This window comes from Siphonobacter curvatus, from assembly GCF_002943425.1.
GTDB lineage: Bacteria > Bacteroidota > Bacteroidia > Cytophagales > Spirosomataceae > Siphonobacter > Siphonobacter curvatus.
The window spans coordinates 403,698-461,368 of record NZ_PTRA01000002.1 but is presented as its reverse complement, the minus strand read 5'-3'; the positions used below and the strand labels follow the sequence as shown (position 1 = coordinate 461,368).

Genomic DNA, 57,671 nt, shown 5'->3' with positions numbered 1-57,671 from the left:
AGCCGCCTGTACCAGCAGCGTACCAATGATGGGACCCGTGCAGGAGAAGCTCACCAGGGAAAGCGTCGTGGCCATAAAGAAAATGCCCAGCAGGCCACCCTGATCGGCTTTCTGATCCATCTTGTTGGCCCAGGAAGTGGGCAGCATGATCTCAAAGGCCCCCAGAAAGGACGCGGCAAAAACCACCAGCAGCAAAAAGAAAGCAAAGTTGAAGAGGCCGTTGGTGGACAGGTTATTGAGCGCATCGGCCCCAAAAAGAACGGTAATGAGCAAGCCCAGCGAAACGTAGATGACGATGATGGAAAAGCCGTAGAGGAGGGCATTGCGGACTCCCGAGGATTTGCTTTCGGCCTGCTTGGTAAAAAAGCTGACGGTCATGGGCAACAGCGGAAAAATGCAGGGCATGAAGATGGCCGCCAGGCCCCCCAGAAGTCCCGCTACAAAAGTCATCCACAAGGACTCGCTTTCGGCCGAGGGCGTAGCCGGGGTGTTGGCTACGCCGCTCAGCGACTGAGCACTAGTGTCCGCCGATACCGTTGTCTGAGTCGAGGCACCCACCGAATCGGTCGTTTCTTCGACGGGGGTGAACTCCAGATCGTTGATGGAAAGCGAGTCCTGAGCCCAGACGCCTGTCGTGCTCAGCAGACCCAGCAGCACGAGTAAGCCCATGGCCCCGATCCGAAGCCACCGCTTCAGGGGAAAGAAATGCAGTAGCATAGTGGTCACTTATTTTACGGGAACAGTAAAGCTTACTTCTTCGGGGGGCAGGCACTGCTTGTCATCGCAGACCATGTATTCCAGGGTGCCTTTAACGGTCAGGGGTGTCTTGCCGGTGAGTTTGAGCTTTTGCTGGAAAATAACCTGCTTCTCAAAATAGCTGACTTCCATACCGAATACCTTTTCCAGTTTGGTAATGGGGGTAGGTTCCTGGGTGGGTCCCAGCAGGGCATAGCTTCCGGGAGTGAATTTGAAAGAGGTAGCCACGGGGCCTCCTTCCTTGACGTGCTGGGAGTAGACGTGCCAGCCGGGATCCAGGGTGGCTTTCAAATACACGACGGCTTCGGTAGGACTGGTTTTTTTGGCGGCATAACTCCACTTGACCGGTTTTAAAATTTGAGCCTGTAGCGAGCTACCCACCAGCAAAGCGATGCTGGCTAAAAATACTTTTTTCATAAGAAGGAAAACGTAAGAATCGTGAGAACGTATACGGTGCCTGTTAACCCTTAACAAAGCAAAGGAGCCGCCAATCGGCTGATGGGTCGGTAATCCAGAAAATGAACGCTGGAAGAGAAGTACCCTGACTTGATGGGTTCTTGACGAACCAGGTCCGTACTCAGATATTTTTTATTGCTATCGCATAAAATGGTCACCACGCGGGCCTGTGGACCCATTTGATTTTGCAGTTGAATGGCTCCAATTAAATTGGCTCCCGAAGATATGCCCACGGCAAGACCCAGCTCAGTGGCTAGTTTTTGAGCCATCAGAATCGAATCCCCATCGGAAGCCTGCACGATACTATCGAGTTCACTCAGGTTCACTAATTCGGGAATGTATTCGTCAAAGAGACCCTGGATGCGATGCGTACCGGTTTTGTAACCGACCGATAAGGTAGGCGATTCAGCGGGTTCCAGCGGGTGTACCCGGATCGCGGGGTTCCGTTTTTTCAAATATCGGCCCACGCCCATGACGGTTCCACCGGTACCCACTCCCGCTACAAAAGCATCGGGCGTAATGTCGATCGCTTGCAGTTGCAGCCAAATCTCCCGGCCCGTCGTTAAGTAATTCGCTTCGGCATTGAATTGATTGGCAAACTGACGTGGCAAAAACAGGCGGGGGTCGCTAGCGGCCATTTCTTCCGAACGCTGCTGAGCCCCTCTAAACCCACCCTGTTCTTTGGTAAATACTTCAATGTCAGCCCCCAAGCTACTGATGATGTCCATGCGTTCCTGACTCATACCGGCCGGCATCAGGATGGTGACTGGATGACCCAGAGCTCTGCCCACCGCGGCAAAAGAAATGCCGGTACTTCCGCTGGTGGCTTCAATGATGCGATCGCCCGCTTGAATTTTCCCTTCCCGGTAGGATTGATGCAACACGTGAAGAGCCATGCGGTCTTTGATGCTACCAGTCAGGTTATAATGCTCGCATTTGACGTAAATCGAACGCTCCTGGCCCTGATAGGAGTAAAAGATTTCCAGCATGGGCGTGTTCCCGACCAGATGCCAGAGGTGATTGAATTTCTCCCGAATGCGGGGAGCAATTACAATCGTTTCTATCGGTAAACTCATGATCTATTGCAAGTGGATGAAGTGTAGGGGTAATGCCCGCAGTTAGGTAATCTGGGAAGAGTTTAGGCGTGGACTCTTCCCAGAATGATCCGATACGAATTAATTCAACAATTGAGCAAGCTTCTTTTCCAGGTCGGCTCCCCGCAGGTTTTTAGCGACAATCTTACCGTCTTTGTCCAGTAGGAAATTCGTCGGTACAACTTTTACCACGTATTTGGCCGCCGCCTCATTTTGCCAGCCCTTTAAATCCGATACGTGATCCCAGGTCAGTTTATCCATGTCGATCGCCTTCATCCAAGCGGCTTTTTTCGAGTCGAGGGATACGCCCAGAATGGTAAATCCTTTATCACGGTATTTGTTATACGCTGCTACCACATTCGGATTTTCCTTCCGGCAGGGGCCGCACCAGCTAGCCCAAAAATCGACCAGTACGTATTTCCCCTTCAAAGAAGACAAAGCGATGCTTTTGCCCGAAGTATCGGCCATGGAAAATTCGGGAGCCATTTTGCCTAAACCGATTTTGGCCAGCTCGGTAGTCAGCGTTTTGATTTGTTTTCCGTAGTACGAATTCTGAACGGCTGGACTCATGCCCGCGTACAAACCCGGGAGTTTCTCCGCTTCGGGTTCCATGTTGTAATAGCTAATGGCTATAAACGGGCTAATCACTGAATTGGGATGCGTCTTGATAAAAGCCTGAGACACGCTATCTGCTCGTTTGAACTGGTTCTGCACTTCCTTGGACTGAAGTTTGGCCAGACTATCAGGAAGAGCCTGTTTAGGTCCTGACCGAAAGGAAGTGTACTTCTTTTCAATGGCCTGTAACTGCGTGAAAACGACGGAATCGAGTTCGTGGCGATGCTGTTTCCATTCCCGGGTTTCTTTGGATCCCTGGATGGTGGCTTTCGGAAGGGCATCTTTAGTAGCAGTCACTGTGGTAGGCACGCCCGGCATGATGAAAAAGGAAACGAATTGCTGACGGTTGGAAGCCAGTGAAAGGGAAGCCGTTCCTTCGTGGGCCAGCGTTCCTTTGAATGAAAACTTACCGTCTTTCGTAATAACCGAATCGCGGCCGGACTCTTCACCTTTCGGGTAATTGAGGTAAATCTTTTCGTTCGTCAAACCCTTGATTTCACCCTTGATGAGGTAGGTTGAAGCGGGTGCTTTTTGAGCAAAGGCGGCGGAGATGCTTAGTAACATCAAGCCAGCCAGCGTGGTCGCTTTTTTCATACTATACATTGGTTAGTAGTTGATTAATAACCTGGGTTTTGTGTAAGTACCGGATTCGCCTCAATCTGAGTGGATGGAATGGGCATCAGTACGCCCGTGGCTTTCCAGCCGGATTTGATCGGGGCCAGTACGGCATCGGCCTGATTGGTACGTTTGAGGTCAAACCAGCGGTGACCATACTCCCCGAAAAATTCGACTTTACGTTCCTGTAAAATCGCGTTAATAAGGCTGCTTTGCGTACTGGCTGTACTATTCGCTAAACCAGCCCGCGTACGAACCACATTCAGATCCGCTACGGCTTCGGTTAGCTGATTCTGATTGGCCCGAGCTTCAGCTCGGATTAGATACAGCTCCGCCAGACGCAGGAACACGATGTATTCATTCCCAGCAGTGGCGGTCTGTAATTTGTATTTATTGATACGCTGGTAGGTCGTATTAGCAATCACTAGCGAATCAGACCAGTTGGTACGGCGTTTATCGCCGGCTTCAAACGATTGAACAAAATTCGATTTCAACACATAAACGGGTGGCGTGGTGGGGAGTGAGTTCCGGTAATTGCCGCCCAAAACCGTGAATCCCAGTAGCGTACCAACCTGAAAAATCGTTTCGTTACTGGTATTAATGAAGGTTTGGGAGGGATCTACCAATGCATACGTGCCCGAAGCAATCACTTCAGAGGCCTCGGCGGAAGCGTTCGCGTAATCTTTGGTGTACAGATACGCCCGGGCAAGTAGGGCCGAAGCGGCGTGTTTGTTCACCCGGGTACGCAGCGTACCTACATACGCTGCGGGCAGGCTGGCTTTAGCCTCTTTCAAATCGGTGACGATCTGAGCCCATACCTGAGCGGAGGGCGTACGAGTGAGAGAAGCGTTAATGAATTCGTCGGAAGAGGTCGTTAGGGGAACATCTCCGAAATAATTAACGAGTGTAAAGAACCCATACGCCCGCCAGAATTTAGCTTCACCCGTTAACTGATCCTTACTCGCCTGGGTCATGCCTTTTGAGTTGGCAATGTTTACGATGGCCTGATTAGCCTGCCGAATCAGGCTGTAGGAGTTATACCACAAACCATTGGCAACCGACGAATTCAGAGCATCTACCGTATTGGTTTCAAATTGTTCCAGAGTAGCATTTGAAGGGGTATACTCTAGTTCATCACTCAAGAGGCCCGCGTAGCCTGTCCAGTTCATGGTAATGTTATCACTAAGGGGAGAACTATTACGAACGGTGGAGTACATGTTTAAAACTACCGCTGTTGCGGAGGCATCACTGGCAAAGGCATCTTCCGTACCAATACTGGTAGCGGGGTAATCAATGGTGACAAACTTTTCGCAGGAACTAAGTCCCAATCCTGCCAGGGCGAGAATGAAGGCGATTCGATGGAGAGATTTCATAAGAGTATTCCTGCGTTAGAATGAAACATTAAGACCAGCGACGAAGGTGCGTAGTTGAGGCATGGCGATATATTGACCCGTACCTAAACCCGTACCGGTTCCACCTACGGTGCTTTCAGGATCGTAGGTGTACTTCTGCTTAGCCCAGGTGAACAGGTTTTGTCCTTGCACGTAAATCGAAACTTTTGAAAGATGCATGGGCTGAATCCAGGCGATAGGCAGGTTATAAGCGAGGCTGATCGTCTTTAGTTTCAGAAAGGAAGTATCCCCCCAGCGGGCCGTAGATGAGTTATAATAACTGATGGCACTGGTCGAAAGTGTCGTGGCTGCGGGATACGTCGCATTCGGATTACTTTCCGTCCACCGATCCAGGGCAGCGGTATTGGTATTTTGGAGCGTAGATCCGAAAGGTAAACTCAACGTGTTATTTACCATCCCCATGCGGTGGTTAAATCGCAGAAAAACGTCTAGCTGGAAATTCTTGTAAGACAGGGAGTTATTGATGCCACCAAAATAGGGTGTGCCAATGGGAGCCATCAGGCGGTCATTATTAAAATCAATAATGCCATCGCCATCAAGATCCTGAATCATAGGAGCTCCCGTAGCGTCTAAACCTGCGTATTGAAACAGACGGGTTGCATTAATGGGCTGGCCTACGGTGTAGGAGCTGGAATTAAACAGTTTGGTTGGGTCACCAATGGAAAGGAGTTTATTCCGCAGAAAGGTGAGGTTAAGGTTAGTCGACCAACGCATGGCTGCCGTTTGTACATTGATCGTGTTCAGCTCAAACTCGAAACCGTCGTTTTGAATGACTGCATCCAGGTTGCTGTAGTACGAGTTCACACCCGACTGCGTAGGCATATTCGTGCTGGCTAACTGGTCGCCGGAGCGATTGCGGAAGTAATCCGCTTTCAGCAGGATTCGATCTTTGAGAAAACCTAATTCGATCGCTGCTTCCAGTTTTTTCATGGTTTCCCAGTGCAGATTCGGATTGGCTATATTGTAGTTGACCATGGTAGCGGTACCCATATAGGTACTACCGCTTCCCGTAACGGAGAACGTGGGGAGGTACAAGTAATTCGGGATCTGGTCATTACCCGTTAAGCCATAGCTACCCCGCAGTTTCAGGAAACTTACCCAGGGTAAGGTTTTCATGAAATCTTCCGACGTAACGAGCCAGGCCGCTCCCAACGCTCCGAAATTACCAAAGCGGTTATTTGGTCCGAATCGGGAAGAACCGTCGCGGCGGAAGGTTGCGTCAAGGATATACTTGTTGTCCCAGCTGTAATTAATTCGGCCAAAAGCCGCTGTGTACTTGTAGAGCGAATAGCTAGAACTACCGGTAACGGTACCTGCTCCACCCAGCGATTTGATTAAGGCCTCATTACTGTAATTGGTACCGCTGAAGGTTTGTCCGTTCGAATTGGATTGTTGGAGGGTTCCTCCGATCAGCACATTGAAACGATTTTTACCAAAACTTTTTACGTAATCAACCTGGGGCTCAACGATATAGGTTTCGACCGAACTGTTCGCAAAGTTGGCCGTGTTCAAGGGGTTCGACGAAGGGTTTTTCGAACGGGCCGGATTGGCCTGAATCTGATTGATACCCGTGAGTGTATACCCCGTATTAACTCGTACGTCTAAACCGGGCAAGATTGAATACTTTAACGTCAGGTTTGAAATAAAGTTGGTGCTCGTATTATCAAAATCCCGCATTAATAAGGCCTCGGGATTAGTGATTCCGCCAGTCCAATTTAAACTTCCATCAGAATTATAGAGGGGAAAGTTGGGAGCAATATTATAGACAGTCGTTAAATCGGTGCCAATCAGATTGGTCTGTAGTCGTGAATAAGAGGTACTGAATTCAATTTTAAATTTTTGATTGGCTGAAGAGTGACTTCCCGCAAAACGACCTGAAACCGTGGTAGCTCCCAAATCTCCAGGAAAAACGGTTCCTTCTTTTCGGTATAATCCGCTGAAGAGGAACGAATTGAAGGCATTACCGCCGGATACGGAAGCCGAGGCATTCAGAAACTGAGCGGTCCCGCCCATATAGCGGCGTTGCCAATCAGTATTTGCATTCTGGTCCCAAACCGTTAAATCCGGAGCATTGACGGTGTTGGGAGTAACGCCCGCTTTGGCAAAGGCATCCCGACGCATGCTGAGGTACTGTTCCGTATTCAGCATGGGAATGAAATTAGGTACTTTACCCGCTCCTTTGTTGATGTTTACATTGAATTGCGTTTTTCCAGACTTCCCTTTTTTAGTCGTAATCAGGATTACCCCGTTTGATCCACGAGAGCCATAAATTGCCGTAGCATCCGCATCTTTCAAAATGTCAATGCGTTCAATATCCTCGGGAGGAATCAAACTTAAAGGACTCTGCTCGCCATTGGCTCCGGAGAAACCATTGGAGTTAAGGTTATCCGCAGCGGGTTGCGATCCATTGAAAAGGGTAAAGGGAACGCCATCCACGACGTACAAAGGAATCGTTCCGGCCCCTAAGGAACCCTGGCCGCGAATTTGAATGCGAACGGCACTACCCGGTAAACCATTGTTCTGCGTAATCTGCATCCCTGAGATGCGACCCTGCAAAGCCACCAAAGGATTCGAAACGGGCTGAACGGCAATGTCTTTCGCCGTAATCGAGCTGACGGCTCCGGTATTAAAACGTTGCGTCGTGGTTCCGTACCCAATGACGACGACATCGTTCAGGGAAGCGTCTTTCGGTTTCAGATCGACTTTCAGGTACGACTGAGTTCCCACACCCACTTCACGGGTTTCATAGCCAACATAACTGAAAATCAGCGTGATGCCCGTATCGGGAGTCGTGATGCGGAATTCGCCCCGGTCATTCGTAACGGTGCCCTGAGTAGTGCCTTTCACCCGAACACTTACGCCAATCATTGGCTGCTCGGTATCGGCACTCAGTACCTGTCCGGAAATTTGCCGTTCCACCGTTGGGGCAGTCTCTGCCACCGTACTAACCGCCGGTTTGATGATAATGAGATTGGAATTCGGCTGCGTAGTAAAACTCAAACCCAGTGGGTGGAGTACTTTCGTTAATACTTGATGTAAAGGTTCCTGTACGCTGGATAAAGTAACCTTCTGGTCGAGTTGAACCTGACTGCTACTGTAGACGAATCGAACGTTCGCCTGCGTTTGCAGTTGTTGCAGCAGTTGTTTTAACGTAAGGTTCTGAGCCGAAATCGTTACCGATCGCTTCAAAACCCCCTGAGCGTAGTTATCATGAGCGAAAGCCATACTGGCCAGCAAGAGTACGAAGACGCACTGATAGACCGTAAACCGCATAATTTGATAGATAAAGACTTGGGGAGTAGACTTTTTTAGCATTAATTTGGTCAGGTTTTATTGTTCGAATAAGACAAAGGGGACCCTGATCCGCTCAAAAAGCGGAAGCTTGACAAGTGCCGGGGCCCTACCGGGTCAAGGGTGGTGGTGCACTCTTGACCCTTTTTTAATGAAAAAGTGGGGAGAAGATTAGTTCATGCAGTAGTTAGCTAAGGTATTGAAAGTGAAAACAAAGGGGTGTTAGTTACAGGATAAGCCCTTGAGCTCTACCTTCGAATCGGTAATCGCGTAGGTACCCCCAAACGTCTGGGTTAACACACCTAACGTATTCTCCAGGGATTGATCCGTCAGTTCAGCTGTGAACAGGCAGTTTTTCAAACGGGCCACATCATAGCTGATCTGTACATCAAACTTCTTTTCTATGCGAGCCAGCACTTCGGCCAGCGAGCTGTCATTAAAATCCATATTGTACTCGGTTCCCTGGCTATATTCCTGTTTTACGGGAGCGAATGCTGCAATATGCGTCGATTCAATTTTCTGCGTTTGCGGAGCGTAAATGGCCTTTTGACTAGGTGCCAGTGTAACCGTCTGGGCCGCTGTACTGACGGTTACTTTTCCCGTAAAGACAACGACTTCGGCCTGCTTATTCCGGCTTTTAATATTGAAACTGGTACCTAAGACTTTTGTGGTCATTTGGCCCGCATGAATAATAAAGGGGAATTCCGGGTTTTTAGCTACTTCAAATAAAGCCTCTCCGTGCAATCGAACTTCTCGAACGGCTCCATTAAACCGGGAAGGGTATTCGAGGCGACTGGAATCTTTCAACCAAACCAGACTTCCGTCGGGCAGAATGACCTTTTTGATCTGATGCAGGTCCGCATACGCGATTTGTGGGACAACCCGAGACCGATTCCATTGCCAGAACCCAAGACCCACGGCCAGCAGGAGTACAATCGAGGCGGCAATCTGAAACCGGGATCGCAATAGCCGTCGAACGGGTTTTTGCGGTTGAATTCGGTTAGTCAGGGAACGCCGCATCCGGTTTTTAATCACCTCCTGTTGAGCGGGCGGAATCTGATCAAACGAATGATCCGACAACGATTCTAACCATCGTTCGACAAGGGCGTATTCTTCCGGATTACATTTTCCGAGCTGATACTTGGTTAACAATTCATCAAATCTGGACTCGTTCATAAAAGTCAAAGGTTGGATACAATAGATTCTATGGTTTTGTGAGGTATTGTCGAAAGCATATTTTACAATGCCTGTTTACTGTAATATCGCTTGGGGGAGCTTTTACGCACAGTCCAAATGAAATTTTTTTGAAAAAAATTAGCAAGGGGGAAATTCAGGCCCTGAAGAAGAGAGAAAAAACCTTACAGAACCGCTGAAAAAAGGTAAGTGAAAGCCCAGAAAACCAGTACATCGCCCAATTGAAGCTTCAGGTGAGCGACCGCTCGGGAAAGGTAGTTTTCTACCGTTCGTTGGGAAATTTGGAGCTGGCTGGCAATTTCCAGGCTGCTGAGTTGCTGCTTACGGCTCAGCCAGAATACTTCCTGGCATTTGTTGGGAAGCTCCGCGATAGCGGCTTCAATGCGTTGTTGCAAATCATCAACGGCCCAGCGTTCGTCCGTGGAATTGTCCATTTGCCCTCGGATGAAGTGAGCAAAATGCTCGGCAAAGACCGATTTGACTTTCTCGGAACGAAAATAAGAAACGAGCTGTCGCTTGAGAATACTAAACAGATACAGCGATAGCGAATCAGTAATGACAATGGATTGCCGGTTTTCCCACAAAACAATAAAGACTTCCTGTACTAACTCTTCCGTATCCTCCTGCGAGCGGATGCGGTTGTATACGTAGGCGTACAGTTTACTCCAGTACCGATCATACAGGGATGCAAACGCACTTTCATCTCCGTTTTGAAGACGTATAAGTAGTTCATGATCAGTATGGCTTCGCTCGTTGTATATGGTGTTGCGGCGTTTTTAATCTATAAATATAGGCTGACACCGCTAATTTCTGCAAATTCTTTGGAGGAATGCTGATTGTTCCATAGGTTCTGTGGAAGCTTCAGCCGTAACGTATAATTCCTTTTGATGATTAGTCGGAACGCTTTCGACGACCAGGGAAAGGCACTTGGACGGGAAAGGCTGTGAGGACAACAACCCAGAAAAGCTATTGATTGGAAATAACTTTTCTGGGTTGCTAACTACATGATTAACTGTTGATTGGATACGTATTGATTACTGAAGGGTCCGCAGGCGGGCAATGTCTTCATCAGTTCGGTTGCCGTGAATTTCAATCTGAGCCAAAGCCCTTTCGATGTCCGCGTATTCGGCATCCGTCAAGACGACTGCGGCAGCTCCGAAATTTTCTTCCATCCGATGCATCTTTCGCGAGCCCGGAATGGGGACAATAAAGGGCTTTTTATGGAGCATCCAGGCCAGGGAAATCTGGGCGGGCGTGGCCTGTTTATCCGCCGCCACCTGATGTAGCAGATCCAGCAATGGTTGATTCGCCACGATATTATCCTTGTCGAAACGCGTAATGACCCGACGGGCATCCATGCCGGTATATTCGGCTTCGGGTTTGACTTGGCCGGACAAAAATCCGTTGGCCAGGGGGGAGAAGGGGACGAAACCAATGCCCAATGCTTCGCAGACGGGAATAACATCCGGTTCAAACTTCCGCTCCATCATCGAGTACTCACTCTGAATAGCGGTTAGTGGCGTGATAGCGTGGGCCCGCCGGATTTCTTCGACTGTAGCCTGCGACTGACCCCAACCCAGTATTTTTCCTTCCTGGATGAATTCGCCCATACAGTACGCAATGTCTTCCACCGGAATATCTTTATTGACGCGGTGCTGGTAGTACAATTCGACGTGATCCGTACCCAATCGCTTGAGGGAAGCTTCCAGACGGTTGCGTAACGCCTGCATCAAACGTTCCCGGGAATGGCCTTCCCAGTCTTTCTGCAGTAAAAACTTGGTTGCGATTGCCACCTGATTACGCAGGGGTTGCAAGGCTTCACCAACCAGTCGCTCATTGGCTCCCATGGCGTAAATTTCAGCGGTATCGAAGAACGTACAGCCCAGTTCAAAGGCCCGGCGAATCAGCTGGATCGCTTCTTGCGGGGCCGGGGCTGAACCATAGCCCATGCTCAAGCCCATACAGCCATAGCCAATGGCGGATACTTCCAATCGGTTTAGTGTTCTCTTTTTCATGGTTTTCGTTGACTTATCGTTCAATAGCAAGGGCTCGTAGGTAGGCTTCCCTGCTACTAGTTTGATAAGACAAAGTTCCGGTTCTTACGGACACAAAGAATAAAGAGAATCAAACCGAAAGGTATGATTTTCAAACTTTACGCGTCCGAAGGAGATTAGGCGTAAAACCTGTGATTCGTTTAAAGTAATTATGGAAATACGTAGGGTACTCAAACCCGAGGCTGTACGCAATGTCCGCGACACTCCAGTCCGTATGTTGTAAAAGGGCTTTAGCTTCCGCCGTGATCCGGTCCGCCAAGTGTACGGAAGTAGGCTTTCCGGTGCTTTCCTTAACGGAGCGATTGAGGTAGTTGACGTGTACCGAGAGGGCCTCGGCAAAATCCTGAGGCGTTCGGAAACGAAGCGGACTAACGGGACTTTCAATGGGGAACTGCCTTTCCAGCAGATCCAGAAAAAGCTGGGTCAGCCGCGTAGCTCCGTTCTTAGATGTAAGCGTGGGCAGGGGCGGCTGAATACGCAAAGCTTCCCGTAAAATCAGCTCCAAACAGGTTTTCAACAAGTCTTCCTTGTAGTCGTAATCGCTGGTATAAACGGATCGCATTTTTTGAAATAGACCGCTCATGAATTCCGTCTGCTCAGGACTAAGCGAAAGAACGGGCGAACCATCGAACCGAAACAAGGGTGAGTGCTGGAGCAATTCCGTACGTTCCCGACCCGCCAGAAAAGTTTCCGTAAAGACGCAGGCGAATCCCTTTCGTTCCGTGCGGTGTTCTACCGCATGAGGCACCCGGGGGTTGAGCAGAATGAGGTTACTGCCGCTCAGATCGATCTTTTGTCCGCCGTAATTCAGCGTCATTTCCCCGCTGATTAAAACGATTTTATAAAAATCCCGCCGACCATGGGGTTGGGCAGGGTTGGCCACTCCGGCTATTGGGTAGACTTTAAAACCTTTGAAGTCTGTCGTAGTCGGGGTGGGTGAGGTCGAGGAAATGTTCATCCGGCAAAGGTAATAAAATCAAACCTTACTGTTCGCTTCGCTGTGAATCAATAGAGTGCGGTTTGAATCTTCTATTACAGCTTTTGTGTACCTGTTCTCCTCACAAAAGCTGTATCAAACACCGGCAGGTAGAGAGAGCGAGTAATGCCCCTACTGAAAAAGGGCACTCCCTATCGTACGCATTTCATAATCCTGAAAAGCAGGAGCGATGGTGTTACCATCCGTGGGTGCGGTTGCGACTAAGAGTTTGATTTTGCCAGCAAGTGTTTACAAGTCTGATACTATTCTTCAACCTTTTAACCTGTTTAACTGATGGCTAAAACAACCAAGCCTTTCCCGGGCGAACCGCCGACTGCCGGCGGCCCGGAAGGTCCGCAACGGACGCAGGTAGTCGTGATTGTCCGGCCCGGTTTCTCGCCGGAGCAGGGAGCCACCCTATTGGCGAATGCCCCGGCAGCAGAATCCGTATCGTTCCGGCCTTTGTTCAATGATACCCCCGCAAGGCTATCCACCTTGGAAACCTCCGCGGAACCCGCTCCTGATTTAAGCGTATACTACGTTACGGAAGTGCCCGCTGAGCAGGCAGACCCTCTGATTCAGTCCTTATTGCAACGGGAAGAAGTTGAGGGAGCTTACGTACAGCCGCAGGCTACGTTGCCCTTCATTGAAACGGCGGTACGGTCCGCCGCTCCGGATCCTTCCGTACCGGTTACCCCTAGTTTTGTCGATCGACAGGGCTATTTGGAGGCATCGCCCCAGGGCGTTGATGCAGTGTTTGCCTGGACGTATCCGGGTGGACGGGGAGCGAATGTGCAGGTGATCGACATTGAAGGGGGCTGGAATTTTACGCACGAAGATCTGGCTCAGAACTCGGGCGGATTACTCAGCGGCGTACAGCGAGCCGATTGGCAAAACCACGGAACAGCCGTACTGGGTGTAATCGGTGGAGATACCAATACGATTGGGGTAACGGGCATTAGCCCGGATGCTAACCTGCGGGCTATTTCGGTGTACCGGGATGCGGCCATGACCTATAACCTACCCCAGGTGATCCAGCTGGCAGCCGATAGCCTCCGGCCGGGAGACATCATCCTGATTGAACAGCAGTATTCGCACCCAACCCTGGGCCTTACGACCGTGGAATGGTGGCCTGCCGATTTTGACGCCATTCGCTATGCCGTCAGTCGGGGTGTCATTGTGGTCGAAGCTGCCGGCAATGGCAACAACAACCTCGATGCGGCGGGCTACAATACGGCTTTGACGGGTTTTCCGGCGACCTGGCGGAATCCGTTTAACCGGGCCAACCGGGACTCAGGGGCCGTGGTAGTAGGAGCAGGAAATCCGCCCCCCGGTACGCACGGACGTAACGCCGAGACAGGTAGTGGAGAAGTATACACCGACCGGGCTCGCTGCAATTTTTCCAACTTTGGTTCCATGATCGACGTGCAGGGCTGGGGTTGGGAAGTGACGACCACGGGTTACGGCGATTTACAGGGTGGACCTGAAAACGAGCATTATACGGATACGTTCAACGGGACGTCGAGTGCTTCACCGATTGTCGTCGGAACGCTGGCCTGTTTGCAGGGCATTCTTCGGGCCTACGGACGCATTCCGCTGACGCCCGCCCGGGCCCGGGAAGTACTCCGCACGACGGGTTCGGCCCAGCAGGCCGCAACCGGACGTCCCCTGACGCAGCGAATCGGCAATCGTCCCAACTTACGCCAGTTGATTCCGCTCGTCTTACAAACCAATACCTGGTCGGGCGTGCAGTTTACGGGCAGTTTGGGGGCCAATGCTACAGGCCGCTGGTATACGTTCAATTGGCCCGCTCACTGGCACGTCGTATGGACGGCCGTTCCCACGACGCCAGTACCCGGTGCTCCGCAGCTTAAAATCAAAACACAGGTAGAGCGGGCTTCGGATGGCTTCATTACCTATTGGCTCAATGTAACCAATCTCAGTAACCGGCCCCTGAATTTCGAAGGAAGGTTTACGGTACTGGGCTGGTAGTATCAACCTGCGGAAACCAATCGTACCGGAGAGCCCGGATACTTACTTTTCTTAACCTTTTTTCAAACCTTCACGATCATGAGAGTTGGTGTTCAATTTACGGGTACGGTAGCGGCCAATGCCTCCGCCCAGTGGTATACGTTTAACTGGCCGGCTAGCTGGCACGTCATCTGGCATGTGGTACCCACGTCACCACGGACCGGAGCTCCCCAGGTGGAATGGGAAACTCGCGTAGAACGGGCTAACGCCACGTACGTAACCTATTGGGTATTAATTAAAAATCTGACCAACGTACCCGTCAATATCGAGGCCCGGTACGCGGTTTTGAACTAGCATCGCCATGAAAATAACCATTGAAGTAGATCACAAAACCGATGCCACCCCAGCCTTCGTAACGTCGGATTCAATTCCCGGTTACGCCGGCGGAGAGCCCCAGGGAACAGATCCCGCGAGTAGTAATACCGGTACGACTATGGGAACGGCCTCGGGCGACCAGCCGGCCGGGGAACCTCCCGTGTGGCTATTGGAGGCCATTGAAAACGCTCCCAGCCCGTCAACTACGGTGGCGCCGATGGGGACCTCTGGCGGTACGGCCCGACTCGAGTAGCTCAGCATTTTTACGGTTCGTAAAATTTCGTCTAGAACCGTAGATTTGATCTATTGGGCAGGAATGGATTTCATCCGTTCCTGCCTTTGTCGTTTAATAAAACATATCCTGAGACTTGGCCTCTGGAAAGTTTTCCGGAGTAATTGGTTCTTGTATATTCCATTCGATTCCTCAGGAAATGTTATATAACTGATGAAAACTTACCATCCAGTTATGAACGAATCCTTAGCCGTTACTTCCCCAATACCAGCTCTAGTTTTTTTACCAGATTTTCGGGTTGTTCCCGCATGGAGTAATGACCGCCTTCGAAGGGGTAAATCTTCCAGTTTCTGGCCCTGGCCCGGCTTAGTCCCATGGCGTCCGTATGGCTATCACTTTTACCATTTTTCGTCATGACAATAAAAGCAGTTGGAATGTTTCCAACCCGTGGATTGCTAATTCTTAGCGGCTCCGTATAGGTTTTGATGGGCTGCGGTACGTCCATGGGCGGCGTGGGTTTGGTAGGACCGAACGGATAGGTCATCACGCTGTCTTTAATGTGCGGTACCATCAGGGCGTCCCAGATCGGACCACACACATCCTTGGCACTTTCCCCATCATTGGGTACCATTGCGTCCAGGTATACGAGTTGACGGATGCGGTCGGGTACCTGCTCCGCCACGCCCGCTATGACCATACCGCCGTAACTATGTCCGACGAGAATTACGTTGTGCAGGTCTTCAAACCGGATCACATTGACAATATCCGAGATGTACGTACTGAGGTTGACGTTGGCATTGGACAAATGCACGCGTTCACCCAAACCCGTAAGCGTTGGTCGGTAAACTTTATCCCCTTTGGCTGCTAGTAAGGCATCCACTTGGGCGTAATCCCATCCACCCGACCAGGCCCCGTGCACGAGCAGAAAGGTTCGTGGCGTACGCGATTGGGCCAGACTGACGGTGGATATTAGAAACGCGAGTAGGAAAAACAGATTTTTCATGAATGAGCTTGTTCGTTAGTATGAATGCGACAAAACTAGCTATATTCACTTTCGAAAAGATAGCTGTTACCTATGGGTAAGTAGTTACCTGAGAGTAAGTACGTATGAACCATTACCAAACATGAAAAGCACCGAACCCGCTTGCCAGTATGAATTGAAAGTAGCCAAAGATGCCATGGAAGTGATTCAGGGCAAATGGCGGATTCCCATTATCATCTCCCTGACGTATGGCAACAAACGCTTCGGTGAAATCCAGCGGGATATTCCGGAGATCTCGCCCAAAATGCTTTCGCAGGAACTAAAGGCACTGGAAGAAAATCAGCTCATTACCCGTACGCTGTACGACAGTATGCCCATCACGGTAGAATACGCCCTGACGCCTCTGGGCCTGTCGATGAAAGACCTGTTGGTCGAATTACGCAACTGGGGGAAGCATTTCAGAAAAGAGATAGTGGGAAAATAAGAAGCGTTACCTTCACTTCTATACTAAATCGTCTATACCAATCCTTGGAGTCAGGGGCGGGTTTAATAGCTGAAAACAGGAGCGACACTGAAATGGCTGCAAAGGCCTAAATTAGCCGCTCGGCGGGTAAAACGATAGAAGCCTTCCTATTGACTTTCCTCTTTCGCAGGGCCTGTCTAAACCGTAGTTAATCGGGCTAAACCTGAGTAAGGTTGAACAAAGACATGAGGTAATGTTATCTCTTCCTTCTTTAATCTATCATTTTTAGCCTACCTTCGCGGCCTCATTCAAGTTCTTTACTTCTTATTCCACGGAAAAAGGTTCTGTCGAAAGACAGATTAATAGGGAATCGTGTGTAAATCACGAGCTGTCGTGCAACTGTAAGTTCTACGCAGTTTGCGGTTGACCGTTTCCGTTTTCAATTACTCAAACATTGGCAACGGAAAACTGAAAACTGTAAACGGCATACGTTTCAGACAAATGAGCCACTGTATCATTCGGTATGGGAAGGCGTCTGAAATAGAACAAGTCAGGAGACCTGCCTTTTTCTTAGCTGGTCATGCTTTCACGGTTTAGAGCGTTATCAAGGGGAGCTTTGCTTTGTTGTATGGGCACAACTGTGCCGATACGCGTATGCCCGTGCGTAAGCTTTCCTGATTTCTTCTCTACCCCCGAACCATTATTAGCTAGAACGCAAGCGAAGAACTTTTAACCTTTTAGTTAAAAGTTATGCTCCCCATTTCTACTTCACGATTAAGTAGCAAAGTCCTTTTTACCACCTGGGTACTACTCTGCGGCATCCTCCTAAAGGCATTTTCGCAACACAAAAACGGCTCGCTGGAAGGGCGAATTGAAACGGAAATTCAGGAACCCCTACCCGGCATTTCCATTCGTCTGGAGCCCACGGGTCTGGGAGTAATCACCCAGGCCGACGGCAGTTTTAAGTTGCAGGCAATTCCGGCGGGAGCGTATACCCTCACGCTGAGCGGTATCGGGTACGAAGTGCGTCAGGTTCAGGTACAGGTCAAAGCCGGCCAAACCCTGCCCCTGCATTATCAGCTTAACCAGAAAACCCACGAGCTTTCGGTGGTGACGGTAACCAGTCAGCGAACCCGCTCGTTTTCGGCGATTAACAAAATCGATGTTCCGCTGCGGGATCTGCCTTTATCTACCAGCTCAGTCAGTTCAAAAACCATCGAGCAACGCGGCATTGATGATTTGGGGGATGCCATGAAAAATACCACGGGCGTTCGTTCCAACAACACCTACGGCGGTTTTCAGCACTTCACCATTCGCGGGTTCAGCAATTTCGTGGTACTGATTGATGGCGTTCGGGATGAGCGACATAACATTTCCACAAGTGCTCCCAACACGAATTTAGCCAACGTCGAACGCATCGAAGTACTGAAAGGCCCGGCTTCCGTTCTGTTTGGGCACTCGGCTTTGGGTGGTATCATCAACATCGTACGGAAACAGCCTACGGCCGATTTCAGGGCTAATTTTTCCGCGACTTACGGGAGTTTCAATACCCGTCGGATGCGGGCTGGTGCGGGTGGTTCGATCAACCCGAAGCTTCGGTACCGGATGGATTTCGGGGTGTCGAATACCGACGGTTTCCGGCAGGCGGGTATCTCTACTAACAATGCCTACGTGGCCTTGGAATATACACCCACCCGCAAGGACTACTTTTATTTGTCGGTGGGAGCCAATAAAGATGTGTACCGCACGGATTCGGGTATTCCCGTTTTGGCGGGCGGCGTGCTGGTTCCCGGCATGGATCTAACGACGCGTTACAACGACCCCGCTGATTTTTTAAAGCATACGCGAACGGATGTTCAGTTTCGCTACGTGCGGCAGCTTATGGCCAACCTGAAACTTTCCAATCAGCTCTCGTATTCGGACGATAACATCGATTATTTTTCAACGGAAGAACTGACGCTCAATACCCGGCGGGATTCCATTACCCGCTCGTTTCCCTACTACTTCAATCACCTCACCAAGCCGTTACAAAATCAGCTGGAGCTGACCTACGATCTCAACATCGCCAAGGTTTCGCAGAAGATTTTGCTGGGGTATTCGCTTAGCGTACTAGACCGTAAAACGTATAACGGTGCTATTTTTGGTGCCGGCAAAGGAGCAACCATTCCCGTACAAAACCCGATTGAAAACCAGGGATATATCGATTACTACGATACCTACTACCGGGCTACGGATGAAACGGTACACGGAATTTACTTACAGGATTTCATCCGGTTTTCCGAAAAAATCAAGGCATTAGTTGGGTTGCGTTACGATGTATTCAAAGGCGAATATTACACCGATCAGGTGGACAAAGACCGCCAGGTAACCAACTACGGAGCGAAATCAACCATAGCCCGGAATGCCCTGACCTATCGGCTGGGCCTAGTCTATCAGCCCATTGAACCTTTATCCATCTATGCCTCGTACTCAACGTATTTCAAACCCTCCCGCCGGGTAGCTCCAAACGGGGAGACGTTCGATCCCGAAACGGGTTATCAGGCTGAAGTGGGCTCCCGACTGGAGCTGTCATCAAAATTTGCCGCTTCGGCTTCGGTCTACTACATGCGAAAAGACAATCAGGTGGAAAGTTTGCCCGGTGGCGTTTTCAAACGCGTAGGTTCGGCGGAATCAAAAGGCTTTGAAGTGGAGGCTCAGGGCAATCCCTTCGCGGGCCTTGATTTGACGGTGGGTTATACTTTTACCAAAGCCCAGTACTTACCCTACGCCAGTGCAGAGGTAAACCCCGTGGCGGGTAAAACGGCGGTGCTGGCTCCGAAGCATCTGGTAAATACCTGGCTAAACTACACGGTTCAGCGAAAAACCTTGAAAGGGCTGAATGCTGGGGTGGGCTTCAACTATCAAAGCGAAGCCTTCGCCAACTCGGCGAATACGTACGTTTTGCCGTCCTATCGAACCGTCGATGTGGCCCTGGGGTATCAGCTGAACCGCGTGGGCATTCGGGCGAATGTGAATAACCTGTTTAACGAACGCTATTTCACCAACGTGATCTTAACCCGGCAGTTTTATCCCGGAGCCACCCGTAATTACCTGCTGACGCTTAGTTACCAACTTTAACCTTTCAGCCGCGGACTTTTGGAGTCTGCGGCTTTGTATATCTTTCGTGAAAACAGTCACCAAAGCCATTCGGCTCGTTCATCGCTACCTGGGATTTGCCTTGAGTCTACTGTTTCTGGTCTGGTTTCTGTCGGGACTGATGATGATGTACGTGTCGTATCCGACGCTCAAATCACACCAGAAGCTGCAACAAACGCCTCCGATTGATTTGACAACCTGCCTGTTAACGCCGGCAGAAGCGATTACTAGAGCAGGAGTAACGGATTCCATCAAATCCATTCGCTTAGGTATGGTACTGAATCGGCCCGTATATCGGATCGTTACCCTACAAAACCGCCAGCTTAGTATCTACGCGGATAACCCGGCTATTTTGCCCTATGCCAGTGAAAGCTTTGCTCGTCAATTGGCTCAGCACTGGTCCCATGCGGGGGTACAGCAGGTTGAAAAATTAACAGAGATCGATCAGTGGATGGCGGCCCACCGCTCACAGGGCTACCTGCCCGAAGTATATCGAATGCAAATGGGCAACGAAGCGGGGACTTATGTGTATGTGTCTCCTTTTTCAAACGAAGTCGTTCAACAGGTTACGGCCCGGCAACGGTTGCTAGCCTGGCTGGGACCGATTCCGCACTGGATTTATCCGACGTTCCTCATCCGTAACCGACCCGTCTGGAGTCAGATAGTCATCTGGGTTTCCATAATCGGAACCCTGATGTGTCTGGCAGGATTGGCGATGGGCTTCATTCGCTACCAACGTAAACGGCCCGAATCGCTGGCGTTTAGTCCGTACAAGAAACGCTGGTTCCGCTGGCATCATTACACGGGTTTTATCTTTGGGCTTTTCGCGTTTACCTGGGTATTGAGCGGCTTGTTTTCCATGAGCCCTTTCAACTGGACACCCTCCGCCCGCCTTTCATCGCAAGCAACCGAACGCTGGATGGGTGGCCCGCTAAACCTGACCTTATTTAAAGTAAGTCCGGCGGCGGCTTATCAGAAGTTATCGCGGGAACTGGTACTCAAAGAGATACAATTAATTCAGTGGAACGGCAGACCTTACTACCTGGCTCTGCAGGACGATCATCACACGCGTGTACTGGCGGCGGATGAAGTCGAAGCCAATCCGTTTCAGACCTTTGAAACTCAGGCAATCGAAGAAGCAATTCGGAAACTGGAACCGAAGGTAGCGGTGCTGGAATCGAAAGTCCTGGACCGTTATGACGCGTACTATTACGCGAAGAACGGCGAAAAACGTTTGCCCGTATTACGAATCAAACTCGACACCCCCGAGCAAATCTGGTATTACGTGGATTTAAAAACGAGTCAGGTGGTATCTAAACACCAGACATTAACACGCGTCGAACGCTGGCTGTATCACGGGTTACACAGTCTGGACTTTAACTTTTTATTAAATCGAAGACCGCTTTGGGATATTACCCTGATCGTTTTATTACTCGGTGGAACGGCTACCAGCAGTACGGGTCTGGTACTAACCTGGCAGTGGCTGCAGCGAAAAAGAGTTACGAAACGAAAGCAAACAACCGTCCGGATGGGGGCTATCAAGCCCGTTTCCGAACGGTTGAAATGAAGGGTGACCGGAAAGAATAGTGAGTCACAGTACCCTGATTGAAAGAAGAGTAAGAAGACCGTTCAAGTCCTCTTACTCTTCTTTCAGTTTAAGGTTACGAAAAGAAATTCCTTGCATCCAGTCCTGTAAGGCCAGGTGCCCTTTGGTAGCTTTGCCAAAAGCCGGGAAGTGTTGGAAATTCGTGTTTTTAATTTTCTGTTTCCATTCTGGTGTGGTTAAATCTTGTTCGGCGGTTAAGACACCATTGAGGTAGAATTCGATTTTACCGTTTTTCTGCTTGATTTCGGATTGGTTCCACTCGCCCACGGGTTTGGTTACGGCTTCGTTTTTCTGGGGAGCAAATCCGTACAGACAACCCGCTCGTTTTTTCAGATCAGCGTTATAATCGTAATGCGAGGGTTCCAGCAGTTGGTACTCTGGCCCCGAAGCCCAGGCGGTGGGAATGTCCTTGCGTTCAACCACATTGATAAAGACGCCACTGTTGCCAGCCTTGGAGATTTTCCATTCAAACTTCAAATCAAAATTACTGTACGTTTGATCAGTGACCAGATCGCCGTGCTCCAAAGTTGATCCCGTACCGTTCGGAACACACTGTAATTCACCCTTGTCCACCCGCCACACGGAAGGTTTGTTTCCCTGGTTATAGAGATGCCAGCCTTGAAGCGTTTTGCCGTCGAACAACAGCTTCCAGCCCTCTTTTTTTTCCTGAGCAGAGAGTTGATTAACGGCTGGAACGTCCTCCGAAAACGCGGTAAGGATCAGTGAAGCGATACTGGCATAGGCCATCAGTGCTAAAAGTCGCATGTGAATAAAGGATTTATTCCGAATAAGATAATACGGCAATCTAGCAAAGAAATTTGGCTTGTACAGGGGGAATGATCGAATACGTAGACGGAAGGAGCGGGCTGAAAGACCACAAAAGAAGCTGTTTTGGAAAGCCCTTCGTCGGGACCAACTGCCTACGTGTACGACCAGTCCATATTATAGAGTAGACTCGAATACCTGCCATTGGGATGCTTAGCAATGATCTTGCTTTGTTCTTTTCCGAATGTACTATATTCAAAAAATGAACAACTCGGAGAGGTGCCCGTTGTAGTCCTTACATGGCTTGAATCGTTAGATCGCTGGTAATCGGTGGAGGTGATCCGTAGTTGAACGTATGAACTGAAGAAAGCGGTATAAAAGCACTATTTGTTGGTGATTACTACAATGAAAAAGTATGGTTTGTTGATCGGGTGTTTGGTCATGCAGGTATTAATGGCTGCGGCACAAGCCGTCGATACCACCTATATCCGACCTTTCTCGAAACCGAATACCCTTGAGGTCTACTCTGGTCTGTATAACATCAACTTTGATTTTTCGGATCGATATTTTCAGAAAAATGACTTTCAACTGCGGGTCAACCGGAGTGCGACGTTAGGGGCGGACCTGACCTATAAATGGCTGTACGTACAGTATGCCTTCAACCTGCCCGGCACGATGTTGGATAATCAGGCCAAATTCAATTACCGACAACTGAAGGTCAGGCTAGGCAACCGCAAGTGGATTTTGCAGCCTTTCTATCAGTTTTACAATGGACTACTGATTCCCGAAAGAAAACACCGAGGGTTCGAAATTTTTCGCGGCATCACTTTTGAAAATGCGGGAGCAGAAGTAATGTATTACGTTCATTCCCGTCGGTTCTCTCCGAAGGCCGCCTATGCTTTTTCCGAACAGCAACGCCGTTCGTCGGGCTCGGCTTTTGTTACGGCTACGGGCTTATGGCACGCGATTCGGTGGCCTAGTCCCTCGCCGGATTTAATCGAAGATCCCGGAACGTTTACCTTATTATCCCGAAATCCAGCATGGGTATCACTCCTGCTGAAGGGCGGGTATGCCTACAACCTGGTCATCCAAAACTGGCTCATTGCTCCTTCGGCTTCGATTGGCTTTGGGGGCTTAAAAGAAACGCACGTAAAAGGAATGGCAATCAGGTCAGTCACTCAATTGCAGGGCAACCTCAATGCAGGTTATAACGGGAGTAACTGGTATACGTATCTAAGCGGTTCCTGGACTAATCTGAACACGGAGTTGCTCATTAAAGATATGCAACGCGTCAGCTGGACGCTTACCGCGACGGCGGGTTTTCGCTTCCGATCCAGTCGAAAGAAAATTCTGTCCATTCTGTAGCGTAGCTATTTGAGTACTGTCAAGTTCTGGTACTGTAAAACGGATTCTTGATTGAAGACATAGAAACCCACAAGCGAACACATCACCCGTACTATCAGGAATTAATCCACTCCTTAAACGCCTGTACCCGATCACGGCTTACGTACACCTCTTCTTCGTCGGCGGGAATCAGTTCCAGCTTGAGACGACCATTGAAGTGTGGGTGAATTTTCTGGATGCTGTCAATACAAACGAGACGATTACGACTGATGCGGTTGAACCGCCGGGCATCGACTTGTTCGGTGAGTTCTTCCAGCGTGGCATCGACCAGCAGTTTCTGTCCATCGAAGGTGATTAGAAAGCTTAGCTTCTGATCGCTTTTGAAGTAGGCAATGTCCTGGGCTTTGACGACCGTAAATCCGTTTCCTTTCCGGACCATAAACCGTTCCTTAGGGTCGGATTTAGGCGTTTCCGGGTTCTTCGACACAAACCGCTGGGAAAGGTATTCGTACTTTTTTAACGCCGCCCGCAGCTCCTCCGGATTAATGGGTTTCAGCAGATAGTCAATACTGTTTTGCTTGAACGCCTGAATGGCATACTGATCGTAAGCCGTGGTATAAATGATGGGAGCATCGATGGCTAATCGCTCGAAGAGGGCGAAACTTTCCTGATCTTCCAGCTGAATGTCCGAAAAAATCAGATCGGGTTCGGGATGCGTACTGAACCAGCTTACCGCCTTTTCAACCGAAGGCAATACGGCCATGACCTCTAGTGAAGGGTCAATTTGCTGAAGCAGAATACGGAGCTTTTCGGCCGAAAAAAACTCGTCTTCAATAATGACTACGTTCATAATGAATCGTTCAAAAGGGGTAAACCCACGCGAAACGTGTCCGCCGTTTCCTCGATGCGAATAGACTGCCCGGTGAAATAACGGTAGCGGGCTTCCAGGTTTTGCAGACCAATGCCACTACTGGGGACTTTTACCGTTTTCCGCCGTAAACTATTTTCTACCCATACGACCTGCTCTTCCGTATAAATGGACAGACTCAAGGGATGTTCCTCGGAAATGTAATTATGCTTCACCGCGTTTTCGACCAGCAGTTGAATAGACAGAGGTAAAACCTGAGCAGCAGGTGTTGCAATCCGCAGGTGCATCTGGATTTTATTGTAAAACCGCACGTTCAGCAGAAAGCAGTATGCTTCCACCACGGCCATCTCCGCCGATAAGGGGACCTGTTTCTCTTCGGTATGGTCCAGTACGTAACGGTACACCTGAGCCAGCTTGGAAATGTAACGGTCGGCCAGAGCGGGGTCCTGATACACGACACCACTGAGTACACTTAGACTATTGAAGAGGAAATGCGGATCGAGCTGCTTTTTCAACCCTTCGACACGGGCCACTAAATTTTCCTGCCGTAGTTTTTCCTGTTCCAAAAGCGATTGTTTCCACTGATTGAACAGAAAAGCTCCTTCATTAAAGGCAATGAATAAAAGGGCCAGCAGAAAAGAGACAAAGCCATTCTGAACGATTACACCCGCCGTAATGAGCACCGAAGAAACGAGACGGCTGTACAGCAAAATCCCGCAGATCAGGATCAGGGAGGAGAACAGGAAAATGCCCAGTACCTCATACACCAGATGTTGGGTCAGGCTTTTCTCCCAGGGGAAAAAATACAGCGTCAGGGCCTGAATGAACTTACTGCCTTCCCAGATGACGTAACTGGTCACGGTAGCTACCAGAATGGAAAGCAGGTGAGCGGTTGATCCCAGTTCCATCGGCACGTAAAAGGTGGGCACTACAATGCCGAAGCAGCAGGCTCCCAGTACAGCCGTTATCTTAACCCGAAACCGATACGAAAAACGTTCTTTCAACTTCTCGTGCAATTAAAATCGAAATCTACGCCAGGCCGGTGTTTCAACGCAAGTAAGATCTAAAGTTCCGATCGGGAGTAGGGGGTTTCAACGAAAAACGGACTCCGTTTCCAGAGCCCGTTTCGTATGCTATTACTTGTGATTCAAAAGCCAGTTGCGTGCGTTGACGAAGGCTTCCATCCAGGGCGATACCTCGTCGGTGCGGCCCGCCGGGTAGTAGGGCCACTGCCATTGCAGAGCCGAACGCTCGGCGTGGGGCATCATCACCAGGTGACGACCTGTTTGGTCGCTCATCATGGCCGTATGGAACGACGATCCGTTGGGGCTGGCCGGATACGTTTCGTAGGCGTACTTGGCCGCAATGTGGTACTCGCTCTCGGCGTAGGGCATTTCAAAACGTCCCTCCCCGTGGGAAATCCACACACCCAGTGTACTGCCCGCCAGCGACGAAAGCATTACGGAGTTGTTTTCCTGAATCGTTACCGTAGTAAACAAACTTTCGTGTTTGTGCGAATCATTATGCCGCATTTTGGGCTTCTCGGCGTGCTCGGGGTTAATCAGGCCCAGTTCAATGAAAAGCTGACAACCGTTACAAATGCCCACCGAAAGCGTATCCTCACGACCGAAGAATTGTTCGATGGCCTGCTTGGCTTTTTCATTATACAGGAAGGCACCCGCCCAGCCTTTGGCCGAACCGAGCACGTCCGAGTTAGAGAAGCCACCGACGGCACCCAGGAACTGGATGTCTTCGAGAGTTTCGCGACCCGAAATCAAATCCGTCATGTGTACGTCTTTAACATCGAATCCGGCCATGTACAGGGCGTTCGCCAGTTCCCGCTCGGAGTTACTGCCTTTTTCCCGCAGCACGGCGGCTTTGGGACGGAAGGCTCCGGCTTCGGGCTTCTGACCCGTAAAATGAGTCGGGAAGCTGTACTGGAGTACGTGGTTTTTGTAGTTTTCGTACCGCTCCTTGGCCAGCTTGGGACCGCTTTGTTTCTGATCCAGCAAGTAAGAAGTCTTGAACCAGACGTCCCGCAGGTGATCAATGTCCAGCGTATACGTAGCCTGCTGATCCTTGATCGTCAGCGTGGGCTGCGAGATTACTTCGCCTAGTTTATGGAAGGCAACGCCTTTTTCCTGCAGTATGGCTTCTACGGAAGCATCGGCCTGGAAGACAATACTGATGTTTTCGGCAAACAGCTTCGCTACGCTATCCTGCTCACCCAGGCTGCTCAGGTCGAGCGTGGCTCCGAGGTTGCGGTCGGCAAAGCAAAGTTCCAGCAGCGTCGTAATCAAACCACCGCTACCTACGTCGTGACCCGCCTGGATTTTTCCGGCTTTAATCAGTTCCTGGATGGTATTAAAGGCCGTTTTGAAGGCTTCGGCGTCGACCACATCGGGCGTTTCGTTACCGATGCGATTGAGTACCTGAGCCAGCGATGAACCGCCCAGCTTGTACTGATCGCCGGAAAGGTTGATGTAGTAAATAGATCCACCGTCCTTCTGTAATACGGGTTCCACAACACCGCGTACATTATCGCAGGGACCCGCCGCCGAGATAATGACCGTTCCGGGGGCAATAACGTCTTTGTCGGGATACTTTTGTTTCATCGACAAGGAATCCTTACCCGTAGGGATATTGATACCCAGGCTAATTGCAAAATCCGAACAGGCCTGCACGGCTTGATACAGACGAGCGTCTTCGCCGGGATTTTTGCTGGCCCACATCCAGTTGGCCGAAAGCGAGACGCTTTTCAATCCTTCTTCGAGCGGTGCCCAGACGAGATTCGAAAGCGATTCGGCAATGGCATTCCGACTACCCGCTGCCGGATCAATCAGAGCGGAAATCGGAGCGTGACCAATGGAAGTGGCAATCCCGTCTTTCCCCTGGAAATCCAGTGCCATGACACCCACGTTATTCAGGGGCAGGTGCAGTGGTCCGACGTTTTGTTGCTTGGCTACGCGGCCACCTACGCAACGGTCGACCTTGTTGGTCAGCCAGTCTTTACAAGCGACGGCTTCCAGTTGCAGTACCGCTTCCAAATACGTTTCCAGCTGGTTTACGTCATAGCTGACGGGCTGGTAGGTACGTTCCAGACGGGTATCGTTCATGACCGTCTTGGGAGCACTGCCAAACATATCGGCCAGTGCCAGATCCATGGGTTTGGAATCGGTCGTGTGGGAAGCAATCGTAAAGCGATGATCGGCCGTTACTTCGCCCACGGCGTACATAGGAGCCCGCTCGCGGTCAGCAATGCGTTGCAGTGTTTCCAGGTCTTCGGTACCAATGACCAGACCCATGCGTTCCTGCGATTCGTTGCCGATGATTTCCTTGGCCGAAAGGGTAGGGTCACCCACGGGCAGTTTATCCAGGTCGATTGATCCTCCGGTTTCTTCGATGAGTTCGGACAGACAGTTCAGGTGACCACCCGCACCGTGATCGTGAATCGATACGATGGGGTTCTGATCGCTTTCCACCAGGCCACGCACGGCGTTCGCCACGCGTTTCTGCATTTCGGGGTTCGAACGTTGTACGGCGTTAAGCTCAATACCCGAACCGAACTTACCCGTATCGGCCGAAGATACGGCCGCTCCACCCAATCCGATGCGGTAGTTATCCCCACCCATCACCACAATCTGGTCGCCCGGTTTGGGTTCGTGTTTTTTCGCCTGTTCGGCTTTGCCATAGCCGATACCACCGGCCTGCATAATGACTTTGTCGTAACCCAGCGTGCGGCCTTCTTCCTCGTGTTCGAAGGTTAAGACCGAACCCGTGATCAGCGGCTGACCGAATTTATTACCGAAATCCGTAGCTCCGTTGGACGCTTTGATCAGGATGTCCATCGGCGTTTGATACAACCACTTGCGTTCGGCCACGGCTTTTTCCCAGGGGCGATCCTGTTCCAGACGCGACAGGGCGGTCATGTACACCGCCGTACCCGCCAGCGGAATGGAACCTTGACCCCCGGCCAGACGGTCGCGGATTTCGCCACCCGAACCCGTTGCGGCTCCACTGAAGGGTTCCACCGTGGTAGGGAAGTTATGCGTCTCCGCTTTGATCGAAATCACCGAGTCGAACTCGCTGACCTGATAAAATTCGGGTACGTCGGGCCGCTTGGGAGCAAATTGCTGCACGCGGGGGCCTTTGAGGAAGGCCACGTTATCTTTATACGCAGAAACGATCCCGTTGGGGTTCGTTTCCGATGTTTTGCGAATCAGTTTGAACAGCGACGTCGGCTGAGCTTCACCGTCGATGACGAAGGTACCATTGAAGATTTTGTGACGGCAGTGCTCGGAGTTTACCTGCGAAAAGCCAAAAACTTCCGCATCAGTAAGCTTGCGACCGATTTTTTGGGACAAATCATTCAGGTACGCTACCTCATCTTCATTCAGCGAAAGGCCTTCCTGCTGGTTGTAGGCGGCAATATCGTCGAGTTCCAGAATGGGTTCAGGCGTAATATCAATCGTGAAAATAGCCTGATTCAGCTCCGTGTATTTTTGCGAAACCATCGGATCAAAGTCCGTGAAGTCCGCTTCTACCTGCGTAAATTCTTCAATTCGGCTGATGCCCTGAATATTCATATTCTGGGTAATCTCTACCGCGTTGGTACTCCAGGGGGTAATCATGGCCGCCCGGGGACCCGTAAACACCTGGCTCAGGGTGGTTTCAGCAAGGACGGGGGCATCGCCAAACAGCCAGCTTAACTTAGAAAGGTCCGAATCCGTAAGAGACTGCTGGGTTTCCACTGCATAAACAGTAACCCGATCCGCAGAAAAGAAATAAATCATGATGGGAGTCTTGTGATATAAGCTCGGTACTTACCCGCAAAGGTAGCGTGATATAAGCGTTTCTTCGTGAAAAAACATGAATAAGGCAACGGTTAATCCACTAATTCGGATCAATAGGGCTATTTAAGCCTTTGTTGACCCGCCAGAAAACGGGCAACCGCATGCCTTACCTGCTCACTATTCTTTAGAGAGGTAACTCCGTTTTATGATGGTCCGTTCCTTACCTAAGATCAAGAAATACGCGTTTCTCACCGGATAAAATAAGGTCAAAATCCTTTTTTGAAGCTTCAAGAGTTGAAACCTTCCGTTTTCCGCTACTACCTTAGACCAGCCTTTGGGCCTAACCTCATAAACCAACGATGAATCAACCTCGACTCCTTCCATTCCTACGTCGCTATTTCTCCGGGGTTTGTTGGCTGGGCTGGCTTCTCCTGACGGCCTGTACCAGTCAAAAATCAACCTTGTATACCCGTGAATTACAGCGATTAAAAGATGCCTCCAAACAAACCTTGTCCGCTCACGTGGATGAGTTCAACCAATATGCCAATCGTCCGGCGTCCGATGGCCCCTTTAACGCTGGTAACAATAAAGCGTTTTTACTGGAAAACGTGCCTTTGTTTCGTAGCTCCGCTGACAGTCTGACCAAGGTTTATAATTACCGCTGGTGGATGATTAGCAAACACCTGAAAGAATACGACGATCCCGAAGACCACAAAAAATACTGGGTGGTGACCGAGTTTTTCGGCGTGAAACCCTGGGCTTCCCTCAGCGGAGCCATTACCTGTCCCGCCGGGCATCAGTTTTATGACGTACGCTGGCTGCGGGATGATACCTTTCTCAAGTCCTACGCGGATTATTTCATGCGGGGCTCGGCTTCCCGGCTACCGCAGCGGGAGAACGGAAATTTCCTGACGTATCTGAGTCGACCGGAAAGCCACCATTTTTCGAGCTGGATGGTGAACGGCGTGGAGGCTTTTCAGAAAATTCATCCCGATCCGCAATGGCTACACGCGGTATTGCCCGCAATGGAAAAGCATCAGCAGGTCTGGGATTCCTTGTTTACGGTGCACAGGCCCCAAGCCAAAACGGCGGGCATGTACAAAATACTCGATCTGTACGATGGCATGGAATTCAGCCTTTCGGCCGTTCTGGGTCTGATTGAAAGTCAGGGGCCGTATAGCCTGTATACAAAAGACAACTGGCGGAAATACTACCTGGGTTGGGAAACGACCGGTAATGCCGCTCAATCGCAACAGGCCAAAGACTATCCTACGGCTTTCCGGAAAGGGTATCCGGACTATTATCTGGTCCGGCCTTCCGTGAATAGTTATGCTTACGGCAACCTCAAGTCGCTGGCTGATCTGTACCGATGGGATCAGGTCCGGTATACAAACAAGCATACGAAAGCAGAGAAGTATGCAGCCAAAGCTCAGGCCCTTCAACAAAAGGTACTGAATGTGCTCTGGAACACGCAGGATCAATTTTTCAATACGCTGAGTGCCGGAGACAATGCCTTTGGTGTCGGCGATTTTGAGGCCCGGGTACGGGAGTCGGTGGGATACACGCCCTGGTATTTTCAGTTGATACCAAAGCAGAACTACCAGACCTACGCGAAAGCCTGGGACCTGTTTGCTTCGCAGAAAGGCTTTTACAATGCGGCGGGTATGACGACGGCGGAACAGCAACATCCCTACTACAACGAACAGGCCTATGCCTGGAACGGCCGGGGCTGGCCTTTTGAAAATTCAGTCGTGTATAAAGGATACGCCAACTACCTGCGATCGTATCAGGGAAATAGTTCGGCCGCCCAGAAACAACTCTTGTACGACTACATCGAGAAGCTCGCCCGGATGCATGGTACGAAAGAACTGAACATTGGCGAATGGTACATTCCGAGTAACGGGAAGACGTTCGGCGGCGAGTCCGATTACTTCCACTCCACATTTCCGGATATTATCATCGAAGACCTGATTGGGTTTACCTCCTTTCATGAAGATCAGTTTTCCGTGTCTCCTTTGGTACCCGAGCAGCAGTGGGACTATTTCTACCTGGGTAATATCCGCTACCACGGGCACGATGTGGATATCATCTGGAAAAAAGACTGGGATTCAGCCACGCCGGGTAATCAAAGTAAGCTTTGCATCTGGGTGGATCAAAAACTCAAAGCGAGCCGGGATCAGCTCCACGGAGAAATCACGGTTCAATTACCGAAGTGAAAGCAGGACTTCATACGCGTTAATGAAACGAAAGGATGGATTAAAGCACCTGCTCGTGCTCGGGGCAATCCAGCCGTAACAGCCCGGCTTCCAGCGGAATTTGTAGTAAACCGCAATAATGAATCTGCCCATCAAACCGGTAGTGACGGCAGGTTTTGCACATACGCTGAACCTGGATTAAGCCGCGTTGCGTAAGCTCAAAGATGAGCTTGAATAGACTTTCGTACAGGATCGTTTTCTGTTCCTGCCCGAATGACTGCACTAATCCGTGCAGAACGTCGGCAAACGAACTGGTCTGATCGACCATTTGCTTTCCGGCGGGCGTCAGTTCTAGATGGTGACTTCGACTGTCCAGAGGGTCCGTAATGCGATCGACCAGAGCCTTCTGAACCAATACTTTTACGGCATCGCTAATGGTGGGCTTGGTCAGGTTAAATTCCTTCGCCAGATACCCAACTTTGCATTGCGTAGGTTCGTGGAAAGCCAGGAAAAGCAGTACTTGAATCTGAATAGGACTGAGTCCGGTATCCCGACTTTGTTGCCAGAGCAACACCCGAAATACTTCCCCCACCCGTTCCAGCCCCGCTACAATCTTGGCGTCTACGGAGCTGTTTTGTTGTTCTAAATTGAATATGGAATCCGTCATTCAAAAATCGCAGGTTTCGCAATACAGCTCATAACCCTGATACGCAGGGGCGAACCTTCCTCCGGCACTGGCCAGCTGGGATACCGCAATTTGCTCACCCGAAGAAAGAAGGGCAAGCGCACCATCTCCCGGATCGCTAAGCTTTACAAAAAGTGCATCAAGCGTAATCAGTTCGTGAAGGTCGCTAAAATACTGGACTTTCACGTACTGACGCTGTTGAATGAGGTCCTCCAAGTAGGACGCGAAGGGAAGGCAGGTAGTTTCCATCGTATGCTAATAAGGGATGAGTTGATGCCTTTTTTGGGTGGTACGGGATGGGTTCGCAATGCCCCATCCCATATCCGCTATTACTTCTTTGTTACTGTATACGGCAGGGTTAACTTCTCCGACAACACGCCATACACCGCGTACACGCCCAGCAGGGGTTTATCTTCTGCTTCATGATGCGATGCGGTATCGCCGTGGACCGGGTGATACATTTGCAGATAACACGTTACCGCATCAAAACGGAAATCCGTACGGTTATGAATGCGGTACGCCGGGATAGCCACTCGAATCGTGGGTCCGGAAGTGACTACGTTGTAACCCGGTGAATCAAAATAAATGGGTACGCCTGGGGCCGTTTTGGGCAGTACTACTGTCTTGTCATCCTTGCGAAAGGCTTTCACGCTCAGTCCGCCGGGTACGCGTTTATCTTCCTGTAATACCACCCAGTGCGGGTGCCAAACGAGGCCGTCGTTATCAAAATTACCGTCGTTGTTTTCGTCCCACAGTGGCGTATCATCCATGTCGGGGTGAGACGTCAGGGCCAGTGCTACGATACCTTCGATGGGCGAAAAGCCGACGTCCTGTGGCTGAAGCGTAGTCGGAAATACGTAGGCAAGCACGGGGGCATTGGCCATACTGCCCGATGGTTTGGGCACGGTACGTCCGGCCTGCCCGCTTACTTTCATCGACATAACCACCAGATCCAGATCTGATTGATAGACGGCCTGCGTCGAAGTAACTTTAAAATCGGCGTTGTTGTACGCGGCTCCGGGCTGCGTAGTCTGGGCCAGAGCAAGTCCCGAAGAAACAACAAGCGTAGTGAATGTAAGGACAAGGGAACGATTCATGATTGGTCGTGTCAAAAGGATGATAGAATCAATGGGGACTATTAATGGCAACCCTGCATTTCAATGATGTGAAAACCCTGGTTGGTGATGCTGGTCTGTACTTCTTCCGTGGCCTGTTCGATGTGACAGAACTGACATTCTTTCGCGGTTAGAGGTTGCCCGCCCTGGCCTTTGGTTGCCAGGTAGGTTTGTCCGTACTGGTGGATAGTATCCGTACAGGTTACGTTGGAGGGCACCAGAATGTCGAAGTGCATCAGCGTACCATCGGTACGGGTGACGTAGGTATCAAAAACAGAAACTTGCATGGCTTTGAAAGGAATAAAGTGATTAAAATTCGTTGGTGTGTACGTAAGGATAGCTCCAAAGTACGGCGGTCAAGGTGACGGCTTTGAACCAGGCCGCGTGCATACCGGCTACAGTTTCGGCATTGTGTCCCTTGGCCGCCAGAAAATCCTTGATGGTCAAGGTTAGGGGCACGATAAAGGCCAGGATGTACCGCAGGTGAATAATCGGCTCAGCCCTAGCATCATCGGTGAGGTTCTTCTTGGTCGTATGATGACGCAGGGCAATTTCCTGCTGATAGGCCAGCCAGGCAGTGTCGTAGGGACGCGTGCAGGTGTCAATGATCCACTGACCAAACCGCTTCCGTACCGCCGACAGGTAATGGCCGTCGGGCTGGCCCTGTAAACTGAAGTAGTGCAGGAGGTGCGGGTGGCTGCCCACATACCCGTACCAGACGTCCAGTATTGCTTCTGTCTGATCGCCCAGCACTTCACCCGCCAGGTGCAGAAAACGCTCGTCTTCCGGGCTAAACAAAACCGTTTGTTTGAGTAAATCTAGTTCCTCCAGTGAAAGGGGAGTGGTTTGGGATACGTTGCCGTATGCGTATCCAGGAATGGCATGTGATTCGCTCATGTTGCTTGGTAAAAGGTTCGTGACAAATGTAGTTAGGAATCCTAACTATTATCTTTTTGATGATTTTTCTTTTATCAATGGACCTATTAATAAAATCTATCGTGACTACTGAAGTATTTCTGGTACGTTCTCATTCATAGGATCCCGCTTGTGTACAGAAGATATAGATTCAGTTTAGGAGCAAGCAAACGAGGGCATCAGTTAGGTTATGTAAGGATCAGATAAGAGGAACTGGATTCTGACGGGTTCCTCTTATCCGGTTCATATCTACGCCTCAATACTGAGGGTGATTTACTAATCAGCCTGAAGAACTTGCCATCCTCAATAATCAAGATTTAATCTGGACCAGTAACATTTGTATAAACTGGATGATTCGTGGGGTCCAAATCACCTGCACTTTTGTGATGTCAATCAACGAAACGATGACTAGTAACGAATCAATAAGGCCTATGGAAACTGCATCACCCAAAGACGAAAAATTCACGTCTAACGATTTTCACAAAACCTACGCACGTCCCGTGTTCCGGCGTCCCGAAAAATTGATTCACCGGAATGTCGAGCAGGCGGGTGCCCATGATCAGTTCTCTTCCGAGCGGAAGCACCCGGTTTTCTTCGTCGATCTGCCCACGCAGAACGTCAGCATGACCATCGGTGGATTGCTACCCGATCAGCTGACCAACCGCCACCGGCACACCTACGAAACGGTGCTTTACGTACTGGAAGGACAGGGCTGGACGGAAGTGGAAGGCGAACGCGTGGAATGGAAGGCGGGCGACGCCGTTTACATTCCTTCCTGGGCCTGGCATCGGCACCAGAACACGAGTGCTACCGAGCCAGCCCGATATCTGGCTTGCGAAAACGCTCCCCAATTGCAAAATCTAGGCGTGGCCTTACGCGAAGAAGAAGGTCGTGACCTTTAAACCCACCCGGCCGGGGCGTTTCGGTCCCGGCCTTAGCAGACTACGTATGACGAATGTACCCTTTCACGGCGTTATCGCCTATCCAATTACTCCCTTCGACACCGCTGGAAAGGTCGATCTGGGCTTATTTAAATCACTGGTGGAACGACTGGTGGTGAATGGCTCTCACGGCATCGCTCCGCTGGGAAGCACGGGTGTGTTACCCTATTTGACGGACGAAGAAAAAGAATCCTTGACGGAAGCAACCATCCAGCAGGTCGGCGGACGGGTTCCGGTACTGGTAGGTGTTTCGAACCTGACGACCGAACGGACCGTGTACCACGCCAAGTTTGCCGAAAAGGCCGGAGCAACGGCCGTTATGATTATTCCCATGAGCTACTGGCGGCTGACCGACGACGAAATTGTGGCCCACTACGACACCGTAGCCCAGTCTCTTTCCATTCCTATTATGGCTTACAATAATCCGGCTACGGGAGGGGTGGACATGTCGCCGGCTCTGTTGAAACGACTGCTTCGGATTCCGAACGTGACCATGATCAAGGAAAGCACCGGGGATGTGCAGCGGATGCATTATCTGCGTCGGCATCTGGGCGAAGAGGTCGCTTTTTTCAACGGTTCTAATCCGTTGGCCTTGTCAGCCCTGGCGGCGGGTGCCCGGGGCTGGTGTACGGCGGCTCCTAACCTCATACCAAAGCTGAACCTTCAACTTTTCGACTCCTTTCAGCAAGGGCAATGGACACAGGCTCAACAGGCTTTTTACCAGCAGTTTGATCTGCTTCAGTTTATCGTACAAAAGGGCCTGCCGCGGGCCATTCAAGCCGGGCTGGAACTGCAGGGCGTAAGTGGTGGCGAACTACGGGCTCCTCTGGCTAAACTGACCATCGAGGAAAAAGCCCAACTTAATGCCATTCTGGCGACGTGTTTCTAGGAACGCAGCGTCAGGGCTAACCTGACGCTGCGTTTTATATAGAATAATAGGAGGTTTGTTTTATCAGAGTATGAGGTTCGATGTATACACAAATAGATCAGTTTGCCGTCCATGAAGAGTTTTGATTGAAATTTAACAACCATCAACTTCTGACAATTAGTCAAATATTTATCAGCTTTCAGAAGAAGAAAACCTCTCCCGCCCCTGAGCAACGGAACGACCTACGACAGCCGCAACGCGGTGGACTAAAGCGGGCTGTCGTTAGTCGTGGAGAGGCTCAGGGGCTACAAGCCAGCCTTGCCAACGGAGCCAAACCCAGTCTAGGTGAATAACGAAACCCTGTAAGAGTAAAACTAAGCAGATGTTCTTCCAAGAAATGGGCAAAGGCTGCTGACCAGCCTTCGTAGCAGGACAAAAAACAGCCCTAGTACAATCGACATCATACTCTATAAAATAAACCACCATTTTCCCGTAAAGCCATGAAAAGTATACCCAACATTACGGGCGATCTGGAAGCGATTGTACGACTTTCCAGGGCTTCCTTTCTAGTTCCCCTCATGCTCTATACAAAATGGATGCTATTCGTACTGCTACCGTTTTATATCCTAGTAACTGTACTTGCTGGATATGATCCGCGGAAAGCCGTCGGACAATCGGTTCCGTTTGTAACGAGACGGATACCATGCCGGCTAAATCCCAATAGCTTAGAGCGTTTTTTGTAACACCTGTAGCACCTGTTCCATTTCCGGACTGGTCAGCGAAGCAAAGCCGATGCGGAGGGCATTCAGGCCCGTACCCTCGTACGAAAACGCATCGGTATTAATGACGCTGACGCCCTGCTGTTGTAGCTGTTTGGTCAGTTCAGGAATATTTCGGTTGTCATTGAAACGAATCCAGTAGGCGAGTCCCCCTTCGGGTACCCGATAAGTAAGGACATCGGCCAGATACTGTTGCAAAAACTGGTGGGTTTGAGCGTGCCTTTGGCGGTACACATTCAGGGCCCGGCGGGCGTGTTTCTGAATTTCTCCCGCTTGCATCAACTCTGCCACCGCCTGTTCCAGTACATTGTCTCCCTGGCGGTCAATAATGGAACGAAGGGCGGCGGCGGCCTGAATAAAAGCCGGTGGCCCCGTCACAAAACCAATGCGAACGGCCGGAGCAATGAGTTTACTCAGCGAACTGATGTAAATGATAGGTCCGCCATGAGCATAACTCGCCAGCGGCAAAGGAACCTTGGTCCCGTAATGGAACTCATGGTCGTAATCATCCTCAATAATGGTGAAACCATACTGATGCGACAACTCCAGCAGGGCCATTCGCCGATCCGCTTTGAGGGTAACGGTCGTGGGAAACTGGTGCTGGGGTGTCGTCAGCAGGGCTTTGACGGGGGTACGCCGACAGACGCTTTCTACGGCTTCAATCTGAATCCCTTCGTCATCCACTGGAATCGGGATCAGTTGTGCCCCCGCCTGTCGCAAAACCTGCCAAGCGGGGGCGTAACCGGGGTTTTCAATCAGTACCACATCGCCCGGCTGAATCAGAGACAAGGCGGTTAGGTACAGGGCCATCTGGCTTCCCCGGGTAATGAGAATTTCATCCGCTTGTACCGGAATGCCCCGGTACTGCGAAAGCATGTGAGCGATGTTTTCCCGAAGCAGCTCATTGCCCAGTTCACTGCTGTACCCCATCAATCGCCAGCGGGCTTTTTGATTAAAAATACGCCGATAAGCCCTCGATAACTCATCCAGCGGAGCCAGTCGAACATCCGGAATGCCATCGGACACCGCGATTACGGGAACTTTCGGGGAGAGGGTGGTCGCCGGTCCCGAAGAACGATTGGCCGAAGGCTTCTGGGTAACCCGACCCTGATCCGCCAGTTTTTGCGGGAGTTGTGGAGAAACGAACGTGCCGCTTTTATGCCGACTTTCCAGCCAGCCCTCGGCTAGGAGCTGTTCGTAGGCTTCGACTACGGTTTTGCGATTGACCTGAAGTTGCTCCGCCAGACTACGACTGCCCGGCAAAGCCGTGTTGGGGAGTAGTCGGCCTTTCTGAATTTCCTGCCTGAGGTAATCCGCAATTTGTAGGTAAATGGCTTTTGAATCCTCCCAATTAAGGGATAAACCAAGTGTCCATGGTCTTAACTGGCCCATGTGTATTTGTTAAAACTGGAGGAGATAGCTAGGCCAAATATACGCAACCTTTGTTGCGGTAGTAAAAAGACCTGCTCCAACGCATATTATCAATAGTGAAGAATTGCCATGCTAGTGAACCCATGGATGAATACCAGCAAGTAGGCCCGCAGAAACGTAAAGGATCGAGTGGCGGCTCAGCATCCTCCTTGCTATACCGCTGGGTACTACTTGCTTATTCATCGAAAGATTAACCTTTTAAGCTATTGGTAGAAGGCGTTACCACCCGTAAAGGCTAAACCAGTGGTTTCAGTGCGGGTAGTCAGGTGAAGGTTTATACGCATTTGATCCTATCTCGAAGAATTCTATAACTATGCATACGTCCATTGTCGAAAACCTGCAAACGGTTCGTCAGCGAATCCAGAAAGCCTGTCAGGAGTCGGGCCGGACCGTAGCTGAAGTACGCCTCTTGCTGGCCACCAAAACAGTACCCGCCGATCAAATTCGATTGGCGATTGAAGCGGGTGAAACGCTTATCGGTGAAAACAAAGTCCAGGAATTACGCGACAAACAGGCAGAGCTAGAGCATCTTCCCATCGAGCGGCATTTCATCGGTCACTTACAAACCAACAAAATCAAAGAGGTGCTTAAGTACGTCTCCTGCATCCAGTCATTAGATCGGCTGGCCGTCGCTCAACAACTCGACCAGCAGCTGCAAAAACTGGGTAAATCGCTGGAGGTGTACATTCAGGTCAACACTTCCTACGAAACCAGCAAATACGGACTAAATCCCGCGGAGGTTCTGAACTTTATCAAAGCGATCCGACCCCTCGATACGCTCCGGATCAAAGGTTTAATGACCATTGGACTGCTGGATGTTGAAAAGGAAAAGATGCGTCCTTCCCTGGCCTTACTTCGCCAGACCAGAGATCAACTCCTGGCGGAAGGGTTGGATGGGATTTCGTCCCTGGAACTTTCCATGGGCATGAGTCAGGATCTGGAATTAGCTATCGCCGAAGGCTCCAACCTGGTACGCATCGGTACGGCCGTGTTTGGGAATCGTTTTCTGGGTAAGGAAATCTGGAAGGAGTGAGAGGGGCATGACATCCGTTCAATGAACGGTAGTAACGTACCGCTTGCTTTTGAAGCCTACCCAATCTGTCATTTCTCAGGTGTAGTCCGGTCCTCCAGCTTATTTACGACTCCTCCGTTGCTACCGTTCCTTTCATTTTCGGCGAAATACCCATTCATACTCAAGTCGTTTACTCCCATGACAATCGTACAGCTCGAATACCTGGTGGCCGTAGATACCTACCGGAGTTTCAATAAAGCCGCTACCCATTGTTTTGTAACGCAACCGACGCTCAGTCTTCAGCTTCAAAAGCTGGAAGACGTACTGGGCGTAAAGCTTTTTGAAAGAAATCCCGTGGTGCCAACCAAAATAGGTACGGAAATCATCGAAAAAGCACGTTTGCTGCTGGACGATTACTATCGGATCAGGGAAGTGGCTCAGCAGGAACAACGGGCCTTAGCTGGCGAGTTGCACATCGGTGTCATCACGACGCTGGCTCCGTACCTGATTCCTGGCCTGATGAGTCGGTTTCGCAATAAACATCCGGGAGTTAAACTCATAATTTGGGAAGAAACCACGGCCCAGATCATTCATAAAATCAAACAGGGTGTGATTGACTGCGGGATTGTCTCCACGCCGCTTAACGAAAGCCAGTTGCTGGAACATCCGCTATTTACGGAAAAGTTAGTAGCGTACGTGGACATTACCAGTCCATTGGCCCAGAAGAAAACATTGAAACCGGAAGACATTGATCCGGCTGAAATCTGGGTACTCAACGAAGGCCACTGCTTGCGGGATGAAGTACTGCGGATGTGCCAAAAAAAGAGGGAACAGCCTGAGGAGCCCACCTATGCATTTCATACGGGCAGTCTGGAAACCTTACGGCGACTGGTGGATGAAAACGGCGGAGCTACCATTCTTCCCGAGCTGGCTCTGACCCAGTTGAATAAAGAACAACAACGGAAAATCCGACCCTTCAAAGCCCCGGAACCTACCCGCTCGATCGGAATCATCACGCCCAAAACGTTTGTGAAGCGACGAATGATCGAGTCACTAAAACAGGAAATAGTAGAGGTGTATGAGACGGCTATTCAAGCCAAACTTTAATCACTTGTGATAGGATTACAAAAAGCCAGTCGTAGCTGCGACTGGCTTTTTTTTATAACTGAGGATGCGTAAACTGGTTAACCTCCTCCATCGCCAGCCCCAGGGCCTGAGCTACGCCCGTACCGTAAGCCGGGTCGGCCTGGTAACAATTGCGGATGTGGCGTACCTGAATGAATTGCTGGGCTTTACCCACAGCGGCTGCCGTATTGCTGAAGAGTACCTGTTTCTGGGCTTCAGTCATCTTTCTGAACAGATTGCCGGGCTGGGAGAAGTAATCCGTATCGTCTTCCCTAAACTCGTACGCATCCGCGTCGCCGTTCAGTTTCAGGGGTGGCTCCTTAAATTCGGATTGTTCCTGCCACTGGCCAAAACTATTGGGTTGGTACGCAATTGTTGACCCGTGGTTACCGTCGGTACGCATGGCCCCGTCGCGGTGGAAAGCGTGGAACGGACACTTCGGGGCATTGACCGGAATATGGGCATGATTCACGCCCAGACGGTACCGTTGAGCATCGCCGTACGAGAACAACCGCCCCTGCAACATCTTATCGGGCGAATAGCCAATGCCGGGGACAATGTTGGCCGGATTAAAGGCAACCTGTTCTACTTCCGCGAAGTAATTAGCGGGATTCCGGTTCAATTCAAACGCACCGACGGGAATCAGCGGATAATCGGCATGCGGCCAGACTTTGGTGAGATCGAAGGGATGAATGGCGTACGTGTGGGCCTCGGCTTCCGGCATGATCTGTACCAGGAACTGCCATTTGGGATAGTTCCCCTGCTCGATGTTGTCGTACAGGTCGCGTTGGTGCGATTCCCGGTCCTGACCAATGAGTTCAGCCGCCTGTTCGTTCGTCAGGTTTTCAATGCCCTGCTGACTTCTGAAATGAAACTTCACCCAGAAACGCTCGTTCTGGTGATTGATGAAGCTGTAGGTGTGACTGCCGAAGCCGTGCATGTGCCGGTACGTGCGGGGAATGCCCCGATCACTCATCACAATCGTTACCTGATGCAGAGCCTCGGGCAGCAGCGTCCAGAAATCCCAGTTACTGTCGGCATTGTGCATATTCGTTCGCGGATCACGCTTAACCACGTGATTCAGGTCGGCAAACTTCATCGGGTCGCGGAAAAAGAAGACGGGCGTATTGTTTCCGACCAGGTCCCAGTTTCCCTGCTGGGTATAGAATTTCAGGGCAAAACCCCGAATGTCGCGTTCGGCATCGGCGGCTCCCCGTTCGCCAGCCACGGTCGAAAAGCGAATAAACAGCTCAGTTTTCTTCCCAATTTCGGAAAAGAGATCGGCTTTAGTATAGGCCGTAATGTCGTGTGTGACGGTAAAAGTGCCGTACGCTCCCGAGCCCTTGGCGTGCATGCGACGCTCGGGAATAACTTCACGGTCGAAGTGAGCCATTTTTTCCAGAAACCAAAAGTCCTGTAGCAAGAGCGGGCCCCGCGGCCCCGCCGTCAGTACATTTTGATTGTCCGGAACGGGCGTTCCCGTAGCCGTAGTTAATTTGTTCTGGTTTTCCATGCGTAAAACAAGGGGTTAAATTGGTTTTCCGAACAAAAGTGACCACGCCCGATGGTTAAGAAAAATTGATAGTTTTAATCGAAAAATTGATTTTGTCAATGCTGGGAAGAAACGCCCAACACCCCTCTGAACGTGTGAGGACTAAAGGAGAGGAGAACGTCTTTTACAGAAAATCAAGAAAATTTAGTACTGGATATAAATTGCACTTTATGGTGTTTTTTTGTTAATTATAGTAACTTGCCGCGAAATCATAACCCTGTTTAAGCATTGATTTCCCAGCATCCCCACTCCTTAGAGGCCCAGCACGTATGGCTACAGCTTTGCCAGGGGGATTCGGCTGCCTTAAATCAGGTAGCGGAGTGGTATTATGCGGCTCTGCTGAATTACGGGCTAAAGCTGGAACGTGATCGGGAGCTCGTCAAAGATTTACTACAGGAGCTTTTCCTAGAACTCTGGACCCGACGCGAGTCATTGCCGAAACCCGAGGATATTAAAGCCTACCTGTTTGCCATCCTGCGAAACAAAATCTACCGATCTTACCGGCAGCAATCGGGGTATTCGCACGAAGCGTATCCGGAATCCTTAGGTAGTGAGGAGCTGGGGGTAGAATCGCTGCTCATCCATCAGGAAACCCAGGAAGAATATCATCTGCGTCTGACCAAAGCTCTGGAATCGCTGTCTCCCCGGCAGCGGGAAATTATTTTTCTACATTATTACGAAGGTCTCTCGCACGATCAGATTGCGGAGATCATGCAACTCAACCACCAGAGCGTCTATAATCTGCTGTCCCGTTCGCTCAAGGAACTCCGCAATGCTTGGGTCGTGGGAGGTGTTCTTTGGGTAGCGAATGCGTTGAGTTTTCCTTTCCCCGAAAATTAATTCAAAAAATTTTCATCGTTTTTGGTTAGGTTCTGCGGCTACCGCACACTCTACTATTGAAACGTGCACTGTTTTATTTTTTCATGAAAAAATACCAGAATTTTGAAGCCCGTGATTTTATTCAGGACGAATCCTTTCGTCACTGGGTACGTGATCCGGCCGGGTCACAGGCTTTGTTCTGGCAAGAGTACCTTACGATGCATCCGGAACAGGAGTACGTGATTCGTCAGGCCCGCCTGTTTCTGGAGGAAATTTACGCCCATTACGCCGAACCCGTTCCGCAGGCTGAGGTACAGCTGGAACTGGAAAAGCTGAGGGAACGCGTGGTAGTACAACCCCTGCGTCGATTGCGAGTGTTTACCTGGGTCCGGTGGGCGGCGGTGCTGCTGATTGTGGCGGGACTGGGGTGGTGGATCTGGCCGGAAAAACCCGTGACGCCCGAACCTGCTTCCCTGCATTGGGCCTTGAAAACCAATCCAGGAAAAGAACCCGTCACGGTACTGTTACCGGACGGCAGTGTAGTAACCTTGGAAAAGAATAGTCGTTTGTGGTATCCGGTGCAGTTTCCGAAGGATAAACGGGCAGTACAGCTCTACGGCGATGCTTTCTTTGACATTACTAAAGACCCGAATCATCCGTTCGTCGTGTACACATCTGAATTGAGTACAAAAGTGTTAGGTACGAGTTTCTGGATTTACGCCCGGCCCCAAACCCAGAAAACGGTGGTTCAGGTACGCAGTGGCCGGGTCGGGGTACGGGTACGAACGAGTACCGCTGTACCGACGATTCTGAATCCGCAGGAACAGCTTACGTACGACAAACGGCTGGACCGTCTGGATAAAATCACGCTGGTTAAAAAACGAGCCGTGTTCCGGGAACAGACGTTTGACAACGCTCCGGTGCCCCGGGTACTGGCAGAACTGCAACGTCAGTTTGGTGTCAAAATCAATTACAATGCCGAACAGCTTCGCAACTGTTCCATCAATACCTCTTTTAAAGAAGAAAATCTTCAGGAACGTTTAAGTGCCATTTGTCAGGCCATCGGGGCCACTTACCAGGTGAAAGGAGGACAGGTATTTATCCAGAGCGACGGCTGTACACCGTAGTGCGGGCTAAAATCCACGATAGACCTCGAACCCAGCTTCAGTTCATTTTTCGTCTCTAGTACATCCCTTGCCGGGATGCAGGGAAGTATTGTATCTACTCTAAACCGTAAAACAGTACCTATTATGAAAAAATGGCTTACTTCTACCTGTATTGTCTTGTGGGTATTCGCCAGCTATTGCGGAGCGTACGCGAATGACTCGGCCGATCAGGAAGTACTGCAACGCAGGATTTCACTCAATCTCGTGAATCAGGATGTAAAAGTAGTACTGCAACAGCTGAGCAAACTGGCCGAAGTACGGTTTACCTACCAATCCTCTTTGTTCGGCTCCACGCCAAAAGTCTCCGTACAGGCTCAAAACCTGCCTTTGTCCAGAGTACTCGACCAATTGCTTCGCCCGCTACAAGTAGAGTATAAGGTGGAAGCTCAACAAATTATTCTAATCCGGCAGTCGCCTTCGGCTCCCCGTACGGCCGTGGATACGGAGGTTTCCGGAACGGTAACGGATGAAAAAGGCGAACCCCTGCCCGGCGTAAATATTCTGGTCAAAGGCACCCAGCGGGGTGTCGCTACGGACGTGAAGGGGCAGTATCGCCTCCGCGTCCCGGATGAAAACGCCGTGTTGGTCTTTTCCTTCGTCGGCTTTACCCCGCAGGAAATTACGGTGGGGAGTCGTACCAGTCTGAATGTCGTGCTGAAAGCCGATGCCAGTGCTCTCAATGAAGTGGTGGTCGTGGGGTACGGTACTCAGCGGGCTCAGGATGTAACGGGTTCTGTGGCGTCTATTTCCATGAAAAACGTCAAGGAAATGCCCGTAGCGGGCCTGGATCAATCCCTGTCCGGACAAATCGCCGGGGTACAGATCAGCTCTTCCAACGGGGTGCCGGGGGGTGGACCACAGATTCAGGTACGCGGCATCGGAGCCGTTGGAGGGGGCAGTCAGCCACTGTACGTGGTCGATGGGTTTCCCCTTTCTACGACCTCCAATCAAACGTCCAATCCCATCAATGACATTCCCCCGCAGGATATTGAATCCATCACCGTACTGAAAGATGCCTCGGCTACGGCCATCTACGGTTCCCGGGGAGCCAATGGCGTCATTTTGATTACGACCAAACGGGGAAAGACCGGAAAAACCAACGTACAAGTGGGCGTATACACGGGCTTACAGCAAATTCCCAATAAAGGAAAGCCGGATTTGATGAACGCTCAGGAATTCGCTCAGTTTCGTAAGGAAGCCATTTCGGATCGGATTCGGGCGGAACAAAACCGGGAAGCTACGGATGCGGACATTCCAGAGCAGTACCGTAATCCGGAGCGGTTAGGCAAGGGTACCAACTGGTTTGAAGCCATGACTCGCGTAGCACCGATGACGGACGTGAACCTAAGTTTGAGTGGCGGTAACGAAAACCTGAATACCTACGTATCGGCTGGCTTTTTTCAGCAGGACGGTGTCGTGACGGGGACGAGCTTTCAGCGGTTTTCCCTGCGAGCCAACATTGATGGTCGGCTAAGCGATAAACTGCGGGTCGGGGTGAATCTGGCTCCCACGTTTACCCGTCGGCAACGCGGTATTTTCGGCGGTGCGGGACGGGGGGAACAGGGTTTCGGTGAAGGCTTGGTGGCCAGTCCCTTGCCACCCGTGTACCTGTCGGATGGTTCCTACAATCCCATGATTCAGAGCGATGGAACCTTCAATTACCCAAATCCGGTGATGGTACTTAACGAAGTGGATGATTACTCAAATAGTACGCGGGTGCTCATCAACGCCTACGCCGAATACGAACCCGTGAAAAATCTGAAGTTCAAAACGACGTTCAATACGGATTGGCAGGACGGACGGGCCGAATACTTCCACCCCTCCACGATTGGATACCTCAACCAGAATCCGCCCACCATTCCTACAGCCCGCTATAACCGCAATTCGTACCAGAACTGGCTTAACGAAAATACGCTGACGTACCAGACCACCTTCAGCGAAGTCCACTCCCTGACGGCTCTGCTGGGTTTCACCATTCAGCAGCAGACCAATAAAGGAGCCTCGTTTAACGGTGAAAATTTCCCCGATGACGACGTAAAAACCTTTAACGCCGCCGCTCGCATTACGGGCAGTACGGGTCAGGAAGACTGGTCGTTACTTTCCTATCTCGCCCGCCTGAATTACGCCTATCGCGACAAGTACCTGCTGACGGCCACCCTCCGGCGAGACGGCTCCTCCCGCTTTGGGCAGGACAACCGCTGGGGTATTTTCCCATCGGCGGCTCTGGGCTGGCGAATTTCGCAGGAGGAATTTTTAAAACCCGTCAACTGGATTAGTGACCTGAAACTGCGGGCCTCCTACGGCGTTTCGGGAAATTTCGAAATCGGTAATTACACCTACTTGAGCCAGATGATTTCCAATAACTACGTGTTGGGCGGAACGCTGGTGGGTGGTCGTCAAATGGAAACGCTGGGAAATCCCCGACTGGGCTGGGAACGGATGCATGAGCTGAACGTCGGCTTCGATTTCGGCTTGCTGAGTGATCGTTTTTACATCACGGCGGATTTTTACCGCCGCAATACGGAAGACCTGTTACTGAATGTAGAGATTCCGCAGTCCTCGGGGTTTGGCTCGGTAATGGAAAACCGGGGCAACGTACAGAACAAGGGCGTCGAGCTGGCTATTACGTCCCGAAACATTTCGCGGGGTTCTTTTGGCTGGACGACGAATTTCAACATTGCCTTCAACCGCAATAAAGTACTCGCTCTGGGTCGTAGCGACCGTCCGATTCTGTCCGGCGTAAGTGGTGAGGGCAATCCGACCAACATCACTATGCTGGGCCGACCGCTGGGACTTTTCTATGGCTACGTATTTGATGGCCTGTACCAGAGTCAGGAAGAAATCAACGCGGGACCAGCCTTTCCCGGTGCCGTACCCGGCAACATGCGGGTAAAAGATGTCAACGGTGATGGCGTCATTACGCCGGTGGATGATTTCGATGTTATTGGCAATCCCTATCCCAAGTTTACCTGGGGTCTGACCAATACGCTCAATTACCGAAACTTTGATCTACGCGTCCTCGTCACCGGTTCCGTGGGCGGGCAACGGCTGCATACGGCCTATGAATACCTGCACAACATTGATGGCGTCTTTAACGTCACCCGCGACATTAAAGACCGCTGGCGATCGCCCGAACAGCCCGGCAATGGTCGTATTCCGACGACCAATGGCTCAGGACGGGGCCGGGTGATGTTCCGGGATGTCAGCTCGTTGTGGGTGGAAGACAATGATTACGCCTGGATAAAAAATATCACCCTGGGTTATAACCTGAGCAAAGGCATCGGGAAAGTCATTCGCAGTGCTCGCTTTTACGTATCGGCCCAGAACGCCATCCTGATTACCAATTATACGGGCAACCCCGAAGTGCAGAACTATGGTAATTCGGGTAGTAAATCTGGCACCCTGGTACCCGGCGTAGACTACTCCAGCTATCCCGTTCCCCGCATTTTCACCGTAGGTACGAATCTTAGTTTTTAACGATCTGACGCTCTAAACCGATGAAAACATACCTTTTGTTCGCAGCCCTGTTGTTGAGCCTGACGGCCTGCCAGCAAGCACTCGATGTCAATCCGCACAGCTTTACGAGTGGTGACAAGTACTATAGCACGGAAGATCAGGTGTTAAAAGCCGTCAACGGAGCCTACGGGCAGCTCCAGGGTTTATACACGGGAGATCTGTACGCGATGGCTGAAATGCGATCGGATAACACCACGTACCAGTTCAACGAAAGTGATCGCGGGGTCCAGCAACGGGAGGAAATTGACGAGTTCCTGATTAATTCTTCCAACAATTACGTGCAGAATGTCTGGGCTGCCTTGTACAAGGGCGTCATGCAGTCCAATGTCATCCTGAGCCGGATAGATGCGGTTCCATTTAAGGACGAAAGCCTCAAGGCCCAGTACGTGGGCGAGGCTAAATTCCTGCGGGCGGTGCACTACTTTTATCTGGTACGTTTATTCGGCTCCGTTCCGCTGATTACGAAGGAAATTGCCGGACCTGAACAGGCCTTTACGGCGGAAAAAGCCAGCGTCGACAACATTTACCAGCAAATTATCAGCGACGTGCAGGATGCGGCGAACCAATTGCCGCAAACGTATACGGGCCAAAACGTCGGTCGGGCTACGAAGGGGGCCGCTCATACCTTACTGGGACACGTGTACCTGACGCGGAAAGATTACGCGAAAGCCATCGCCTCCTTCGAACAGGTCAAGGGCTATACACTGGTCAGCGATTACGCCAGTGTATTTGCGACGACAAATAAGAACCATTCCGAATCAGTCTTTGAAGTGCAGTACAACGCCGATATGGAAGGGGAGAGCAGCAACTTTATCTACTCCTTTGGACCGTATAACGCCGGTGTGCCACTCACGACTTTTCAGGGCAATCTGGGTGGTATGAACATTCCCACGCGGAATATTTTTCAGGCCTACGAAAAAGGAGACAAACGGCGGGACGCTTCCATTGGGTACTACATTGATGCCGGTAATGACAAGTATTCGGAAGCGTTTGGCCAGGATTCGCTGCCTTACATCAAAAAATTCTTTCATCCACCCTTCAAGCTACAGGGCCGAACGGACGACAACTGGCCCGTATATCGCTATAGTCATGTGATGCTCATGCTGGCGGAAGCTCTGAATGAAACGGGACAAACGGCTGCGGCGTACCAGTACCTGAATCCCGTTCGTCAACGGGCGGGGCTGGCTCCGCTGGCGGGTCTGAGTCAGACGGCCTTTCGTGAAGCAGTGTATCACGAGCAACGGGTAGAGGTGGCTTTTGAAAACCACCGCTGGTTTGACCTCCTGCGAACCGGACGGGCACAGACGGTAATGAATGCTCACGGTGTCGAGGAGAAAAAGCGACTACCCCGCCTGAGTGCGGCTGCCTTCAATGTGCAGGATTACATGCTGCTATATCCGATTCCCCAGCGGGAAATCCGGCTCAATGGTTTTGAGCAGAATCCGGGCTGGTAATTCATTTGATGTTACGCAGGCAAGGCCTCCTTTCCGACCTATGGAAAGGGAGGGAGACCTTGCCCTAATCTTCCGAAACCGTCATGGCTTTACCCTCTTTTTTTACCAGGCAGACGCTCATGTATGGACTGCTGCTGTTGGGGATCCTGGGCTCGACTGCCTGGATCGTTCAGGCCCCGGAGCCTGAACATCCGAAAGTCAAAAAACTCAAACTACCCGCCGGATTCAAAGCGGAACACCTCTACAGCCCCTCGGAGCAGAAGCAGGGTTCGTGGGTGGCGATGACCTTTGATGGAAAAGGCCGACTCATTACTGCCGATCAGTATGGCTACCTCTATCGCCTGGAAATTCCGCCGCTGGGAGTACCGGATGCGAAACCAAGGGTGGAGCCCCTGCCGATTCAATTACCGGATGCCAACGTACCCGATTCAGTCAAAACGAAAGTTCGAATGGGCTACGCTCAGGGTTTACTCTGGGCTTTTAACAGCCTGTATGTCATGGTAAACCACGAGAGTGACAAGAACTTCGACAAAGGCAGCGGCCTGTATCGGCTTCAGGATACCAATGGTGATGATCAGTTTGATAAAATTACTTTGCTGAAATCCCTGAAAGGGGAAGGTGAACACGGTCCGCATAGCCTGGTATTGGCTCCAGACAAGCAGTCCATCTACGTCATCGCGGGAAATCATACGGACGTACCCGAAATGAACAGCTATCGACTACCCAAAAATTGGCAGGAAGATAACCTGCTGCCCACGATCAAAGATCCGAGAGGACACGCCGTAGACCGGATGGCACCGGGGGGGTGGATTGCCCACATCGACTCGCTGGGTTCGAACTGGGAACTCGTCGCGGCGGGTTTTCGGAACCCCTTCGATCTGGCCTTCAACGAAGCGGGCGAACTGTTCACGTACGACTCGGATATGGAATGGGATTTCGGACTGCCCTGGTACCGGCCCACCCGCATCTGCCACGTAACGAGTGGGGCGGAGTTTGGCTGGCGAACGGGTAATGGCAAATGGCTGCCGGCGTATCCGGATAATTTACCGCCCGTCGTAAATGTTGGACAAGGCTCACCTACGAACCTCATCCACGGAGGCTCCGCCCGTTTTCCCGAAAAATACCGGAACGCTTTATTTGCTTTCGACTGGAGTTTCGGCATCATCTACGCCGTACAGCTTAAGCCAAAAGGAGCCAGCTACGAAGCCCAACTGGAAGAATTTATTTCCGGACCGGCTCTGCCCCTGACGGATGGACTTATTGGGCCGGATGGTGCTCTGTATTTCCTAACGGGCGGACGTCGGCTCGAATCTGATCTGTACCGGGTCTCCTATCAGGGGGCTGTGGAGGAACCTAAAGCCGTAACCGCTTCGCTAACCTCTGAACAGCAGCTTCGCCGCCAGCTGGAGGCCTTTCACGAAAAGGCTCAGCCGCAGGCCGTAGATGTAGCCTGGCCCCATCTTAACCACTCGGATCGATTTGTCCGGTACGCGGCCCGTCTGGCTCTGGAGCATCAGCCCGTAGCCCAATGGCAGGAAAAAGCCTTGCAGGAATCCGATCCGCAACGTTCGCTTCAGGCCCTGCTGGCCCTGACCCGACAGGCCCCGGCTAACCTGAAGAGTCAGGTACTCGAAGCTCTGGCAAAAATCAAATTCGAGCGGCTTAATGAAGCTCAGCAGGTAGACTGGCTTCGGGTGCATGAATTGGTACTGCTACGCCTGGGCACGCCAACGGCTCCGGAAAAAACTCGCTTACTGTCTATTCTAGAACCACTGTATCCCGCCCGCAGTGCTGTACTCAACCGGGGCTTGAGCAAGCTACTGATCGCCCTGGAATCCCCGCAGGCGGCCCCCAAAACGCTGGCCCTGATGCGTCAGAAAGAAGAACCCGGCAGTCAGACCCTGGGCGGTATTGCCGCTACCAGTTCTTCCGATCTGATTTTGCGTAATCCGCAATATGGACTGGACATTGCCAAGATGCTGGAAAAAATACCCCCCGCCCAGCAGACTTTTTATGCCGTAATGCTCAGTCGCCAGCAAACGGGCTGGACATCGGAACTACGGTCGCAGTACTTCAAATGGTTTGCCCAGGCGTTTCAGTACCAGGGTGGTCGCAGTTACATTGGTTTCATTGATAAGGCCCGGAAAATGGCCCTATCCCAAGTACCCAAAGAGCAGTTTGATCGCTACAACAAACTTTCGGGGGAAGGACTGATCGGTCGGTCGGGGAATGAACTGGCCAGCAATTATACCTTACAGGGACCAGGTCGAAACTGGAAGACGAGCGACGCCCTGGCGGTAGTGGATAGTGGCCTGAACCTTCGCAATTTCGATCGGGGTAAAAACCTCTACTCGGCCATTCTGTGCAGTCGGTGCCATACCCTGCGGGGCGAAGGCGGTGACATTGGTCCGGATTTAACTCAGCTGGGCACTCGCTTTTCCAACAAAGATATTTTAGAAGCCATCATTGACCCGGACAAAACCGTTTCCGATCAGTACGCTTCGACCATCTTTTCCCTGAAAAATGGCAAGTCGCTGGTGGGACGGCTGGTGAACGAAGATAAGACCAGCTATACCATCTCGCAGAATCCCTTTGCTCCGGAGCAGGTTCAGAAGATTCCCAAGAAGAACGTTACATCTACCAAATATTCCTCAGTGTCGATGATGCTTCCGGGCTTGATCAATGGACTCAATGCGGAAGAACTCAAGGATCTGATGGCGTTTTTAAAGTCGTCCGGCAATCCACAACACGAAGTATATCAACCCAAAACGGCGGGGGGTAACGAATAATCGACCTATGAAACGACACGCACGAATTACGCTCCTACTCTTCTTCGGACTTTGGATCGGTAGCCCCGAAGGCTGGGCCCAGACCACCGAATCCGGTTTTGTACCCCTGTTGAACGGATCATCGCTGGAAGGCTGGGAAGGTGATCCCACCTACTGGCGGATCGAAAACGGTACGCTGGTGGGCGAGGTAACGCCTACTACTCTTCTGAAAACTAATACTTTCCTGATCTGGCAGCAACAGCAACCGGCGGATTTTGAATTGAAGGGCATCTTTCGGATTACCAAGGATGGGAATTCGGGCATCAATTACCGCAGTGAACGCGTCCCGGAAGTACCCTACGCCCTGAAAGGCTATCAGGCAGATATCGATGGCCAAAACAAATACACGGGGCAGAATTACGAGGAACGAGGCCGCACGACGCTCGCGTACCGGGGCCAGCAAACTCGCATTCAGCCCTTTACGCAGGGAAACGTCCGCGAACTGGTTAAAAACAATGCCTGGACAATGCTGACGGTTGAGAAATCGCTGGGGGAAGCGGAAGCTCTGCAAAGCCGTATCAAAACCGAGGATTGGAATGAATTTCACCTGATTGTGAAAGGGAATCGCCTGCAACATTTTATCAATGGAGTATTGATGAGTGACGTGACCGACCTGGATACGGTAAATGGCAAAAAAGCGGGTTTACTAGGGGTGCAGGTACACGTAGGTCCGCCCATGAAAGTCGAATATCGGAATCTCCGGCTAAAAACCTTGTAAACCATGGCAGGAATCGATCAGCGGAGCCGGGACAAAATTTCCAATCCCGCCCAACTGGGTGGCATCGAAACGTCCGTACTGGATAACGGACCCGGACGGGGGAATCGAATCGCCTGGGTGAATACCGGAGCGGGACTGCGGTACAAAGTAGTACTGGATCGGGGAATGGATATTGCCGAGGCTTTTTACCAGCAACACAGTCTGGCCTGGCTGAGTCACGGGGGCGTTACCACGCCGCAGCCCTTTTCTAACCGGGGTTTGGGCTGGCTGCGAACCTTCGGGGGCGGCCTGCTGACTACCTGTGGATTGACGCACGTAGGTGGTCCGGAAAGCGACGAATGGGGGGAACGCGGTCTGCACGATACATTCAGCAATACACCCGCAGAACTCGAATGTATCACGCAACCCGATCCATTCACGGGTCAGCTGGTTATGAGCGTACGCGGGCGGATTCGTCAAAGTCAGGCCTTAGGTACACGGTTGGAACTAAGCCGTACCCTTTCGTCAACGTTGGGAAAAGCCAGTCTTCGCTTGCGGGACGAAATAGTCAATCGGGGTAACACTACGGCTCCGCACATGCTGCTGTACCATATCAATCTGGGCTGGCCGCTCATCGACGAGGGTGCCCGCCTCCTTTGGCGGGGTTCCTGGGAGGCGGGTTCAGGTCACCCGCAGCTGTTTCGGCCCGAGCACGATTTTCGTACCTGTCCCGCCCCCCTGGACGCCCACGCCGGGGCGGGGGAGGAAGTAGCCTTTATTAATCTGGAAGCGGATGACGCAGGGCAATGTCAATGCGGCGTATATAACAAAGCGTTAGGATTGGCACTCGTCATTCGCTTTTATAAACAACAGCTTCCCTGGTTGACCAACTGGCAACATTGGGGAAAGGGCGAGTACGTGACGGGCCTTGAACCCGGAACTCACCCACCAGTGGGTCAGAACCAGGCCCGAGCAACCCGGCAACTGATTTGGCTCGAACCCGGTGAACGTCGTTGGTACGAACTGGAAATAGAGGTTCTGACGGATCCGCGGGCTCTGGAAACGCTTTTCATGCCATACCACTAAACCTTATTATGACAATGACATCAGCAAGCATGGCCGCCCGGGCCTTAGAGCAGGGACAAGGCATTCTACGACTGGCTCCTACCTGGGTGCCCCGCTCTTTTTGCGTACCGGGTCGGCGAATCAAACTGCATCCCGATGACTACTACGTACTCGGGGGCGAGCGGGGTGGTATCGATGAACGCTGGCTGGCTTCGACGACACCTGCCAAAAACGGACCCTTAACGGGCCAGGACGAAGGCCTCAGTCAGATTGTGTTCGAAGCAGACGGAACCTGTCATCAGTTTCTTTTGAAGGATGCCGTAGCGGAGTTGAAGGGAGCGTTAATCGGCGATCGACTTTGGAATGAATACCAGAGCTGGCCGATGTATTCCAAGTTTTTCGACAACATGGGACCCTTGCCGCATCACATCCACCATAACGACGAACACGCCCGGCTCATCGGTCAGTTGGGTAAACCAGAGGCTTATTACTTTCCACCACAACTTAACAACCACGGCGGAGACTTTCCCTATACGTTCTTTGGACTGACGCCGGGGACCACGCATTCGCAGGTCCGCCAATGCCTGGAAAATTTTACCAAAGGCGATAACAAAATCACCAATCTTTCGCAGGCATACCGGCTCGAACCCGGTACCGGCTGGGACGTGCCGCCCGGCTTACTGCACGCTCCCGGTAGCCTGTGTACGTACGAACCGCAAAAGGCCTCGGACGTTTTCGCCATGTACCAGTCCCTGGTCAATGAAGCGATTATTCCGGAAGAACTACTCTGGAATGGAACACCACCCGAACGTCGCGGGGATGTAGAACAGCTCCTGGAAGTGATCGACTGGGACCTGAATCTGGACCCGGAGATGATGCAAAACCGATTCATGGCTCCTAAAGCTGTACGCGATTCGGAAGCGATGCAAGGTTACCAGGAAAGCTGGGTGTGCTATAAATCCGAAGCCTTCAGTGCTAAAGAATTGACCGTCCTGCCTGGCCAGACCGTAACCATTCAGGATGGGGCGGCATATGGACTCATTCTCATGCAAGGGCACGGGAAACTGGGGGTCTGGAACATCGAAACGCCCAGCCTGATTCGCTACGGGCAGCTGACCAGCGATGAATTTTTTGTCAGCGAAAATGCAGCTCTTGCGGGTGTTGTAATTACCAATGCTTCCGCCACGGAGCCGCTGGTGATGCTCAAACACTTCGGTCCCAACAATCCCGATCTGGTACTTGATTAGTTTTTTCTCACGAATCCTCTGAACCTATTTACGATGCATACATTCCCTAAACTTCATAACGCTACCTGGCCCGGCATTGTCGGCAAGGGGCCTGACTCGGAACCCATTCTTTCCCTTGATACCATGCTTGAACTGACGGCCGGGGCCGAAGTCAACGGCATTACCTTCGATGGCGTAGATCTGGGTCTCTTCGAGCAGCACGTCAATCTGGATGCCGACGATCAGGAGATTCAGGCACTCGCTGACAAAATTAGCGGCTTTGGTCTGGAGGTCGGTAGTCTGGTGGCTCCCATCTGGGGCGGCCCGGCCCTGGGTTCTGCATCGGAGCAAGCCTTTTTTCTGGAACAGGTTCGTAAATCCTGTCGATTTGGACAGAAGTTACGGCAGATCGGGATTCGTCCTGGCGGCGTCATTCGCATTGACTCGGCCAGCTCGCCGGAGCAGTGGGCCACGGACCCGCAAGGGAATACGCAAAAAATTGCCGATACCTTTCGCCGGGCCTGCGACATTGCCGCCGAATACGGAGAAACGCTGGCGGCGGAGGGGGAAGTCTGCTGGGGGGGAATGCACAGCTGGAAAACCATGCTCGAAACGCTGGAAGCCGTCGATCGACCTAACCTGGGTTTTCAGGCGGATATGTCGCATACGCTTCTGTATCTGCTGGGAACGAACCGGCCCGAAGATCGCATCTTACCGCCCGATTTCGACTGGAGTGACCGCGATACCCTGCAAGAGGCCCTTCAAACGCTAACGGCAACCCTACGGCCTTGGACGGTCGATTTTCACGTGGCCCAAAACGATGGAACCGTGTACGGAACGGGCTCGCACGATAAAACCGGACGGCATTGTTTACCCACGGACCCCGCGGGTAAACTCGACATTGTACACGATGCGGGCTACTGGCTGCGGGATGAAAAGGGGCAGCTCACCAAAGCCTTCCGCCACATTTGCTGGGATGGCTGTATGTTTCCCAACGAAGTAATGCAACGGCAGCAAACCTGGAACGACATTCTGGCGGTGATGATTCAGGTACGTGAAGCTCACGGCTGGTCAGAAGCTTAACTTTTTCCTACCTACACACATGAACGCATCCAAAGAACTCCGCATTGGTTTAATTGGTACGGGCTTTATGGGCCGTACGCATTCAAACGGTTATAAACGGGTTGGTGATTTTTTTCCGAAGCTGGCCTATCGTCCGGTTCTGCAGGCCGTCTGTTCGCGAAACCTCGAAAAGGTAACGGATTTTGCTCAGCAATGGGGCTACGCCTCGGTCGAAACGGACTGGCAGGCCCTGATTGCCCGGGACGACATCGATGCCATCGACATCTGTACACCCAACGAGTGGCACGCGGAAATAGCACTAGCAGCAGCGGCAGCCGGAAAAATGATTCTGTGTGAAAAGCCCCTGGCCCGAACCTTACCCGAAGCCGAAGCGATGGTAGCGGCGGTAGAAAAAGCCGGGGTTCGCAATACGGTCTGGTACAATTACCGCCGCCTGCCCGCGGTTACGCTGGCCAAGCAAATCATCGATTCGGGGCAGTTGGGCCGTATCTTTCATTACCGAGCCAATTTTTTGCAGGACTGGACCATAAATGCTAATCTATCACAGGGGGGAGGAAACTGGCGAATGGACGTTGCCTCGGCGGGATCGGGGGTTACGGGTGATTTACTCGCCCACTGCATTGATACGGCTTTGTGGCTGAACGGGTCGATTCGGGACGTATCAGCGGTAACCGAAACGTTCATCAAAGAGCGGGTTCATGAACAAACCGGAGAACTCACGGCCGTCGGTATTGACGATGCCTGCCTGTTTCACTGTCATTTTGAAAACGGTTCGCTCGGTTTGTTCGAATCCACGCGATACGCCCGGGGCCACAAAGCGTTGTATACCTTTGAAATCAACGGCGAACACGCGTCCATCCGCTGGGATCTGCATGATTTGAACCGACTGGAATACTTTGATCACCGCGATGCATCGGCCTTGCGGGGCTGGCGATCCATTCACGTTACGGATGGCGAACATCCCTACCTGAGTCAGTGGTGGGTACCCGGTCTGGGGCTAGGCTACGAACACAGCTTCGTGCATCAGGTCGCCGATTTTCTAAAAAGTCTGGAAACCGATGAACCCTGTCATCCTACCTTTCTCGATGCTCTGCAAACACAACGGGTATGTCAGGCTGTACTGGATTCAGCGGCTACCCGAAGCTGGCAGAACACGGGCATTTACGAAGCGGTACAGTGAGAAAAGATTAGTCAGGCCATGAAAATAAGCTTTAACCGTTGATCTGTAAGGTACTTTTATGGGACAAGTAAGTAGTGAATCCCGGTGCTTTACTTAAAAAAACAGGGGTTAGGAACATCAGTTTTGCTAGCCCCTGTTTCCGTTTCGTAGCCTACTTAGTAAGCCTTTCATCAGGTCGGAAAAAAAACGTGGAAGGTTGCCCCTTGTCCGGGTTCACTTTCGGCAGTAATGGCTCCCTGATGATTTTCCATGACTCGCTGACAAATGGCCAGTCCAATGCCCGTTCCCTTGTACTGCTGTCGGGTATGCAGTCGCTGAAAAACTTCGAACAAACGCTCAGCGTACTGCGGTTCAAAACCAATACCCTGGTCGGCTACGCTGATGCGATAATACCGCGGAGCCTTCAACACGGTTTGGAGTTCAGGGGGTAAATCAGCGGATGTAATCAGCTGCGAGTACACGTGAATACGCGGCATCTCTCCGGCTTTGACAAACTTCAAGGCATTGGACAATAGGTTCTGGAACAATTGCCGAAGCTGACTCTCATCCCCGAGTAAAGCCGGTAACGGATCAATCTGTAAGTCCGCTTTCGTTTCTTGGAGGCGTATTTCCAGTGACTCCAGTACGCGGGCCAGTACTCGCTGTAACGATACAATCATTTTTTCATCCTGATCAACGGCCAGTCGTGAAAAGGCCAGTAGGTCCTGAATCAGGGTGGACATTTGTTCGCCCGATTTAGTGATTTTTGACAGGATGGTCAGACCCTGTTCATCAAGTCGGTCCGCGTATTTCTTTTCAATGAGTGTACTGAAGGCCTGAATTTTTCGCAACGGTTCCTGTAAATCGTGACTGGCTACGTACGCAAACTGCTTTAAACGATCATTGGAAAGATGCAGTAGTCGATTCAACTGCGTCATTTCCTCCAGATGCGTCGATAAGATTTCATTGCTTTTCACCACTTCCTCGCTACTGGCCTGCAATTCTTCATTCATGGCAGCTAATTCCTCGGTGCGTTTTTGGAC

The 57,671-nt window shown here is 51.2% G+C and carries 45 protein-coding genes and 1 riboswitch (2 of these 46 cut by a window edge); of the genes, 22 read left to right on the top strand and 23 right to left on the bottom strand.

The genetic code is table 11. The features are described 5' to 3' along the window. The 10 genes from C5O19_RS17030 to C5O19_RS16985 form a co-directional block, all read right to left on the bottom strand. Nucleotides 1-717: the 5' portion of a protein-disulfide reductase DsbD family protein gene (locus tag C5O19_RS17030; RefSeq protein WP_104714597.1), read on the bottom strand. 972 nt of this gene lie to the left of the window's left edge; the window shows 717 of its 1,689 coding nt (coding positions 1-717); its start codon is at nucleotides 715-717; its stop codon lies beyond the left edge, outside the window. A gap of 9 nt (nucleotides 718-726) precedes the next feature. After that, nucleotides 727-1,173 (bottom strand): protein-disulfide reductase DsbD N-terminal domain-containing protein, encoded by a 447-nt coding sequence (locus C5O19_RS17025; protein ID WP_104714596.1) that lies wholly within the window; start codon nucleotides 1,171-1,173, stop codon nucleotides 727-729. 50 nt (nucleotides 1,174-1,223) lie between these two features. Then, complete coding sequence (locus C5O19_RS17020; RefSeq protein WP_104714595.1) at nucleotides 1,224-2,288, bottom strand: PLP-dependent cysteine synthase family protein; 1,065 nt, start codon at nucleotides 2,286-2,288, stop codon at nucleotides 1,224-1,226. Between the two features lie 99 nt (nucleotides 2,289-2,387). Next, nucleotides 2,388-3,515: a TlpA disulfide reductase family protein gene (locus C5O19_RS17015; protein ID WP_165796049.1), complete on the bottom strand. Its 1,128-nt coding sequence runs from the start codon at nucleotides 3,513-3,515 to the stop codon at nucleotides 2,388-2,390. A gap of 23 nt (nucleotides 3,516-3,538) precedes the next feature. Next, the gene (locus C5O19_RS17010; protein WP_104714593.1) at nucleotides 3,539-4,909 is read right to left on the bottom strand and encodes a RagB/SusD family nutrient uptake outer membrane protein; all 1,371 of its coding nucleotides are present in this window, start codon (nucleotides 4,907-4,909) and stop codon (nucleotides 3,539-3,541) included. Between the two features lie 15 nt (nucleotides 4,910-4,924). Further along, nucleotides 4,925-8,263: a TonB-dependent receptor gene (locus tag C5O19_RS17005; RefSeq protein ID WP_104714592.1), complete on the bottom strand. Its 3,339-nt coding sequence runs from the start codon at nucleotides 8,261-8,263 to the stop codon at nucleotides 4,925-4,927. A gap of 198 nt (nucleotides 8,264-8,461) precedes the next feature. Further along, nucleotides 8,462-9,415, bottom strand: coding sequence for a FecR family protein (locus C5O19_RS17000; protein WP_104714591.1), 954 nt, complete (start codon nucleotides 9,413-9,415; stop codon nucleotides 8,462-8,464). A gap of 182 nt (nucleotides 9,416-9,597) precedes the next feature. Further along, nucleotides 9,598-10,155, bottom strand: coding sequence for an RNA polymerase sigma-70 factor (locus tag C5O19_RS16995; protein ID WP_262509732.1), 558 nt, complete (start codon nucleotides 10,153-10,155; stop codon nucleotides 9,598-9,600). A gap of 312 nt (nucleotides 10,156-10,467) precedes the next feature. Next, nucleotides 10,468-11,448: an aldo/keto reductase gene (locus C5O19_RS16990; protein WP_104714589.1), complete on the bottom strand. Its 981-nt coding sequence runs from the start codon at nucleotides 11,446-11,448 to the stop codon at nucleotides 10,468-10,470. 130 nt (nucleotides 11,449-11,578) lie between these two features. Continuing rightward, nucleotides 11,579-12,445 carry a helix-turn-helix domain-containing protein gene (locus C5O19_RS16985; RefSeq protein ID WP_104714588.1) on the bottom strand — a complete coding sequence of 289 codons (867 nt, stop codon included), beginning with the start codon at nucleotides 12,443-12,445 and terminating at the stop codon, nucleotides 11,579-11,581. Nucleotides 12,446-12,757: 312 nt separating this feature from the next. Between C5O19_RS16985 and C5O19_RS16980 the strand changes: the two genes are divergently transcribed. The 3 genes from C5O19_RS16980 to C5O19_RS16970 all read left to right on the top strand — a co-directional run bounded on the left by C5O19_RS16980 (nucleotide 12,758) and on the right by C5O19_RS16970 (nucleotide 15,062). After that, entirely contained in the window at nucleotides 12,758-14,455 is a 1,698-nt protein-coding gene (locus C5O19_RS16980; RefSeq protein WP_104714587.1) for a S8 family peptidase, read from the top strand. A 78-nt stretch (nucleotides 14,456-14,533) separates the two neighbouring features. Beyond that, a complete protein-coding gene (locus C5O19_RS16975) occupies nucleotides 14,534-14,788 on the top strand; it encodes a hypothetical protein (protein ID WP_094808618.1) in 255 nt (84 codons plus the stop codon). A gap of 7 nt (nucleotides 14,789-14,795) precedes the next feature. Then, complete coding sequence (locus tag C5O19_RS16970) at nucleotides 14,796-15,062, top strand: hypothetical protein (RefSeq protein WP_104714586.1); 267 nt, start codon at nucleotides 14,796-14,798, stop codon at nucleotides 15,060-15,062. 232 nt (nucleotides 15,063-15,294) lie between these two features. Here the strand turns inward: C5O19_RS16970 and C5O19_RS16965 are convergent, their stop codons facing one another. After that, entirely contained in the window at nucleotides 15,295-16,044 is a 750-nt protein-coding gene (locus C5O19_RS16965; protein WP_104714585.1) for an alpha/beta fold hydrolase, read from the bottom strand. 121 nt (nucleotides 16,045-16,165) lie between these two features. On the opposite strand from C5O19_RS16965, the gene C5O19_RS16960 reads away from it, so the two are divergent. From C5O19_RS16960 to C5O19_RS16950, 3 genes are all read left to right on the top strand, one after another. Continuing rightward, on the top strand, nucleotides 16,166-16,507 hold the full coding sequence (locus C5O19_RS16960) for a winged helix-turn-helix transcriptional regulator (RefSeq protein ID WP_104714584.1): 342 nt from the start codon (nucleotides 16,166-16,168) through the stop codon (nucleotides 16,505-16,507). A 301-nt stretch (nucleotides 16,508-16,808) separates the two neighbouring features. Beyond that, nucleotides 16,809-17,067: riboswitch (cobalamin riboswitch) on the top strand. A 169-nt stretch (nucleotides 17,068-17,236) separates the two neighbouring features. Continuing rightward, entirely contained in the window at nucleotides 17,237-19,603 is a 2,367-nt protein-coding gene (locus tag C5O19_RS16955) for a TonB-dependent receptor (RefSeq protein ID WP_104714583.1), read from the top strand. Nucleotides 19,604-19,649: 46 nt separating this feature from the next. Then, nucleotides 19,650-21,188, top strand: a complete 1,539-nt coding sequence (locus C5O19_RS16950; RefSeq protein ID WP_104714582.1) for a PepSY domain-containing protein — start codon at nucleotides 19,650-19,652, stop codon at nucleotides 21,186-21,188. Nucleotides 21,189-21,260: 72 nt separating this feature from the next. On the opposite strand, the gene C5O19_RS16945 is transcribed toward C5O19_RS16950, so the two are convergent. After that, nucleotides 21,261-21,992, bottom strand: a complete 732-nt coding sequence (locus C5O19_RS16945) for a 3-keto-disaccharide hydrolase (RefSeq protein ID WP_243406426.1) — start codon at nucleotides 21,990-21,992, stop codon at nucleotides 21,261-21,263. Nucleotides 21,993-22,397: 405 nt separating this feature from the next. On the opposite strand from C5O19_RS16945, the gene C5O19_RS16940 reads away from it, so the two are divergent. After that, nucleotides 22,398-23,357, top strand: coding sequence for a DUF4421 family protein (locus C5O19_RS16940; protein WP_104714581.1), 960 nt, complete (start codon nucleotides 22,398-22,400; stop codon nucleotides 23,355-23,357). A gap of 94 nt (nucleotides 23,358-23,451) precedes the next feature. On the opposite strand, the gene C5O19_RS16935 is transcribed toward C5O19_RS16940, so the two are convergent. The 3 genes from C5O19_RS16935 to purL form a co-directional block, all read right to left on the bottom strand. Continuing rightward, nucleotides 23,452-24,186 (bottom strand): LytR/AlgR family response regulator transcription factor, encoded by a 735-nt coding sequence (locus tag C5O19_RS16935; RefSeq protein WP_104714580.1) that lies wholly within the window; start codon nucleotides 24,184-24,186, stop codon nucleotides 23,452-23,454. Further along, a complete protein-coding gene (locus C5O19_RS16930; protein ID WP_133163382.1) occupies nucleotides 24,183-25,208 on the bottom strand; it encodes a sensor histidine kinase in 1,026 nt (341 codons plus the stop codon). Before C5O19_RS16930 ends, C5O19_RS16935 begins: the two co-directional genes overlap by 4 nt. A 132-nt stretch (nucleotides 25,209-25,340) precedes the next feature. After that, the gene (purL, locus tag C5O19_RS16925; RefSeq protein ID WP_104714578.1) at nucleotides 25,341-28,997 is read right to left on the bottom strand and encodes a phosphoribosylformylglycinamidine synthase; all 3,657 of its coding nucleotides are present in this window, start codon (nucleotides 28,995-28,997) and stop codon (nucleotides 25,341-25,343) included. A gap of 359 nt (nucleotides 28,998-29,356) precedes the next feature. Between purL and C5O19_RS16915 the strand changes: the two genes are divergently transcribed. Beyond that, nucleotides 29,357-31,213: an MGH1-like glycoside hydrolase domain-containing protein gene (locus tag C5O19_RS16915; protein ID WP_104714576.1), complete on the top strand. Its 1,857-nt coding sequence runs from the start codon at nucleotides 29,357-29,359 to the stop codon at nucleotides 31,211-31,213. A 40-nt stretch (nucleotides 31,214-31,253) separates the two neighbouring features. On the opposite strand, the gene C5O19_RS16910 is transcribed toward C5O19_RS16915, so the two are convergent. The 5 genes from C5O19_RS16910 to C5O19_RS16890 all read right to left on the bottom strand — a co-directional run bounded on the left by C5O19_RS16910 (nucleotide 31,254) and on the right by C5O19_RS16890 (nucleotide 33,889). Further along, complete coding sequence (locus tag C5O19_RS16910; RefSeq protein WP_104714575.1) at nucleotides 31,254-31,859, bottom strand: MarR family winged helix-turn-helix transcriptional regulator; 606 nt, start codon at nucleotides 31,857-31,859, stop codon at nucleotides 31,254-31,256. Beyond that, nucleotides 31,860-32,126: a hypothetical protein gene (locus tag C5O19_RS16905; RefSeq protein WP_104714574.1), complete on the bottom strand. Its 267-nt coding sequence runs from the start codon at nucleotides 32,124-32,126 to the stop codon at nucleotides 31,860-31,862. An 80-nt stretch (nucleotides 32,127-32,206) separates the two neighbouring features. Continuing rightward, on the bottom strand, nucleotides 32,207-32,974 hold the full coding sequence (locus C5O19_RS16900) for a hypothetical protein (RefSeq protein WP_104714573.1): 768 nt from the start codon (nucleotides 32,972-32,974) through the stop codon (nucleotides 32,207-32,209). A gap of 41 nt (nucleotides 32,975-33,015) precedes the next feature. Then, on the bottom strand, nucleotides 33,016-33,279 hold the full coding sequence (locus C5O19_RS16895) for a DUF2024 family protein (protein ID WP_104714572.1): 264 nt from the start codon (nucleotides 33,277-33,279) through the stop codon (nucleotides 33,016-33,018). 22 nt (nucleotides 33,280-33,301) lie between these two features. Further along, the gene (locus C5O19_RS16890) at nucleotides 33,302-33,889 is read right to left on the bottom strand and encodes a protoglobin domain-containing protein (RefSeq protein ID WP_104714571.1); all 588 of its coding nucleotides are present in this window, start codon (nucleotides 33,887-33,889) and stop codon (nucleotides 33,302-33,304) included. Nucleotides 33,890-34,338: 449 nt separating this feature from the next. On the opposite strand from C5O19_RS16890, the gene C5O19_RS16885 reads away from it, so the two are divergent. Together C5O19_RS16885 and C5O19_RS16880 are read left to right on the top strand one after the other, a co-directional pair. Further along, nucleotides 34,339-34,809, top strand: a complete 471-nt coding sequence (locus tag C5O19_RS16885; protein WP_233207919.1) for a cupin domain-containing protein — start codon at nucleotides 34,339-34,341, stop codon at nucleotides 34,807-34,809. Between the two features lie 46 nt (nucleotides 34,810-34,855). Then, a complete protein-coding gene (locus tag C5O19_RS16880) occupies nucleotides 34,856-35,737 on the top strand; it encodes a dihydrodipicolinate synthase family protein (protein ID WP_104714569.1) in 882 nt (293 codons plus the stop codon). Between the two features lie 704 nt (nucleotides 35,738-36,441). Here the strand turns inward: C5O19_RS16880 and pdxR are convergent. Then, on the bottom strand, nucleotides 36,442-37,887 hold the full coding sequence (pdxR, locus tag C5O19_RS16875; protein ID WP_104714568.1) for a MocR-like pyridoxine biosynthesis transcription factor PdxR: 1,446 nt from the start codon (nucleotides 37,885-37,887) through the stop codon (nucleotides 36,442-36,444). A 352-nt stretch (nucleotides 37,888-38,239) separates the two neighbouring features. Between pdxR and C5O19_RS16870 the strand changes: the two genes are divergently transcribed. Both C5O19_RS16870 and C5O19_RS16865 read left to right on the top strand, forming a co-directional pair. Then, entirely contained in the window at nucleotides 38,240-38,959 is a 720-nt protein-coding gene (locus C5O19_RS16870) for a YggS family pyridoxal phosphate-dependent enzyme (RefSeq protein WP_104714567.1), read from the top strand. Nucleotides 38,960-39,136: 177 nt separating this feature from the next. Continuing rightward, on the top strand, nucleotides 39,137-40,045 hold the full coding sequence (locus tag C5O19_RS16865) for a hydrogen peroxide-inducible genes activator (RefSeq protein WP_104714566.1): 909 nt from the start codon (nucleotides 39,137-39,139) through the stop codon (nucleotides 40,043-40,045). A 52-nt stretch (nucleotides 40,046-40,097) separates the two neighbouring features. On the opposite strand, the gene C5O19_RS16860 is transcribed toward C5O19_RS16865, so the two are convergent. Then, nucleotides 40,098-41,576: a catalase gene (locus C5O19_RS16860; protein ID WP_104714565.1), complete on the bottom strand. Its 1,479-nt coding sequence runs from the start codon at nucleotides 41,574-41,576 to the stop codon at nucleotides 40,098-40,100. A gap of 267 nt (nucleotides 41,577-41,843) precedes the next feature. Here C5O19_RS16860 and C5O19_RS16855 point away from each other — a divergent pair, with 267 nt between their 5' ends. The 10 genes from C5O19_RS16855 (at nucleotide 41,844) to C5O19_RS16810 (ending at nucleotide 56,649) form a co-directional block, all read left to right on the top strand. Beyond that, the gene (locus tag C5O19_RS16855) at nucleotides 41,844-42,455 is read left to right on the top strand and encodes an RNA polymerase sigma factor (RefSeq protein ID WP_104714564.1); all 612 of its coding nucleotides are present in this window, start codon (nucleotides 41,844-41,846) and stop codon (nucleotides 42,453-42,455) included. Between the two features lie 83 nt (nucleotides 42,456-42,538). Continuing rightward, the gene (locus tag C5O19_RS16850) at nucleotides 42,539-43,561 is read left to right on the top strand and encodes a FecR family protein (protein ID WP_104714563.1); all 1,023 of its coding nucleotides are present in this window, start codon (nucleotides 42,539-42,541) and stop codon (nucleotides 43,559-43,561) included. Between the two features lie 123 nt (nucleotides 43,562-43,684). Further along, nucleotides 43,685-47,077, top strand: coding sequence for a TonB-dependent receptor (locus C5O19_RS16845; RefSeq protein WP_165796048.1), 3,393 nt, complete (start codon nucleotides 43,685-43,687; stop codon nucleotides 47,075-47,077). A gap of 20 nt (nucleotides 47,078-47,097) precedes the next feature. Continuing rightward, nucleotides 47,098-48,570 carry a RagB/SusD family nutrient uptake outer membrane protein gene (locus C5O19_RS16840; RefSeq protein WP_104714561.1) on the top strand — a complete coding sequence of 491 codons (1,473 nt, stop codon included), beginning with the start codon at nucleotides 47,098-47,100 and terminating at the stop codon, nucleotides 48,568-48,570. An 83-nt stretch (nucleotides 48,571-48,653) separates the two neighbouring features. After that, nucleotides 48,654-51,359 (top strand): c-type cytochrome, encoded by a 2,706-nt coding sequence (locus C5O19_RS16835; RefSeq protein WP_104714560.1) that lies wholly within the window; start codon nucleotides 48,654-48,656, stop codon nucleotides 51,357-51,359. Between the two features lie 7 nt (nucleotides 51,360-51,366). Next, nucleotides 51,367-52,116 (top strand): 3-keto-disaccharide hydrolase, encoded by a 750-nt coding sequence (locus tag C5O19_RS16830; RefSeq protein WP_104714559.1) that lies wholly within the window; start codon nucleotides 51,367-51,369, stop codon nucleotides 52,114-52,116. A 3-nt stretch (nucleotides 52,117-52,119) separates the two neighbouring features. Beyond that, nucleotides 52,120-53,181 (top strand): aldose 1-epimerase family protein, encoded by a 1,062-nt coding sequence (locus C5O19_RS16825; protein WP_104714558.1) that lies wholly within the window; start codon nucleotides 52,120-52,122, stop codon nucleotides 53,179-53,181. A 14-nt stretch (nucleotides 53,182-53,195) separates the two neighbouring features. Further along, nucleotides 53,196-54,407, top strand: coding sequence for a class I mannose-6-phosphate isomerase (locus C5O19_RS16820; RefSeq protein ID WP_394341789.1), 1,212 nt, complete (start codon nucleotides 53,196-53,198; stop codon nucleotides 54,405-54,407). 33 nt (nucleotides 54,408-54,440) lie between these two features. After that, nucleotides 54,441-55,469 (top strand): sugar phosphate isomerase/epimerase family protein, encoded by a 1,029-nt coding sequence (locus C5O19_RS16815; protein ID WP_104714557.1) that lies wholly within the window; start codon nucleotides 54,441-54,443, stop codon nucleotides 55,467-55,469. Nucleotides 55,470-55,488: 19 nt separating this feature from the next. Continuing rightward, the gene (locus tag C5O19_RS16810) at nucleotides 55,489-56,649 is read left to right on the top strand and encodes a Gfo/Idh/MocA family protein (RefSeq protein WP_104714556.1); all 1,161 of its coding nucleotides are present in this window, start codon (nucleotides 55,489-55,491) and stop codon (nucleotides 56,647-56,649) included. A gap of 170 nt (nucleotides 56,650-56,819) precedes the next feature. On the opposite strand, the gene C5O19_RS16805 is transcribed toward C5O19_RS16810, so the two are convergent. Further along, nucleotides 56,820-57,671 carry the end of a PAS domain-containing sensor histidine kinase gene (locus C5O19_RS16805; protein WP_104714555.1) on the bottom strand. It continues 1,683 nt past the right edge of the window, so the window shows 852 of its 2,535 coding nt (coding positions 1,684-2,535); the start codon falls outside the window, past its right edge; the stop codon is at nucleotides 56,820-56,822.

Bases quoted from the DNA above. Each gene is read 5' to 3' on its own strand.
- C5O19_RS17025 (WP_104714596.1), bottom strand. From the start codon at position 1,173: ATGAAAAAAGTATTTTTAGCCAGCATCGCTTTGCTGGTGGGTAGCTCG.
- C5O19_RS17020 (WP_104714595.1), bottom strand. From the start codon at position 2,288: ATGAGTTTACCGATAGAAACGATTGTAATTGCTCCCCGCATTCGGGAG.
- C5O19_RS17015 (WP_165796049.1), bottom strand. From the start codon at position 3,515: ATGAAAAAAGCGACCACGCTGGCTGGCTTGATGTTACTAAGCATCTCC.
- C5O19_RS17010 (WP_104714593.1), bottom strand. From the start codon at position 4,909: ATGAAATCTCTCCATCGAATCGCCTTCATTCTCGCCCTGGCAGGATTG.
- C5O19_RS17005 (WP_104714592.1), bottom strand. From the start codon at position 8,263: ATGCTAAAAAAGTCTACTCCCCAAGTCTTTATCTATCAAATTATGCGG.
- C5O19_RS17000 (WP_104714591.1), bottom strand. From the start codon at position 9,415: ATGAACGAGTCCAGATTTGATGAATTGTTAACCAAGTATCAGCTCGGA.
- C5O19_RS16990 (WP_104714589.1), bottom strand. From the start codon at position 11,448: ATGAAAAAGAGAACACTAAACCGATTGGAAGTATCCGCCATTGGCTAT.
- C5O19_RS16985 (WP_104714588.1), bottom strand. From the start codon at position 12,445: ATGAACATTTCCTCGACCTCACCCACCCCGACTACGACAGACTTCAAA.
- C5O19_RS16980 (WP_104714587.1), top strand. From the start codon at position 12,758: ATGGCTAAAACAACCAAGCCTTTCCCGGGCGAACCGCCGACTGCCGGC.
- C5O19_RS16975 (WP_094808618.1), top strand. From the start codon at position 14,534: ATGAGAGTTGGTGTTCAATTTACGGGTACGGTAGCGGCCAATGCCTCC.
- C5O19_RS16970 (WP_104714586.1), top strand. From the start codon at position 14,796: ATGAAAATAACCATTGAAGTAGATCACAAAACCGATGCCACCCCAGCC.
- C5O19_RS16965 (WP_104714585.1), bottom strand. From the start codon at position 16,044: ATGAAAAATCTGTTTTTCCTACTCGCGTTTCTAATATCCACCGTCAGT.
- C5O19_RS16960 (WP_104714584.1), top strand. From the start codon at position 16,166: ATGAAAAGCACCGAACCCGCTTGCCAGTATGAATTGAAAGTAGCCAAA.
- C5O19_RS16955 (WP_104714583.1), top strand. From the start codon at position 17,237: ATGCTCCCCATTTCTACTTCACGATTAAGTAGCAAAGTCCTTTTTACC.
- C5O19_RS16945 (WP_243406426.1), bottom strand. From the start codon at position 21,992: ATGCGACTTTTAGCACTGATGGCCTATGCCAGTATCGCTTCACTGATC.
- C5O19_RS16940 (WP_104714581.1), top strand. From the start codon at position 22,398: ATGAAAAAGTATGGTTTGTTGATCGGGTGTTTGGTCATGCAGGTATTA.
- C5O19_RS16935 (WP_104714580.1), bottom strand. From the start codon at position 24,186: ATGAACGTAGTCATTATTGAAGACGAGTTTTTTTCGGCCGAAAAGCTC.
- purL (WP_104714578.1), bottom strand. From the start codon at position 28,997: ATGATTTATTTCTTTTCTGCGGATCGGGTTACTGTTTATGCAGTGGAA.
- C5O19_RS16915 (WP_104714576.1), top strand. From the start codon at position 29,357: ATGAATCAACCTCGACTCCTTCCATTCCTACGTCGCTATTTCTCCGGG.
- C5O19_RS16910 (WP_104714575.1), bottom strand. From the start codon at position 31,859: ATGACGGATTCCATATTCAATTTAGAACAACAAAACAGCTCCGTAGAC.
- C5O19_RS16905 (WP_104714574.1), bottom strand. From the start codon at position 32,126: ATGGAAACTACCTGCCTTCCCTTCGCGTCCTACTTGGAGGACCTCATT.
- C5O19_RS16900 (WP_104714573.1), bottom strand. From the start codon at position 32,974: ATGAATCGTTCCCTTGTCCTTACATTCACTACGCTTGTTGTTTCTTCG.
- C5O19_RS16895 (WP_104714572.1), bottom strand. From the start codon at position 33,279: ATGCAAGTTTCTGTTTTTGATACCTACGTCACCCGTACCGATGGTACG.
- C5O19_RS16890 (WP_104714571.1), bottom strand. From the start codon at position 33,889: ATGAGCGAATCACATGCCATTCCTGGATACGCATACGGCAACGTATCC.
- C5O19_RS16885 (WP_233207919.1), top strand. From the start codon at position 34,339: ATGGAAACTGCATCACCCAAAGACGAAAAATTCACGTCTAACGATTTT.
- C5O19_RS16880 (WP_104714569.1), top strand. From the start codon at position 34,856: ATGACGAATGTACCCTTTCACGGCGTTATCGCCTATCCAATTACTCCC.
- pdxR (WP_104714568.1), bottom strand. From the start codon at position 37,887: ATGGGCCAGTTAAGACCATGGACACTTGGTTTATCCCTTAATTGGGAG.
- C5O19_RS16870 (WP_104714567.1), top strand. From the start codon at position 38,240: ATGCATACGTCCATTGTCGAAAACCTGCAAACGGTTCGTCAGCGAATC.
- C5O19_RS16865 (WP_104714566.1), top strand. From the start codon at position 39,137: ATGACAATCGTACAGCTCGAATACCTGGTGGCCGTAGATACCTACCGG.
- C5O19_RS16860 (WP_104714565.1), bottom strand. From the start codon at position 41,576: ATGGAAAACCAGAACAAATTAACTACGGCTACGGGAACGCCCGTTCCG.
- C5O19_RS16850 (WP_104714563.1), top strand. From the start codon at position 42,539: ATGAAAAAATACCAGAATTTTGAAGCCCGTGATTTTATTCAGGACGAA.
- C5O19_RS16845 (WP_165796048.1), top strand. From the start codon at position 43,685: ATGAAAAAATGGCTTACTTCTACCTGTATTGTCTTGTGGGTATTCGCC.
- C5O19_RS16840 (WP_104714561.1), top strand. From the start codon at position 47,098: ATGAAAACATACCTTTTGTTCGCAGCCCTGTTGTTGAGCCTGACGGCC.
- C5O19_RS16835 (WP_104714560.1), top strand. From the start codon at position 48,654: ATGGCTTTACCCTCTTTTTTTACCAGGCAGACGCTCATGTATGGACTG.
- C5O19_RS16830 (WP_104714559.1), top strand. From the start codon at position 51,367: ATGAAACGACACGCACGAATTACGCTCCTACTCTTCTTCGGACTTTGG.
- C5O19_RS16825 (WP_104714558.1), top strand. From the start codon at position 52,120: ATGGCAGGAATCGATCAGCGGAGCCGGGACAAAATTTCCAATCCCGCC.
- C5O19_RS16820 (WP_394341789.1), top strand. From the start codon at position 53,196: ATGACATCAGCAAGCATGGCCGCCCGGGCCTTAGAGCAGGGACAAGGC.
- C5O19_RS16815 (WP_104714557.1), top strand. From the start codon at position 54,441: ATGCATACATTCCCTAAACTTCATAACGCTACCTGGCCCGGCATTGTC.
- C5O19_RS16810 (WP_104714556.1), top strand. From the start codon at position 55,489: ATGAACGCATCCAAAGAACTCCGCATTGGTTTAATTGGTACGGGCTTT.